This window comes from Streptomyces africanus (genome assembly GCF_030816955.1).
Taxonomy (GTDB): Bacteria; Actinomycetota; Actinomycetes; order Streptomycetales; family Streptomycetaceae; genus Streptomyces; species Streptomyces africanus.
Genome location: NZ_JAUSYP010000001.1, coordinates 5,563,439 through 5,620,189, shown reverse-complemented (window position 1 = coordinate 5,620,189; position 56,751 = coordinate 5,563,439). Strand labels below are relative to the sequence as shown.

The window sequence follows — 56,751 nt, the reverse complement described above, 5'->3', positions numbered from 1 at the left end:
GGATCGGCTGGCCGGCCATGTACAGGCGCTCCGCGACGCGGCGAGGGAGCGGGAAGTACTCGAAGTTGCCGTGGATCCGGCCGTCCGCCGCCATGGGCTGGGCGGCGAAGCGGGCGACGGTGACGATGCGGTAGGGGTCGCTGCCGTGGCTGTCGAGCACCGCGATCTCGGTGATCTTGCGGGCGCCGTCCGCGTGCCGGGTGAGCTGGACAATGACGTCGACGGCACTGTTGATCTGGTCGTGCAGCGCTACGAAGGGGATCTCCACCTCGGACATGGAGGCCAGCGTCTGCAACCGCATCAGCGCGTCCTCGGCGCTGTTGGCGTGCACCGTGGCGAGCGATCCGTCGTGACCGGTCGACATCGCCTGGAGCATGTCGAGCGCCTCGCCGCCACGGACCTCACCGACGACGATGCGGTCGGGGCGCATCCGCAGCGAGTTGCGGACCAGATCGCGGATGGTGATCTGGCCCCGGCCCTCGACGTTCGGCGGGCGCGACTCCAGACGGATCACGTGGGACTGCTGGAGCTGGAGCTCGGCGGAGTCCTCGATGGTGATGATGCGCTCCCCCTCGGGGATCAGCCCGGACAGCGCGTTGAGGAGGGTCGTCTTACCGGTACCGGTGGCGCCCGACACGATGATGTTGAACTTGGCCTGGACCAGCCCGGAGAGCAGATACAGCATGTGCTCGTCGAGCGAGCCGAAACCGATCATCTCCTGGAGTGAGAAGGACCGCGGGAAACGGCGGATCGTCAGCGTCGCGCCGGTGAGGGAGAGCGGCGGAATGATGACGTTGACACGTTCCCCGGAGGGGAGGCGGGCGTCGACCATCGGGTTCGACTCGTCCACCCGGCGGTTGACGGTGGAGACGATGCGTTCGATGGTCTGCATCAGCTGGTCGTGCGAGGCGAAGCGCATCGGCAGCTGCTCCACCCTGCCCGCCCGTTCGACGAAGATGGCGTCCGGCCCGTTGACCATGATCTCGGTGATGGAGGCGTCTTCGAGGAGCGGTTCGAGGATGCCGAGACCGAGTGCTTCGTCGACAACCCGGCGGATGAGCTGCGACCGTTCCACGGTCGACAGGACCGGGCCCTCACGGCTGATGATGTGGCCGAGTACACGCTCCAGTCGGGCCCGTCGCTCGGCGGCGGCGAGCGAGGACATCTCCGCGAGGTCGATCTCCTCCAGGAGCTTGGCGCGGTAGGTGGCGACCAGGTGGCCGTCCTCCGACCGTGCGCCGTTCTCCTCGGGGGCGTTGATGCGTGCCCTCAGGCTCATGGATACGTACTCCTAGGTTTCCTGCTCAGCCCGTCAAAGGCCCGTCGGAAGCGGTCAGTCGCTGGGCATCGTGGCGGTCTTGCGTGCCGGGTCGAAGTCCCAGCCCGGGACGATCGAGGGAATGTCGACGATCGCGGTGACCTCGACCTCCTTGAAGCCGTCCGCGCGCCGGAAGTCGGTGCCGTCCGCGACCCAGCCGCTGACCGCAGCCCTGCCGTCCTGCTGCCACCCCGGATTGTCGAGGGAGGCGCTGCGCGCGGCGGTGCGGGCGGCGGTGCCGGCCTGCTGGGCGGTGTAGGCGATGAGGCCCAGCTGGACGGCGGCCATCGCGACGAGGATCAGGATCGGGATGAAGCCCAGGTACTCCAGGGCGACCTGTCCGCGGTCGGCCCGGCGCCTTCGTGCGGTGACTGTCATGTCTGCTCTCCCCCCAGCCATCGGCTCAGCCCAGCTCTTCCTCGATCGCTCCGGCGTTGCCCTCCACCTCGAACGGGAAGGCGATGGTGCCGGGGAACAGCACCGGGACCCAGAGCTTGACGCGTGCCGTGACATAACCGTTCACCGTCGTGCAGTCGACTTCGGCGGCACCGGCCCAGGCGTCCGGCAGCTTGTCCCTGCCCGCCTGACCGCACTCCGCCTGCCGGTTGTCGGGCTGGGCGGCTGTGGCCTTGCGTACGGCCTCGTCGGCGGCGTTTCCGGCGAGGACCCAGGTGTAGCCGGTCAGCACGAACTGCCAGAGCAGCACCAGTGTCAGGATGATCAGCGGTGTCATGCCCAGGAACTCGATGGTGACCTGGCCGCGGTCCCGGGATGTGCCCGGCCCGCCGTCGGGCCCACCCCTGAAGCTGGTGGCGGTGCCTGTCCGTGTCGGTATCCGTATCCGGCTGCGTGTGCTCCGGGCGACCATGTCAGCCGCTCCCCTCCCCATTTCCACCACCGCGGCGCCGACGGGTGCCGAACGCCCCGCGGTCACTGCCGAACTTCGCGCCCTTCCCTGCCTTTTCCGCGCCGGCCGGGGTGCCCACGAGGCCCAGCTCGCCGGCCAGCCCCCACAAGGCCTGCTTCACCGCGCTCTTGCTCTCCAGATCCTGGACGCGGCCCGCGTCGACCACTGCCTGCAGTTCCTTGAAGCCCGCGGGTACGGCGACGCCGGCGACCCGGGTGCCGGTGATCTTCTCGATCAGCGGTGGCTGGATCTCGGTATTGCGGGTGTGACGGTTGACGAGTGTCACCGTCTCCTCGGCCTTGCGGATCTGCAGCCGGTCCCACAGCCGCACCATCCGCTTGGCGGCGCGCACGGCCACCACGTCCGGCGTGGTGACCAGCAGCGCGGTGTCCGCCATCTCGACGGCGGCGGCGTTCGCGCCCGTCATGTGGGCGCCGCAGTCGACGATCACGACTTCGTAGCGCGACCGCATCGCGCTGACGATCTGCCGTACGGACCGGTCCGTGACCTCTTCCCCCCGCTCGCCCTCACCCGGCGCGAGCAGCAGCGACACCCCGGTGTCATGGGTGAACACGGCGTCGGCGAGCACCCGCGGCGAGAGGTCGGTGATGCCGGCCAGGTCGACGACGGAACGCCGGAACTGCACATCCAGGTAGGAGGCGACGTCCCCGGTCTGCAGGTCCAGGTCGACGAGCGCCGCTTTCCGCCCCGAGGCCTGCGCCGCGAGCGCGAGCTGGATCGAGGCGAAGGTCGTCCCGACGCCGCCCTTGGCCCCGCTGACGGTCACGAGAGTGCCGCCGGGGCCGCTGAACACATCGCCGCCGTTGCCGAGGTGACGGCGCACGCCGACCGCCCAGGCCGCGGCGCCCTGCACACGGCTGACCAGCTCCTCGTAACTCAGCGGCAGCGCCACCAGACCGCGCGCCCCCGAGTCCATGGCGGCCGAGAAGAGAGCGGGGCTCGCGTCCGCCGTGATGAGGACGACTCCGACGGCGGGGAAGCGCAGAGCGACTTCACGGATAAGTTCCAGCGCCGGCACCGGACCGATCCGCTCGTGCACGAGTACGACCTCGGGCAGCTCCTCGATCGACTCCCCGGCCAGCCGGCCGAGCGTGTCGATCAGCTGAGTGGAGTCGGTGACCGGCATCGCCGGTTCCGCGTCGGGGAGCTGGCTGAGGAGGGTCGTGACGGACCTTGCGGCGTCGGCGTCACCGACCGCCGGGAGGATCCTCGTGGGCATGGGAACCAGAACCTCACTTGTCCTTGGCGAGTTCGTAGGTCCGCTCACCGGGACGGATGGTGGTGTCGCTGCCGGGCGCCACCAGGGCGAGCCGGACATGCTGCGCGAACGACTCGGCGTAGGCGACGCGCTGGGCGTCCATCGTGCTGAGCGCGAAGGTGATCGGCACGGCCTGGGTCGCGGCCCGCCGGTTCTCCTCACTCGGTTCGAGAGCGGTCAGCCTGCCCACGTCGATGACCTTGGCGTTGGACACGATGATCCGCGACTCGGCGGTATCGCCCTGGCGGTCGCCCGCGAACGTGGCGAACACGTTGACCGTGGCACCCGGGGTGATCTTTCCCGCGACGCCGGTCTCCGCGTCGATCATGATGGCGATCTCCTGCTCGCCGGGCTCCAGCGCGGGACGCTTGACGATCATGTCGCTCTGCAGCAGCGAGCCCCTGCGCAACTGCGTCACGGCGATCTTGCCCCTGATCTCGGACAGATCGGTCACGGCGTTCTCCGACAGCCAGCGCTTGGGCATCGAGATCTTCTCGAACTGGCTGCTGCGCAGGTCCGTGTAGGGCGCGACATCACTCTTGATCTGATAGGCGGTGACCTCGGGGCCGACTTTCGACTTCGCGTCGCTGATGACCGAGAGCACTCCGGCGAAGGCGCCGAAGGCGCAGAGGACCGACAGGAGCAGGAGTATGACTCCGCGGCGCTGGCGGGAATTCATGAGCCGTGCAACCTCATTGGGGGACGGTGGCTGAGCGGACGTTTGTTGGTGTTGTCGAGCGGAATCGCGTGCGATTGAGCAGGTGATCCTGGGCCGGACTTCGCTGAGCCGCCGTCAGCGCGTCGCGCTGCGGCAGCTGATGACTACTCAGGGCGCGAGTGTCTCTTGGGTCAGGACACCACCGGCGGGAGTTTGGTTCTCGTGGACGGGCGGTGTCGCGGAACAGAACACGCACCGGTCTCCGATGCGTTCGAGGCCGCACCAGTGACAGTGGTCGCGCCGCACGGAGGTCACCAGTTGATAGAGGACCGAAATGTCCGGCAAGTAGGTGGCGAACTCGATCAGTTTGGACGTGCCCCACCAGCGAGCGGATTCGGCAGGCAGTGTGGCCTCGCGCAGCCCTTGGACCTGCCAGGAGTGGGCGAGGGTCTCCTTGACCCAGTCGGACTGCAGCTGCCCCTGGGCGACCAGCAGCCAGGTGCTGAACTCCGGACCGGTGAGGGCCGCGTCGGGGCCGATCTTCACCAACTGCGGTGCGGGGTTCGCGACCACACCGAACTGGCTGCCCGGCACCCAGGACTTCGCGTGTGACTTCAGACTGACCGGCACCCGGTCGAGCTTGGCGACGGAGTTGAGCAGCGCACCCGCGTAGATGTAGTGGGTGAGCAGCCGCGCCGCGGAGGCCACCACTCCGGGGGAGAGGTCGCAGACGGACAGCTGCCGCAACTGGCGGACCAGGGCGGCGAGTCCAAGTGGCGGGAGGTCCGACCTGAACAGAGCGACGCGATCGCTCTCCAGGATCGACCGTACGGTGTGCAGGCGCCGCACGACAGCGGCGGGAGCCGCCGCCGAGTACACCACGATCACATACCCGTGGCGGTCGATCAGCACCTGCATGTCGGCGAGCGCGGCTTCCAGTGGCTGGGCTTCGGGGGGTTGTAACGGAATCGCCGGTGGGGTCTGTTGGTCTTCTGGTGGCAGCACCAGATCAGGGCTGGTGACAGCGACAGCAGTCGGCACGACGAGTTCCCCGTTTCACTCCGGCCGCCACCAGACCCGGTGGCCATGGTTGTGGACAGCCCTCGAAGCTATCTCAGCACTTTATCCAGCCCCAACATGCCTAGAAAGCACTTCTCTCCGACTCTTCGAAGCGGCCGTAGGGGTCAATTCCGCGCTATGTTCTGTCATATATGGATGGGCCGGACAGAGCTGCCTCAGGGCTTCGATCAGAAGAACTCCCCCCACGGCTGGTCCCAGATCTGCTTCACGCACAGGACCAGGAACAGCAGGCCGGCGACGGCGAGCATCACGTTGCTGAGCGGGCCGTTGCGCCACTCCCGAGGCGTACGAGGGGAGTTCAGGAGCCAGATCAGCGTGCCGGCGAGGAAGGGCAGGAAGGCCGCGCCGAGGACGCCGTAGATGATGATCAGGCGGAAGGGCTGGCCCTCGAAGAGGAGGATCATGGGCGGGAAGGTCAGCCAGAGCAGGTAGGCGCGGAAGGGCCAGGAGCGTTCGCGGGTGCCCGAGGCGACCTCCTCGCCCTTGGCCTGGCCCGTGCCCGACAGCCGGGCCACGAAGTCGGCGAACATCAGGCTCACGCCGTGCCAGACGCCGATCAGCGAGGTGAACGACGTGGCGAAGAAGCCGATCAGGAAGAACTTCGCCGTCGCCGTGCCGTACTCGTCCTCCAGGATGTCGCCCAGCTGGATCAGGCCCTTGTCGCCGCTCGCGATCGCGATGTTCGCCGAGTGCAGGAGCTCCGCGCCGACGAAGAGCATGGCGATCACGAAGATGCCGGTGGTGGCGTAGGCGACGCGGTTGTCCAGGCGCATGACCTTCATCCAGCCGGTGTCGGTCCAGCCCTTGGCGTTGACCCAGTAGCCGTAGGCCGCGAGGGTGATCGTGCCGCCGACGCCGCCGATCAGGCCCAGGGTGTTGAGGATCGAGTCCTTCTCGTCCGGGAGGACCGGAAGAAGACCCGCGAAGGCGTCGGCGATGTTGGGCGTGACGCGGATCGCCAGGTACACCGTCACCACGAACATGACACCCACCAGGACCGTCATGACCTTCTCGAACACCGCGTACTTGTTGAACCAGACGAAGACCAGACCGACCAGACCGCAGGCGATGCCCCACCACGTCAGGTCCATCACGCCGGGGAACAGCGCCTGGAGCGGCAGCGCGCTCGACGACATCGCCGCCGCGCCGTAGACGAAGCCCCAGACCACGACGTAGACGGCGAAGAACCAGGTCGTCCAGCGGCCGAGGCTCGCCCAGCCGTCGAACAGGGTGCGGCCCGTGGACAGATGCCAGCGGCCCGCCGCCTCGGCCAGGGAGATCTTCACCAGGCAGCCGATGATCGCGGCCCACAGGAGGGTGTACCCGAAGTTGCTGCCCGCGATCAGCGTGGCGACCAGATCGCCGGCGCCGACACCGGTCGCCGCGACGACGATGCCCGGGCCGATGTGCTTCCAACTCGCCTTACGGGGCTGGGGGTGCTGCGACGCCTCGTGGTCCGTGGTGTTTCCCGTGGTGTCCGCCATGCAGGTCAACAAACCGCAAAGAGCCTCAGCCGACAAGAGGGCAGGAGTGGTCCGACCTCAGGGGCGCGGGGAACTGCGCGATCAACCACGACGGACCCGCAGACCGGGAACAGGCCTCGGCGGCCGGGCATACCGCCAAGGCCCACCCAGCGGAGCGTCACGGCTGTCGCCGACCACAGCCGTCCGATCCGCACGTGCCGAGCTCGAACCACACGGTCTTGCCCGGCCCGTCCCGGTGGCAGCCCCAGCGCTGGGCCAGCGCGTCCACCAGGAACATCCCACGGCCGCTCTCCCCGGTGCCGGCGTCCAGCACCCGGGGTACGCGGCGCTCGGTGTCGGCCACCTCGCAGCGCAGTACGCCGTGCGCGGCGAAGAGGGTGAGCCGGAAGCGGCTCTCGGCGTGCACCAGGGCGTTGGTGGCCAGTTCGCCGACGAGCAGTTCCGCCACGTCCGCCACCTCACCGCGCTCCACGAGCCCCCAGCCCTCCAACTGCCTGCGCACCTGAGCGCGGGCCTCGCGGACGGCGGAGGGCTCGGGGGCGTACTCGACGCTCAGGTGGCCTGCTCCCAGGGGTGGTTGCGGGAACGGGCCGTAGCTGGCGTCGGGGGCCGGGAGGTGGCGCCCGGAGAGTTGCGGCATGGCTCCAGGGTGTCCCGGCGGCCGGTCCGGCGCAGGGGGAGGACTACCCGATCCCCTACCTGTTCGCGCAGGTGGGCGGGTTACGCGTACTGGAGGCGGACCGTGGCTCCCCGGGCGTCGTCGCGGATGTCCACGTACGCGCAGACCTGCCGCGCGTACCACAGGCCCGGCCCTGGTTCCGGTTCGGTGGGCGGTGGCGGGACGAAGCCGGCGAGCGGGTCGCCGACGGGTCGGGCCGAGCGCAGTTCGCAGACGCAGGCGGGCGCCTCGCCCCACAGCAGGGCGGTGCCGTCGAGGGGCGCCAGGGCCGCCGCCGTCTCCGCGACGGCCGCGCCGAACAACTCGGCGTCGGCGGCGGGCAGTCCCCGGCCTTCCGCCCAGTCCTGCACGGCCGCGGCGTGCGGCTCCGCGAGCGGCTGCGCACCGGCCGGGGGCAGCGGCAGCGGTACGGCGTCGAGTTCGGCCGCGAGCCGCACCGGGTCCTGGTACACCTCCGTGCCGGGGTGGGCACGGCGGGCCGCCGCGACGACGGCGGGGCCGGCGGTGCGGGTGTCGTACGCGCACAGCGCGGTCGTGGCCATGGGCGCGAAGAGGAGGTTGGCGAGGGCCTCGTAGCGGATCCACTCGGTGGTCTCGCGGGCCGAGCGGCCGGCCCGGCCGCTCCAGACGGGCTCCATGAGGAGGTGGATCCTGCCTCCGGGACCGGCGTGGGCGGTGAGGTAGGAGGCCGCCTGGGCGACGGCGTTGGCGGCGGAGCCGGTGTACCAGTCGGTGTGCGGGACGCAGGTGACGTCCTTGGCGTCCCGGCCGAGGGCGTCCCGCAGGAGGTCCAGGTTGCGGGGGTCGGCGATGGCCACGGGTGGTGGCTCGCCGGGCGCGGCGAGGCCTTCGCGGAGGAAGGGCAGGGCGGCGGCCACGAGGTCGTCGTCGGTGCCGAAGACGGCCATGCGGTGGTCGAAAGCATCGGGTGCGGGCGGCTGCCGGGTGGTCATGGGTTCCCCTCGGGGTCGCGGTACGGGCGGGTCAGCGCTGGGCGGTCACCCAGGCGGCGATCTGGCTGCGGTTGCTGAAGCCGAGCTTGCTGAGGATGCGCTCCACATGGCCTTCGGCGGTGCGGCGGGCGATCACCAGACGGTCGGCGATCTGCTGGTTGGCGAGCCCTTCGGCGACGAGCCGGGCGACCTCGGTCTCACGTCGGGTGAGACGGACCGGAGTGTCGTCGTGCGGGGCCCGGGACACGCGGGGGTGCGGGCGGGCCGGTTCCTGGAGCGCCTGGCCGACGAGATCGGCGAGGCCGAGGCCGGCGCCGCGCCGGTGGGCCCGTTCGAACGCGTCCCGTCCCAGGGCCCGGCAGGCCCGCTCCTCGCTGTCCCGGCGTGCGGCGTTGAGGGTGCGCGCGCCCCACCGGGCGGCGTCGATGTCGGCCCAGACCCGGTCGGCGCCACCCAGCAGTACGGCCGCGTGCCGGTGGGCGCCGCGTTCGGTGGCGATGGACGCGAGCAGGTCGAGGGTGAGGGCGATGCCGATGACGTCGTGGACGGCGAGCTTGAGGCGCAGGGCCTCGCGGGCGTGCCGCTCGGCCCGGGCCCAGTCGCGGCGCACGCTGTGCGCGAGGGCGAGGATGCGCAGCACGTACGACCGTACCCACTGCTCGCCGTGCCGCTCGCACAGTCCGAGAGCCCGCTCGCACACCTCGACGGCCCGGTCGGCTTCGCCCAGGAAGCCCAGCGTGCAGGCGAGTTCGACCTGGTCGAGGCCGACGACGCTGAGGTGCTGGCCGGGGACGGGGCCGCGGGCGACGGTGGTCTCGAAGTGCCGTAGCGCGCCGGGCAGATCGTCGCCGAACAGCCTGAGGACGCCGATGACGTACTCGGCGTGGGCGGCCTCGGCGGCGTCGCCCAGGACCCGGGCGAGGGCGAGGGCGTCCCTGGCGTCCCGGCGGCCGCGGGGGAAGTCCTGGGTGGCGGCGGCGAGGAGCCCGGCGACCCAGAGGCCGCGGGCCCGTTCCGGGGTCGGCTCGGGGTTGGCGGCCAGGGCCCGGTCGAGCCAGTACAGGCCCTCGCGCGGTGCGCCGCAGGCGTGCCAGTAGAACCAGAGGGTGCCGGCGAGCCGCAGCCCGGCCCGGGCCTCTCCCGGGGTGGAGAGGCTGAAGTCGAGGGCGGCGCGCAGGTTGTCGCGGTCGGCGCGCAGCCGGGCGACGGTCTCCGGCTGCCCGGGCCCGAACCAGCCGCGCTCGCACTCCTCGGCCCACCGCAGCATCCGGTCCCGCTGCCGGCGCCGGGCGGCGCCCTCCTCCCCGGCGTTCCGCCGCACCTGCTCCAGCCCGTACTGCCGCAGCGTGTCGAGCATCCGGTACCGCACGCCGCCGGGCCCCGGCTCCCGGCACAACACGGACTTGTCGACGAGCCCGGCGACGGCGTCGAGCACGTCGTCGGCGCGGAGGGGTGGGGCGGGCCGGGCTGTCCAGGTGCCAGGCCAGGCGCCTGCGGCGCCCGCAGCCGGCGGGGGCACGACAGGGGCTGCCGGGCCCTGCACGGGCGGGGGCAGCGTCAGGCCGCCGCCCGGGCCGCTCCCGGGGCTCGGGGTGATCAGGGACTCGGAGCGCATCGCGGGCAACGGCACGGGTCCGCCTGCCGGAGCGGGCACAGGCGTGACCAGGCTCCCCAGCGTCACGGTCCCCGTGAACGCCTGCACGGGCCGGGTGAGTTCACAGGAGCCGTCCGCGAACCGGGCCCCGCCCGGCAGGAGCGCCTCCGCCCGCGCCGGGACCGTTCCCCGCCCGGCGGCAGGCTCCCCGATGTCGTCCGCGCACACCGCCTCCGCCGTCGCCAGGTCGAAGCTGCCCGCCAGGACCGACAGCCGGGCCCACACCAGCTGCTCGGGGCCGGTGCACAGGTCGTGGCTCCAGGCGACCGCCGCACGCAGGGTCTGGTGGCGGGGCAGGGCGGCGGGGCTGCCGGTGGTGAGGAAGCGGTAGCGGTCGTCGAGGCGGTCCAGGAGCTGGTCGACGTCGAGCACGCGCATCCGTACGGCGGCGAGTTCGATGGCGAGGGGAAGGCCGTCCAGGCGGCGGCACAGGCGGGCCACGGAGGCGCGGTTGTCCGGGGTGAGGCGGAAGCCGGGGACGACCGCGGCGGCCCGGTCGGCGAAGAGCGTGAGGGCCGGATAGCCCTCGGCGGCGGAGAGGTCGCCGTCCGGGTCGGGCACCGGCAGGGGCCGCACCTCCAGCAGGTGCTCCTCGGTGAGGCCGAGCCGGTGCCGGCTGGTGGCGAGGACGCGGACGCCCTCGGTGCCGTGCAGCAGGGCGGCGGCGAGCTGCGCACACGCCCCCGCCAGATGCTCGCAGTTGTCGACGACGAGCAGCAGCCGCCGGTCCCGCACCTGCTCGACGAGGGCGGCCGGCGGCGGCTGGGCGGAGTGGTCGTGCAGCCCCAGCGCGTCGGCGGCGGCGAGCGGCACGAGCGCCGGGTCGTGCAGCCCGGAGAGGTGCACGAAGCGCACGCCGTCCGGGAAGGCCCGCCGCACCCGGGCCGCGATGCGGGCGGCGAGCCGGGTCTTGCCGACGCCGCCCGGCCCGGTCAGCGTCACCAGCCGTGCGCGGGCCAGCAGCTCGCGGCCCTGGGTCAGTTCGCCACGCCGGTCGACGAAGCTGGTCGTCTCGACCGGCAGTTGGTGGTCCCGTCGTGGCGCTGATCCGCCCATGATCAGCCAGTCCTCTGGGGGTGTGGTCCGAGGATCCGGACACTCCGGCTCCCCTTGCGCGGGCCCTCACTCTCCCCCGTTGCGTACATATATGCACGCCCGGTTCACACCCGTGGGTGTACTTCGACCAGGACAGCTCGACCGCCGCGCCGCCCGCGTACCATGCGCGACCGCTTTCCATCTTGACCTGCTCATGCCATTGGCAGAACGATGTGCGCCACCCGCACCACGTACGTCGCACGGAACAACCCCACCTCCCACAAGGAGATTTCATGCGACTCCGCATACGAGGCTCCGGTGCCCGCACCGGCAGACGCACCGCCGCCCTCGCCGCCCTCCTCGCACTCGCCCTCGCGGCACCCCTGACCGCGACGACCTCGGACGCCACCGCCGACAGCGCCCCCAAGGCGGCGCCTGCGGCCGACGACGTCCGGCAGTACGAGATCCACCTGCACGCGACGGCCGAGGACCGCACGGCACTCCAGCGCACCGGCGTGACCGTGGACGAGGCCCACGGCCACGGTGTCGTCGTCTCCGGACGCGCGGACCAGATCAGGAAGCTGCGCGGGCTGGGATACGAGGTCACGCCGCTCGGCGCGGTGCCCGACCGGTCCGCCGGCGCGGACGACGTCCGGCTCTACGACTTCCCGTCCGCCGACTCGCGCTACCACAACTACGCGGAGATGACGAGCGAGATCAACTCGATCGTCGAGGCCAACCCGTCCATCGCGAGCCGGCGCGTGATCGGCAAGTCCTACCAGGGCCGGGACATCGTCGCCGTCAAGATCAGCGACAACGTGGGCAGCGACGAGTCCGAGCCGGAGGTGCTGTTCACGCACCACCAGCACGCCCGCGAGCACCTCACCGTCGAGATGGCGCTCTACCTGCTGCGCGAGCTGACCTCCGACTACGGCTCCGACGCGCGCGTCACCAGCATGGTGAACAACCGTGAGATCTGGATCGTCCCGGACATCAACCCGGACGGCGGCGAGTACGACATCGCGACCGGGTCGTACCGCTCGTGGCGCAAGAACCGCCAGCCCAACTCCGGTTCGTCGTACGTCGGTACCGACCTCAACCGCAACTGGAACTACCGCTGGGGCTGCTGCGGCGGCTCCTCCGGCTCGACGTCCTCCGAGACGTACCGGGGCGCGGCGGCGGAATCCGCGCCCGAGGTGAAGGTCGTCGCCGACTTCGTGCGCAGCCGGGTCGTCGGCGGGGTGCAGCAGATCAAGGCCGGCGTCGACTTCCACACGTACAGCGAGCTGGTGCTGTGGCCGTTCGGCTACACGTACTCCGACACGACGACCGGGATGACCGCGGACGACAACGCGGCGTTCAAGGCGGTCGGGCAGAAGATGGCCGCGAGCAACGGGTACACGGCGGAGCAGTCCAGCGACCTGTACATCACGGACGGGTCGATCGACGACTACCTCTGGGGCACGCACAGGATCTTCGCGTACACCTTCGAGATGTATCCGCGCTCCGGCGGGGGTGGGTTCTACCCGCCCGACGAGGTGATCGAGCGGGAGACCTCACGTAACCGCGATGCGGTGCTGCAGTTGCTGGAGAACTCGGACTGCATGTACCGGTCGATCGGCAAGGAAACCCAGTACTGCCGGTAGTCGCCCGGCCGGTTACTCGGCGTCTTCCTCGAAGTAGGCGTCCAGAACCGCGTCCAACTGCTCGTCCCACTCCGTGAAACGGCTCCTGGCCGGTGCCTCGATCTCGATCGGGTACCAGCGCCGGTCAGGGGTGTGGACGGTGACGGTGTAGCGCTTGCCGAAGCGGGCGGTCTCCGTCTCGACCGCCCCGATCTCGTCCCAGCGGAACTCGCATTCCTGGTCGTCCAGGGACAGGCGTACGCCTCTGTGGTCGGCGACTATTCTCGCGCGGCGGTCGGACGCCTCGAAGACGGGCCCGTCGACGTCGGCCTCCTCCTGCTCGGAGGGGGACGCCTCCGCCGTCTCCGCCGTCTCCTCCTGCTCGGGGGCGGACTCCTCGGCGTCCTCGGCCGCGGCGACCTCGGGCTCCTTCTCCGGCTCGTCGTCCTCCGTCCGTCCGGACGCGGGTGACGTGAGCCCGGGGATGAAGGCCGGGTCGAATCCGGCGCCTTCCAGGGGCTGGCTGCTCGAACCTATGCGCTGCTCCACAGCGGAGCAGTATGGTCGACAAACCTGTGTCGCACACAGCCGGCCCCGACTTCGTTATCAGACCCCTACACGAAGAGGCTGAGCACCGCCGCCACCACGAACCCCGCGACCGACAGCACACTCTCCAGCACGGTCCACGACTTGAGCGTGTCCCGTTCGCTGATGCCGAAGTACTTGGCGACCATCCAGAACCCGCCGTCGTTGACGTGCGAAGCGAAGATGGAGCCGGCCGAGATCGCCATGATGACGAGGGCGACGAAGGCCTGGGAGTGGTCCCCCTCGGACAGGAGGGGCGCCACGATGCCCGCCGTCGTCACGATCGCCACCGTCGCCGAGCCCTGGGCGACGCGCAGCACCACGGAGATCAGGTACGACAGGACGAGCACCGGAAGACCCACGTCGTTGAACGTGTCGGAGAGGGCCTGGGCGACGCCGCTGGCCTTGAGGACGGCGCCGAAGACGCCGCCCGCGCCGACCACGAGCAGGATGTTGCCGACCGGCTTCAGGGACGCCGTGGACACCGTCTCCAGCGACTTGCGGGACCAGCCGCGCCGGATGCCGAGCAGGTAGTACGCGAGGAACAGGGCGAGGGTGAGCGCCACGAACGGGTTGCCGAAGAACTCGATCACCGAGCGGAGGGTGGAGGGGTCCAGGGCGATCGAGGAGAAGGTCGCGGCCAGGATGAGGACCAGCGGGGTGCCGATGATGCCGAGGACCGTGCCGAGGGAGACGGGCTGTTCGCGCGGCTCCGTGCCGGCCGCCCGCTGTTCGTCGATGACCGCCTGCCTGGCTTCCTCCGCCGCCTCGACCATGTCCTGCGGCACGGCGACGAAGATGCGGCGGCCGATCCACGCCGAGTACGCCCACGCGGCCATCACGGCGGGCAGGCCGCAGACGATGCCCATGAGGATGACCCAGCCGAGGTCGACGTGCAGGAGACCGGCGGCGGCGACCGGGCCGGGGTGCGGCGGCAGGAAGGCGTGGGTGACCGACAGGCCCGCGAGCAGGGGCAGGCAGTAGAGCAGGATCGATTTGCCCGAGCGCTTGGCGGCGGCGTAGACGATCGGTGCCAGGACGAAGATGCCGACGTCGAAGAAGACCGGGATGCCGAAGATCAGGCCCGTGAGGCCCATGGCGAGCGGGGCGCGCTTCTCGCCGAACAGGCCGAGCAGGCGTCCGGCCAGCACTTCGGCCCCGCCGCTGACTTCGAGGATCGCGCCGAGCATGGTGCCCAGGCCGATGATGATCGCGACATGGCCGAGGATGCCGCCCATGCCGGACTCGATGGTGGAGACGGCGTCCGACTTCTGGACGGTGCCGAAGAGTTCGGTGACCGACAGGCCGGCCGCGAGGCCGACGGCTATGGAGACCGCGAGCAGGGCGACGAACGGCTGGAGTCTCATTCTGATGATGAGGAACAGCAGCAGCCCGATGCCGAGCGCGGCGGTGAGCAGGAGTCCGGCCGTACCGTCGACCAGGAGGAGCAGGCCTCCGGTGTGGGGTGGGGTCTCGGCAGGGGCGGACGCGGCGAGCGGAAGGGACATTCGGGGGTCCTCTGCGTAAAGGCATGCGGCTTCTGGGTAGGGGGGAGCGCGGCGCGGCGCATCGGTGGCGCCGCGCCTCGGAACAGACGGGGTGGGGGTGGGTCAGCCGAGGACGGCCAGCGCGTCGATCTCGACGAGGAGACCCGCGGGCAGGCCGACGTAGACCGTGGTGCGCGCGGCGGGCGGCTGGGTGAGGCCCTGCTCGTCGAAGTACGCGTTGTAGATCTCGTTGAACTCGGCGAAGTGGGCCACGTCCGTCAGGTAGACGCGGATCATCATCGCGTCGTCCCAGCCGGCGCCGCCCTCTTCGAGGATCGCCTTGACGTTGGCGAGGGTCTGGAGGGTCTGCTCGCGCAGGGTCGGCCCGGCGGGCGTGGGGGGCTTGCCCTCCTCGGCGGGCAGGAAGCCGACCTGGCCGGCGACCTGGAGGATGTTGCCCTTCCTCACACCGTGCGAGAACTTCGCCGGCGGCGTGGTGTGGGTCCGGGGGGTGAGCGCGGTCTTGTCCGTCATGCGGTGCCCTTCACTGGTGTTCTGCCGGAGTACTCGCCGCTGATGGCGTCCGCCGTACGGCGCACCAGCGGCAGGAGGGTGAGGAGTTCGTCGGCGGTGACGACGACGTTCGGCGCGGAGACCGACATCGCGGCGACGACCCGGCCGTCGGCGCCGCGGATCGGCGCCGCGACACAGTTGATGGACTCCTCGTGGCCGCCGAGGTCGGTGGCCCAGCCCTGTTCGCGCACCTTCTCCAGCTCGCGCAGGAACGCGCCGGCGTTGGGTGTCGAACGGGACGTGTACGCGGGGTAGTCGAGCTTCTCCGCCACCGCCCGCCGCTCGTGCTCGGGCAGGTCGGCCAGCAGCAGCTTGGCGACCGCGGCGACGGTGATGGCGACGGGCTTGCCGATCCGGGAGTACATCCGCACCGGGTAGCGGCTGTCGACCTTGTCGATGTAGAGGACCTCGTTCTCCTCGTACACGGCGAGGTGCACGGTGTGCCCGCAGCTCTCGTTGAGGCGGACCAGGTGGGGATGGGCGATCTCGCGGACGTCGAGGTTCTCCATCGCCTCCTGGGCGAGCGCGAAGAGGCGGGCGCCCAGGCGGTAGCGCTGGTCGGACTGGCGGTAGACGAGGCCGTGTTCGTGGAGGGTGCGCAGCAGGCGCAGGGCCGTGGACTTGTGCACGCCGAGGCGGTCGGCGACCTGCCCCAGGTCGGCGGGGCCCTCGGCGAGCAGCGGCAGGATGCTGAGCGCGCGGTCGACGGTCTGGCTCATGGCGTACGTACCTCCTCGGGGGCCCACTGTGTGTCATCGGTCCAGCCCGGGCCGAGTCGCAGTCTCCCCCACGCCGCGTCGTCCAGGGCGGCGAGCCGGTCGGCGTGCTCCCGGGCGGGCGGCGCGGCGAGGTCGCCGGGGGCGGTGAGCGCGGCGGCGGCCAGCAGGTGCCCGTGCCGCAGCCGGTCCCGGACGGGCAGCCCGCGCAGGGTGGCGGAGAGGAACCCGGCGGCGAAGGCGTCCCCGGCGCCGACGGCGGCGACGACGTCGACCCGCGGGGCGGGCACGAAGGTGACGTCCCGCCCCTCGAAGACGGCGGCTCCCGCGGCGCCCTGCTTCACGACCAGCACCTCGGGTTCGGGGAGGGCGGCGCGGACGGCCTCGGCGCCGCGCAGCCCCCAGGCCTCGTCCTGCCCGACGAAGACGAGGTCCGCGCCCCGCGCGAGGTCCCGCAGCACCTCCGGGGCGTCCGTGTCACCCCACAGGCCGGGCCGGTGGTTGACGTCGAAGGAGACCAGAGGGCGGCCGGGCCGGCGCGCGGTCAGCTCGCGCATCAGGTCCCGGCAGGTCCCGGACAGCGCGGCCGTGATCCCGGACAGGTGCAGCACGCGGCCGGCGCGGACCGCGCCCAGGTCCACATTGCCCGCCGACATCGCCGAGGCCGCGGAACCGGCCCGGTAGTACGCCACCTCGTGCGCGTCGGTGGCCCGGTCCCCGGCGGTGCGGAAGTAGATGCCGGTGGGGCGGGCGGGGTCGCGCCGGACGTGGGCCACGTCGACCCCGTATGCGCCGATCGCCTCGACCAGATGGTCGCCGAACGGGTCGTCCCCCACCCGGCTGACCCACCGCGCGGAGTGCCCGGCGGCGGCCAGCACGCACGCCGTGTTGGACTCCGCGCCGCCGATGCCCCGGTCGAAGGAGGGGACGTCGGCGAGCCGCCCCGGCCGGGACGGCAGGAACGTGACCATGGACTCGCCGAGCGCGACGACGTCCACGACGTCGGGGGCGTTGCGGGGTCCGGTGGGGGTCACGATGCTCGTAGCTCCTGGTCGGGTCGGCCGGTGGCGGTTCCATTGACCGGCGGTGGCCGAGATGTTAGACAGCGTTGAGCGATATACGCAATGAAGGTTGCAGTGTGTGCAACACCGCTGATCAGGGAGGCTCCATGACAGCCGATTCCGCCACCGAGTCCCTCGCCCGGCTCGCCGCCGAGCGCGTCGACCACCGGTTCAAGGGCCTCCCGCCGGACGCCGACGGCCTGACCGTGGGCGAGCTGGCCGCCCAGCGCCGGAACCTGTTCACCGGCGGCTTCGCCACGCCCGTGCTCGCGCTGTCCGCCGAGCGCCTGGAGCACAATCTGAAGCTGATGGAGACCTACGCGGACCGGCACGGCCTGGCCTTCGCGCCGCACGGCAAGACGTCCATGGCGCCGCAGCTGTTCCAGCGGCAGATCGAGCACGGGGCGTGGGGCATCACGCTGGCGGTGCCGCACCAGGTGCGGGTGGCGCGCGCGTTCGGGACCCGGCGCGTGTTCCTGGCGAACGAGCTGGTCGACGCGGCGGCCCTGCGCTGGATCTCCGCCGGGCTCGACGCCGACCCGGAGTTCCGCTTCGTCTGTTACGTCGACTCGGTGCGCGGGGTGGAGCTGATGGACGCCGCGCTGAGCGGTGCCCGGCGCCCGCTGGACGTCGTCGTCGAACTCGCGGCCGGGGAAGGCGCCCGTACCGGTGTGCGGACGGAGGCGGAGTGCGCGGCGGTCGCGGACGCGGTGGCGGGCGCGCGGTCCCTGCGGCTCGTCGGCGTCGCGGGCTACGAGGGCGAGGTGCCGAAGGCGGACCCGGAGCGGGTGACGGCGTGGCTGCGGCGGCTGGTCGCGCTCGCCACCGACTTCGACAAGGCGGGGCGCTTCACGGACGCGGACGAGATCGTCGTCAGCGCGGGCGGCAGCGCCTGGTTCGACGCGGTCGCCGACGTCTTCGCGGAGATCCCCGAACTCTCCCGGCCGGTCCTGAAGTTGCTGCGCTCGGGCGCCTATGTCTCGCACGACGACGGCCACTACCGCAAGCTGACCCCGTTCAACCGGGTACCCGAGGAGGGCGCCCTGGAGCCCGCGTTCCGGCTGTGGACGCAGGTGGTGTCGCGGCCTTCCGCCGGGCAGGCCTTCGTCAACGCGGGCAAGCGGGACGCGGCCTACGACCTCGACCTGCCCTTCGCCCAGGTGATCCGCCGGGACGGCGCCGAGCGTCCGGCGACCGGCGTGTCGGTGACGGCCCTGTCGGACCAGCACGCCTGGCTGAGCACCACGCCGGAGGCGGACCTGGAGGTGGGCGACTGGGTCGGTCTGGGGCTGTCCCATCCGTGCACGTCGTTCGACAAGTGGCCGCTGATCCCGGTCGCCGAGGCGGACGGCACGGTCGTCGACTACATCCGTACGTTCTTCTAGGAGGCCGGAAGCGATGGAAGAGCTCGTCATCCGGGACGCGGACGTCGTCGACGGCTCCGGCGCGGACTCCTACCGGGCCGATGTCGTGGTCGACGGCGGCCGGATCGTGTCCATCGTCAAGGAGGCGGCCGCGGCCGGCTGCCAGCGGCCGAAGGCACGCCGGGAGCTGGACGCCGAGGGCCTGGTCCTGTCCCCCGGCTTCGTCGACATGCACGCCCACAGCGACCTGGCCCTGCTGCGCGACCCCGACCACAGCGCCAAGGCCGCGCAGGGGGTCACGCTGGAGGTCATCGGCCAGGACGGGCTGTCGTACGCGCCGGTCGACGACCGCACGCTCGACGAGGTGCGGCAGGCGATCGCCGGGTGGAACGGCCCCGGCGACGACATCGACGTCGACTGGCGGACGGTGGGCGAGTACCTGGACCGGCTCGACCGCGGGATCGCCGTCAACGCGGCCTATCTCGTCCCCCAGGGCACGGTCCGCGCGCTCGCCGTCGGCTGGGAGGACCGGGAGGCCACCCCGCGGGAGCTGGACCGGATGCGGCGGTTGGTCGCCGAGGGCATGGAGCAGGGCGCCGTCGGCATGTCGTCGGGGCTGACGTACACGCCCGGCATGTACGCGAAGGACGCCGAACTGACCGAGCTGTGCCGGGTGGTGGCGTCGTACGGCGGCTACTACTGCCCGCACCACCGCTCCTACGGCGCGGGCGCCCTGGAGGCGTACCGGGAGATGGTCGCGCTGACCCGGGAGGCGGGCTGCCCCCTGCATCTCGCCCACGCCACCATGAACTTCGGCGTGAACAAGGGCCGGGCGCCCGAGCTGCTGGCCCTGCTGGACGAGGCGCTGGCGGCCGGGGCCGACATCAGCCTCGACACCTACCCCTACACACCGGGCTGTACGACGCTGGCGGCCATGCTGCCGAGCTGGGCGAGCGAGGGCGGCCCCGAGCAGGTCATCAGGCGGCTCGCGGACGAGGAGACGGCCGAGCGGATCCGCCACGACCTGGAGGTCACCGGCTCGGACGGCTGCCACGGCGTGCCCATCGAGTGGGACACGATCGAGATCTCGGGCGTGGGCGACCCGGCCCTGGCCGATTTCGTCGGCCGGACGGTCCAGGAGTCGGCGGACCGGCGGGGCGAGGCCCCCTGGGTGACCGCGCGCGGGCTGCTGCTGGCCGACCGGCTGGCGCCGACGATCCTCCAGCACGTCGGCCACGAGGAGAACGTCCGGGCGATCATGCGCCACCGGGTGCACACCGGCGGCTCGGACGGCATCCTCCAGGGCGCCAAGCCGCACCCGCGCGCGTACGGCACGTTCCCGCACTATCTCGGGCACTACGTGCGGGAGTTGGGGGTGCTGTCGCTGGAGGAGTGCGTCGCGCACCTCACCTCGCGCCCGGCGGCCCGGCTCCGGCTGCCGGACCGGGGCCTGGTGCGCGAGGGGTACGTCGCCGACCTGGTGCTCTTCGACCCGGTGACGGTGGCGGCGGGATCGAGCTTCGCCGAGCCGCGCGTGCTCCCGACGGGCATCCCGTACGTGCTGGTCGACGGGCGGTTCGTGATCGAGGACGGGCGTCGCACGGACGCCCTGGCGGGCCGGGCGATCCGCAGGACTCCCGCGTGACCGCCCGACCCGGGGACCACCCGCCCTCGCCTTACGGCTTGGGCAGGGTGCAGCCGCTCGCGCTCAGGTCGAGCTTGTTGTCGATGCCGAAGCAGGACGGGATCTGGTAGGTCTCCTGGGCGTAGTTGATGCCCTTGCGCACGGTCACGTTGCCGCTCGCGTCGACCTCACAGGGGTTGTTCACCGTGCAGCGCTCGCCGTCCTCGTTGCCGGTGTTGTTGATGGCGACGACCTTGCCGCTGGCCTGGTCGACGACGGGCGAGCCGGAGGTGCCGCCGATGGTGTTGCAGGCGGAGGTGTAACGGACCGAGTCCTTCCAGGTCCAGTCGCCCTCCTTCAGGGTGGGCGCGAACCCGTCGATGTCGCAGCTGTAGATGCGCTTCCAGTAGCCGGAGGGGATGCTGATGGCGGTGCCGGCGACCGGGTGCGTGTCGTTCAGCGTCAGCGGGCTGATGCCGTACGAGCTCTTGATCTTCGCGTAGCTGGTGGTGAGTTGGTAGAACGCGACGTCCGTGTCGGTCATCGTGGCGTACGCGAGCTTGGCGGCGCGCAGGGTCGCCACGCGCGAGCCGGAGGCGTTGAGCAGGCTGAAGGTGCGGCTTGACGCCTTGTCGACCTGGACCTCGCCGGGGCCGGGGAAACCGGACTCCAGGCAGTGTCCGTTGGTCATCACCAGCGCCGGGTCGTCGGCCTCGGAGTCCGGCATGCGCACGACGGAGCCGGAGCAGTTGCTGAGCGCGACCGTGCCGGCGAAGTTCACGCCCTTGGGCGCCGGGTTGGTGATGCCGGACACGGTGTCCGCTGCGGACGTGACCACGTCCGAGACGGCGGACGTGACCGCGCCCGTGTCCGCGGCCTTGCCGACGCCCGTGGGGGCGGCATCGGCAGCGGTCGCGGGAGCCGCGCCGGCGCCGGCTATCGCCAGGGCGCAGAACGCGGCTGCGAGAGGTTTTCTCATGGGGGGTCCCCTCTTGCGACGGAGGCGGCCGGAAATCTTCCGGCCGCCTGCACTGTTGTCATGTGCATTGTGATCGTCGCAAGGCGGGTGGGGCAAGGAGTTGTTCCGCGCGATGGAGCTGCCCGTCCGGCCTGACCCTACTCAACGGCCTTGGCGGTCGGATTACTTGGGGTCCGTGGTACCGCCGGGACCTTGTCCGGGCTTCGGTTGAGGTCGGACAGACCGTCGAGGAGCTGCTCGCGGACGCTGACGAGGCCATTGATGCGCTGCCGGCGGCTACCGAGGCTCCGGCCCTCGACCGGCCGGCGTGGCATCCGCTCCCCCGTCCCTGTCTACTTGGGGCCCTTCGTGCCGCCGGGGCCGTGTCCGGGCTTTCCGTCGCTTCGGCCGGGGGGCGTGGCGGTGACGGCGGGAGCGGAGGTCGTCGGGGTGCCGGCCGTGGGCGTGCCGGCCGAGGGACTCGGGGCGTCCGGCCCGGACTCGGACGGGGTGGGGTTCACCGCCGTGGACGGGCTCGCGGACGCCGGCCCGGACGGCTCGTCACTGTTCGCCGGCCGGCCGACGAGGGGGGTCCCGGGGATCGGTGTCCGGCCGGTACCGGTCGACGGCACCGTCGGCGACTTTCCGGCGGTCGGACCCGTCCGGCCGCCGCGACCCTCACGGGTCCCTCCGGAGGGCGCGTCCGAGAAGCCGAGACCGGCTATCAGCGCGGCCGCCGACACGGCGCCCACGGCTCCGACGGCGACCGCCGCGCGGCGGGCACGCCACGGCGCTGGCCTCCGGCGGGAGTGGCGGCCCGCACCGGCACGGCCGTGCACCGGCACCGGCACCGGCGGCAGTTCGCGCGTGTCGCCCATGTCCGGCATTTCGCCGGTGCCCCGCGCGGCGTCCTGGCCGTCCGCGGGGTCGTACGCGTCCTGCCAGCCGTGCGCCGCCGCCGGATCGGTGTACGCGTCGTAGGCCGGTGGCTGGTCGGCCTGCGGCAGGTACACGTTCGGCGGCCCCTGGCAGGCGCCGTCCGTCGCTCCGTCGGCGTATTCGGATGGCCTGGACATGGCGGCGCATTCTAGGTGCCGATGGTGCTGGTGGGACAGCGCGCGGGCGATATCCACCCAAAGCGCCGCGTCTCACGTGGCGGAAAACACGACCCGTGGCGCATTACCGCGCCGTAAGCTCCCAGACATGCAGGTGATCCAGTCGACCAAGCTCGCCAACGTCTGTTACGAGATCCGGGGCCCGGTGCTCGAGGAGGCGATGCGGCTGGAAGCCGCCGGTCACCGCATCCTCAAGCTGAACACCGGCAACCCGGCCGCGTTCGGCTTCGAGTGTCCGCCCGAGATCCTGGAGGACGTCCTCCGGAACGTGTCCTCGGCGCACGGGTACGGAGACGCCAAGGGCCTGCTGGCCGCCCGTCGCGCGGTCGTGATGCACAACCAGACCCTCGGCATCGAGACGGACGTCGAGCACGTCTTCATCGGCAACGGCGTCTCCGAGCTGATCGTGATGGCGATGCAGGGCCTGCTGGACGACGGGGACGAGGTGCTCGTGCCCGCTCCGGACTATCCGCTGTGGACCGCCGCCGTCTCCCTGTCCGGCGGCACCGCCGTGCACTACCGGTGCGACGAGCAGGCCGACTGGATGCCGGACCTGGCCGACGTCGAGCGCAAGGTCACCGACCGCACCAAGGCGCTCGTGATCATCAACCCCAACAACCCGACCGGGGCCGTCTACGACGAAGCGATGATCAAGGGGCTCACCGACATCGCCCGCCGCCACAACCTGCTGGTCTGCTCGGACGAGATCTACGACAAGATCCTCTACGACGGCGCCACGCACACCCCGACCGCCGCCGTCGCCCCCGACCTGCTGACCCTCACCTTCAACGGCATGTCGAAGGCGTACCGGGTGGCCGGCTACCGGGTGGGCTGGATGTCCATCTCCGGGCCCCGCGCGCACGCCGACTCCTACATCGAGGGCCTGACGATCCTGGCGAACATGCGGCTGTGCGCGAACATGCCGGGACAGCACGGCGTCGTCGCGGCGCTCAGCGGACGCCAGACGATCAACGACCTCGTGCTGCCGGGCGGCCGGCTGCGCGAGCAGCGGGACGTCGCCTACGAGCTGCTGACCCAGATCCCGGGCGTGACCTGCGTGAAGCCGAAGGGGGCGCTGTATCTCTTCCCGCGTCTCGACCCCAAGGTCTTCAAGATCAAGGACGACCGGCGGATGGTCCTGGACCTGCTCCGGCGCGAGAAGATCATGGTCGTTCAGGGCACGGGCTTCAACTGGCCGGAACCGGACCACTTCCGGGTGGTGACCCTGCCGACGGTCGGCGACCTGCGGGACGCGGTGGGCCGGATCGGGCACTTCCTGGACGGCTACAGCCAGGCCTGACCGGACGCGCCGCTCACCGTATGTGTGCGACCGGTCCGACTTTGTGAACAACTCAACTTTAGACGAAATCTAAGCTAGGATGGCTTCCTGGAAGCACTCAGGAGGCCCTCCCATGTACGAACCGATCCGCACCAAGTCGGTCCACAGCACGGCGGACGGCCCCGCCCCCGACTTTCCCCACCGTTCCCGCGAGGAAGAGCTGGACATCCAGCTCGCGGGCCATCTCGCCGCCCTGCTCGCCGTCACGGACGAGCTGCGAGCGACGGAGACCTCGACCGACCTGGACACCGCGGCGGAGCGGCTCGCAGAGCAGGTGGGCCGGCTGCGGGGAGGGCGCACGCCGGTCCGCGCGCCGATGAGCGGCACCCGGCGCGAGCGCGGCACGGCGGCCCTGCACCGGCGGGCGCACGCGCTGGCGGGCCGCGCGCTGGTCGTCGCCGCCTCCCGTGCCGACACGGCGGCCGCCATCCTGTCCGCCGAGCGGATGGACGCGCACGCCGCGGCTCTGGAGCCGCGCGAACTCGCGTCCCGCTGAGCCCCGCGGGGCTCTCTTTGACGGCCCCGGTCCGCGCGCTCCCGCAGCGACGCGCGGACCGGGTGCCCCAGCACTGCGTTGGCGTGAGCCGGTTATCGCCGTTGTGGTTCCCGGCTGTGGGCTTGTGCGGGTCGAGTGGGGCTGGTCGCGCCCACGCGGGGGAGCCGCACACCGATACAGCCCCGCGCCCCTTCAGGGCACATGAACGTGCCGTCCGCGGCGACGGTCACCGACGACAGCGTGCCCGCGCCGAGACGGTCCTCGCGCACGACCTTGAGCACGGCCCGCTCGGGCAGCGCCTTGCCCTGGGCGGTGAACGTGCCGGTGATCTCGATGCCGCCGGACATGCTCGCGTCCTCGGGTGCGGTGAGCGCGATCGAGGCGGGCGGCTTGCCGACCGTCACGGTGTGGGTGACGTCGGTGGCCGGACGCCCCTCAGGCTGTCGTGGCCTCACCGGGACCGGTGAGACACCCGGAGAGAGCATGAAACAGGCGTGAAGATCCCGTGAGCAAGGGGGCGCGACGGAACGGCGAAAGGCAGGGGCCCGCACGCCGTTGTGCGGACCCCTGCCTCCTGTGGTGCTGTCACCGCGGCCGACCGTGACGATGTTGCTGGTCAGGGCACGATCGGAGCCGGCCGCGGCGTCGGTGGAGGGCCGTCTCAGCCCAGGCGCTGCACCAGCGCGCGGTACTCGTCCCACAGCTCCTTGGGCGTGTGCTCGCCGAAGGTGTTGAGGTGCTCGGGGACCAGGGCGGCCTCCTCGCGCCAGACCTCCTTGTCGACGGTGAGCAGGAAGTCGAGGTCGGAGTCGGCCAGTTCCAGGCCGCCTGTGTCGAGGGCGTCCTTGGTCGGCAGGATGCCGATCGGCGTCTCGACGCCCTCGGCCGTGCCCTCCAGGCGCTCCACGATCCACTTCAGGACGCGGGAGTTCTCACCGAAGCCGGGCCAGACGAACTTGCCGTCGTCGTCCTTGCGGAACCAGTTGACGTAGTAGATCTTCGGCAGCTTGGACTGGTCCTTGTCCTTGGCCACGTCGATCCAGTGGGCCATGTAGTCGCCCATGTTGTAGCCGCAGAACGGCAGCATCGCGAACGGGTCGCGGCGCAGTTCGCCGACCTTGCCCTCGGCGGCGGCGGTCTTCTCGGAGGCGACGTTGGCGCCGAGGAAGACGCCGTGGTTCCAGTCGAAGGACTCCGTCACCAGCGGTACGGCGGTGGCGCGGCGGCCGCCGAAGAGGATCGCCGAGATCGGCACGCCCTTCGGGTCCTCCCACTCCGGCGCGATGATCGGGCACTGGGCGGCGGGGACGGTGAAGCGGGCGTTCGGGTGCGCGGCCGGCGTCTGCGAACCGGGCGTCCAGTCGTTGCCCTTCCAGTCGGTGAGGTGGGCCGGGGGCTCCTCGGTCATGCCCTCCCACCAGACGTCGCCGTCGTCCGTCAGCGCGACGTTGGTGAAGACCGCGTTGCCCCACAGCGTCTTCATCGCGTTGGCGTTGGTGTGCTCGCCGGTGCCGGGCGCGACACCGAAGAAGCCCGCCTCGGGGTTGATGGCGTACAGCCGGCCGTCCTCGCCGAAGCGCATCCAGGCGATGTCGTCGCCGATGGTCTCGACGGTCCAGCCGGGGATGGTCGGCTCCAGCATGGCGAGGTTGGTCTTGCCGCAGGCGCTCGGGAAGGCCGCCGCCACGTACTTGGACTCGCCGCGCGGCGGGGTGAGCTTCAGGACCAGCATGTGCTCGGCCAGCCAGCCCTCGTCGCGCGCCATCACGGAGGCGATGCGCAGGGCGTAGCACTTCTTGCCGAGCAGGGCGTTGCCGCCGTAGCCGGAGCCGTAGGACCAGATCTCGCGGTCCTCGGGGAAGTGCGAGATGTACTTGGTCGTGTTGCAGGGCCAGGGGACGTCCTCCTGGCCGGGCTCCAGCGGGGCGCCCAGGGTGTGCACGGCCTTGACGAAGAAGCCGTCGGAGCCGAGCTCGTCGAGCACCGCCTGGCCCATGCGCGTCATCGTGCGCATGGAGACGGCGACGTACGCCGAGTCGGTGATCTCGACGCCGAGCGCGGACAGCGGGGAGCCGAGCGGGCCCATGCAGAACGGCACCACGTACATGGTCCGGCCGCGCATCGAGCCGCGGAACAGGCCGCCCTGGCCCCCGGAGCCCTGGAAGATCTCCCGCATCTCGGCGGGGGCCTTCCAGTGGTTGGTCGGGCCGGCGTCCGCCTCCTTCTCGGAGCAGATGAACGTCCGGTCCTCCACGCGGGCGACGTCGGTGGGGTCGGAGGCCGCGTAGTAGGAGTGGGGGCGCTTGATCGGGTCGAGTTTGCGGAAGGTGCCCTTCTGGACGAGCTCCTCGCACAGCCGCTCGTACTCGGCCTCGGATCCGTCACACCAGACCACGTTGTCCGGCTGGGTCAGCTCGGCGATCTCGTTGACCCACGAGATCAGGCCCTGATGGGTGGTGGGGACGGTGGGAGCCGCGATGTCGCGCGCCACGATTGCTCCTAAATGAGGGATTTTTTTGATGTGGAGGCCCCGTGGGGGCTGCGACCCGGATGCTTCACGGTGCAACTTGGCGCTCATCCGGTGCCGACCGCACTCATTTGATCATCCGACGCCCGCGCCCATCTGTCCAGAGGAGCGCACAGGTGAGCAACGTGAGGATCGCCACGGTTTCTCGCACCCCTTTACATGCACGTTGGGTTCACCTGACCGTCCGTTTGCGTAACCATCGTTCGGCCACGGTGAGAGGATGGCCACTCTTCATCGGCCAATCGACCCGACTGATGGGTCACTTACGGTTCCGTAGCTACCATTCGGCCATGACTGCGTTCGCCTCCGACGCGCCTACGGACACGCCGGCCGACGGCCGTGGTCCGACGGCGCTCTCCCTGCCGCACCCGGTCAAGCCCAAGCTGCGCGGGTGGCTGCACCTCGGCATGTTCCCGGCGGTTCTCGTCGCGGGCCTGGTGCTGACCGCCCTGGCCGACTCGACCAGAGGGCGCATCGCGTGCGGGATCTTCGCCCTGACGGCGTGCCTGCTGTTCGGTGTGAGCGCGCTGTACCACCGGGGCGACTGGAGCCCCCGCATGGACGGCGTTCTGCGCCGCCTGGATCACGCCAACATCTTCCTGATCATCGCGGGCACCTACACGCCGCTGACCATGCTGCTGCTGCCGGGCGCCAAGGGCCGGTGGCTGCTGTGGGGCATCTGGGCCGCGGCGGCGGCCGGCATCCTCTTCCGCGTCTTCTGGGTCGGCGCCCCGCGCTGGCTCTATACGCCGTGCTACATCGCGATGGGCTGGGCGGCCGTCTTCTACCTGCCGGACTTCATGCGGACCGGCGGCGTCGCCGTCCTCGTCCTCGTCATCGTCGGCGGCGTGCTCTACAGCGCGGGCGGCGTGATCTACGGGATCAAGAAGCCCAACCCGTCACCGCGCTGGTTCGGCTTCCACGAGGTGTTCCACTCCTTCACCCTGGCGGCCTTCATCGCGCACTACGTGGGGATCTCGCTGGTGGCGTACCAGCACGGGTAGTGACAATGGGTAATGATTGACAGTTACTGTCGATTCATGGCTGATGTCACCCCCGCCGACCGGCCCCCGCTGGGACTCCGGGAGCGGAAGAAGATCAGGACCCGCCAGGCGATCCGCGCCGCGACCTACGCGCTGATCGAGGAGCAGGGCTACGACGCCACGACGATCGAGCAGATCGCCGACCGGGCCGAGGTGTCGCCGTCGACCGTCTTCCGGTACTTCCCGGCCAAGGAGGACATCGTCATCACCGACGAGTGGCACCCGGTGATGCCGGCGGAGCTGCGGGCCCGGCCCGAGGACGAGTCGTGGGCGGACGTCCTGCGGCATGTGATGCGCACGGCCCTCGACCGGAGCCTCGCCGAGGAACCCGAGGTGACCCGGCTGCGGGCCCGGCTCGGGGTCGAGGTCCCCGCCGTCCGTGCCCGTATGACTCAGAGCATGGCGGCGACCGGCCGGCTGCTCCGCGAGGCCCTCGCCGAGCGGTCCGGACTGGACCCCGACAGCCTGGAGCTACGGGTCTTCGCCATGTCCGTGATGGGCGGGCTGACGGAGGTGTCCCACTACTGGGCCGAGACCGGCCACCGGGACGACGTCCGGGGACTGGTGGACCGTGCCCTGGACGTCCTGGAACACGGCCTGCCGACCGGAAAACGCTGAAGCCGGCGCCCGCCGCCGTGACATCCTGACCGGGTGAACGGTCCCGAGATCCACGTCGAGTTCGCCCCCGAGCTGCACGTGTTCCTCCCCCAGGCCCGGCGGTCGGGCACCCTGCGGGCCACCACGGACGGCCTCTCCAGTCTGGGCCACGTCGTCGAGTCGCTGGGTGTGCCGCTGACCGAGGTGGGCGCCCTGGTCGTGGACGGCCGCGAGGTGCCCGTCTCGCACGTCCCGGCGGCCGGCGAGTCGGTGACGGTCCGGACCGTCGCCCGCCCCCAGCGAGTGCCGGGCGCGCCCCTGCGGTTCCTCCTCGACGTGCACCTCGGCACGCTGGCCCGGCGGCTGCGGCTGCTGGGCGTGGACACGGCCTACGAGTCGACCGACATCGGCGACCCGGCGCTGGCCGCTCGTTCGGCGGCGGAACAGCGGGTCATGCTGAGCCGCGACCGGGGCTTGCTGCGCAGGCGTGAGCTGTGGGCGGGGGCGTTCGTCTACAGCACCCGGCCGGAGGAGCAGCTTCGGGACGTCCTGGACCGGTTCCAGCCCGAGCTGCGGCCCTGGACGCGGTGCACGGCCTGCAACGGGGGGCTCCGCAAGGCGACCAAGGACGAGGTCGCCGACCAGCTCAAGCACGGGACGCACGCCACGTACGACGTGTTCGCGCAGTGCACGGAGTGCGGCCGGGCGTACTGGAAGGGCGCGCATCACGAGCAGCTGGAAGCGATCGTGGAGCGGGCGATGGCACTTCGGTCGGAGCGCCGTTGACGGTGGGGCGCCACGGGGAACTGCGGGCCGTTCGTGGCTGGTCGCGCAGTTCCCCGCGCCCCTTGGAGGGCGTCTAACGCCTGGTCAGGTCCTTCTTGCCGCAGGTGATGCCGTCCCTGTCGCGGTCCAGCCCGAGCGGATCATCCTTGCCGTTCACCTTCAGACGGCCGTAGTCGTTCGCCTTCAGCCACGCGCAGCGGGCCGCCGTCGTCTTCCTCACCTCCGCCGGGAAGTCGGTCGGCACGCAGACGTTGATCGAGCCGTAGTGGCGGTCGCACCCGGAGATCGCCGGGCTGACCTTCTGTGACGTGCGCTTCTTGCCGGGTCCCGTGACCTTGCCCTCCGGCGCGTCCGCGAAGTCGTGGACATGCGCCGACGCGTCCGTCGCCTTGAGGGCCCGGGGCCCCTGGAGGTGGACCCACTTCGCCACCGACGGCACCCCGTTCGCGTCCACCGCGAAGAGCATGTACCAGCCGGGCGGGGCCAGGTTGGGGTTGCTCGTCACGTTCAGGTCGACGTTGCCGCCGTCGACGGACAGCGGCAGGTCCACGAACCGCTGGTTCGGGTCCGAGGAGTGCGTGACGGCGGCCGGGCGGATCAGCTCGGCCTTGGCGATGGGCCGGTCGACGGTGATCCGCTGGGTGTCGCCGTAGTTCCACTCGGTGTCGATCACCGAGGTGATCGAGGGGCGCGGGCCCTTGAACAGGTAGGGCGGGCTGTAGACCGACACGTCGTGGTTCCAGGAGCCGTTGCCCGGGTTGTCGCCGGTGGTCATCACGCGGCCGTCGGGCAGCAGGAACGCCGAGGAGTGGTAGCCGCGCGCCTCGGGGTCGACGGCCACCGGGTCGAAGGTCTCCGACTCGGGGTCGAAGACCGACGTCTCGAAGACCGGGTTGGCGCGGTTGTGCAGCGCCCCGCCCGTCTCCAGCACCTTGCCGTCGGGCAGGAGCACGGCGGAGACGTACATCTTGCCCTGGTCGCCGGTCTGCGGGACGGGCCCGTCGCCGAGGTCGACCGTGCCCTGCGGGATCGGCGGCCCGGCCGCGTAGGACGGGTCGGGCCGCTTGAGGTCGATGATGTCGGTCAGGCGGTTCGCCTCCGGGTTGGAGTCGATGTTGCCGCCGCCGAGGGTGAGGACCTTCTGGTCCTGCGCCGGGGGCAGCAGCACGCTGGCCGACTGGTCGCGCTCGTCCTTCTTCTGGAGGCCGGGGACCTGGGTGATGGTGTTGGCGGCGTAGTCGTAGATCGCCGAGCCGGTGCCGGGGATGTTGTTGCCGAAGACGTGGCTGCCCGAGTAGAACAGGCGGCCGTCCTGCATGAGGATCATCGACGGGTACAGGCCCCAGTACGACCAGGTCTGGTTGACCTTCCACAGCGGCTGCCACTGCTGCTCGGCCTCGGAGAACAGCTCGGCGGTGACCGAGCCGCTAGAGTCCTCGCGCAGGCCGCCGAAGGAGATGACGTCACCGTTGCCGAGGATCGTGGCCGACGGGTACCAGTGGCCGTCGTTCATGTCGTTGGTCCTGGAGTAGGTCTCGGTCTCCGGGTCGAAGACGTACGAGTCCTTGAAGCCCTCGTAGCCGTGTCCGCCCGGCACCGGGTACGCCTTGTTGCCGCTCATCACCAGCACGCGCCCGTCCTGGAGCTGCACATGGCCGGCGCAGAACATGTCCTTCGGCGTGGGGATGACCTTGTAGGTGCCCTTCTGCGGGTCGTACACCGCCGAGGTGAAGGTGCCGGCCCTGAACATCGACTCGTTGTTGCCCGAGCCCGCGATCAGCAGCACCTTGCCGTTGTTGAGGACGACGGAGTGCATGGAACGGACCGGGTTCTTCGTGGGCAGTACGTCCCATTTGCCGTTCGCGCACTGCTCGGCCGTGCCGGTGCACTCCGGCGGCGGGACCGGGGCGGCGACCTGCTCCATCGTGTAGTCGTCGGTCGTGGCCGAGCCGGTGCCGTAGACGGAGACGCCCCAGGAGATGCGGTCGGTGCCGGCCGGGACCTCGGGGGTGCGGACCGTGGCCTCGGTCCAGGTGCCGGCCATCTCCAGCGTCTTGAGGTCGGTCCAGTACTGCCAGCCGGCGGTCGTGTCGTGCCGGAAGAGGGTGACCGAGGCGTCCGGGGTGGTCGTCTTGTACCAGAGCCCGAGGTCGTACTGTCTGCCCGGCGTCACCACCGGCGCGCACTCGGCGGACTCGGTGATCAGGGCCTTGCGGTCGCCGTCGACGCGGCGGGTCAGCTCGACCTTCATGGCCTTGGAGCCGGTGTGCGCGTCGGGCGTGGTGGTGAAGGCGAAGTCGTTGTCGCCCCAGCCGGACTTCTCCCAGCAGTACGGCATGTCGCCGGCGCCCGCCGTCTCGAAGCCCGGGTTCCTGATGAGGTTGGCGGCGGAGGCGGGCTGGGGCGCGGTCAGCAGGAGGCCGGCCGTGAGCGCGCCCACGGCGACGAGTGCGGTTCTTCTCCGGTACGTGTTCACATGCCTCTCCTCGCGGTTCGGCCGTCGCGCACGGGCTTCTCACCGGACCGGCGCGGCAGGTAGACCAGCGCTTCGGTCCCGGCGAAGCGCAGGACGAACGTCGTCACCAGCGCGAGCGCGGTGGCCGACAGCACGCCCAGGTGGAACTGGTGGACGAACAGGGCGATCAGCGGGATGCGCAGCACAAGATCCGCGTTGGCGAGCAGCGCGAACCGGCCCGCCCGGTCCCACCAGCGCCGGTGCCGGCGCCGCTCGCGGAACAGCAGGTGCTCGATGAGCAGGAAGTTCCAGGCGACGCCGAGCTGGTTGGCGAGGACCTCCGCCGGTACGTAGTGCATGCCGACGGCGGTCAGCGCCCACAGGCCCAGCAGGTTCGGCAGGAAGCCGGTGAGCCCGATCAGGCCGAAGCCGACCATGCGCGCGACCGGCGAGGCGGCGCGCAGCCCGGCCAGGTGGCGCAGGAACCGCAGGCCCTCCTGGGCGGTCGACTTGGACTCCCCGGCGAACCGGTCCTGGAAGACGAAGGGCACCTCGGTGACCCGGCGCGGGCGGCTGCGGACGGCGAGTTCGAGGAGGATCTTGTAGCCGAGCGGCTGGAGCACCTCGGCCGTGACCGCGCTGCGGCGGATCGCGAAGAAGCCGCTCATCGGGTCGCTGATGCCGCTCAGCCGGCGCGGGAACAGCGCCTTGGTCAGCCAGGTCGCCCCGCGCGAGACGGCCACGCGGTAGCTGCCCGCGAGCCCGGCCCGGCTGCCGCCCTTGATGTACCGGGAGGCGACGACCAGCCCGGCGTTCGCCCGCTCGCCCGTGGCGACCAGGTCGGGCACGAGGGACGGCGGGTGCTGGCAGTCGCCGTCCATGACGACGATCCAGTCGGACGTGGCCGCCTTGAGTCCCTCGACGACCGCGCCGCCGAGCCCGCCCACCGGCTCCTGGCGGTGCAGGACGGTCACCGGGAAGGGGCAGTCCTGTGCCGCCTTCTGGATGACCTCGGGCGTGTCGTCGGTGGAGTCGTCGACGAACAGGACCTCGCAGGGCAGCCGGGCGGGTACGGCCTCGGTGATCTGGTGCAGCAGCTGCCGTACGTTCGCCGACTCGTTGAACGTCGGTACGACGATGGTGACGGCGCCCGGTTCGGGGATATCGGCGGTCTCGACGACCTCTCCGGGGACGGTGGACTCCTGGCTCATCGCGCGCCTCCGGCGGACGTCTGGATCTGGCGGATCTCGATGCGGTCCTCGCCGGTGCCGAAGGTGGCGACCGGGTCGGAGTGCTCCATGGCGGCCTTGACGTTGGGCAGGTCGGCCGCGTCGCGCCGCACGGTCGGCGAGGCGACGACGTAGTCCAGGTCCTTCCAGCCGCGCGGCATCGTCTTCGTCACCGCCGGGTCGAGGTCGGCCTTGTAGAACCAGATGACGCCGAGGCCCGGCCGGTAGCCGTGGTGCACGAGGTCGAGCCAGAGGGCGTCGTCGACCAGCACCCGGGTGCGCTCCGGGTTCTCGACCTCGGTGGCCAGCCACGTGGAGGCGGCCTGGTAGGGAGCGTTGGCGTCGGTGGTGACGGCCGTGCGGGCGCCGTCGTACCAGTGCGGTACGACGTAGGCGCCGGCGGCGAGGGCGAGGACCGTGGCGAGGGTGTACCGGCCTACGCTGACGTACCGTTTCTCCGCCTCGGAGCGCCAGCGGCTCAGCACCCCGTGGGCGACGGAGGCGGTTCCTCCGGCGAGGACCAGCGCGAGGAACGGCAGGGCCTGGATGACGTACATCGCGGGCAGGTAGCCGTTCGGGCGCAGGGCCAGCGCGGCGAAGATCGCGACGGCCAGGGCCGGTCCGGCCAGGGCCCGGGCGGTGACGGACCAGCGCCAGGTGACGAGGAGCAGCAGGGCGCCCGCGAGGCCGCCCAGCGGCAGGATCCGGTCGTAGTACAGCCACGACTGGAGCACGCCCCAGGAGCCGGAGCCCTGGTCCAGGATGAAGCCCGAACCGGGCCTGGTCATCTGGTACTTGACGCCGTCCCAGAGGGAGACGTGCCCGGTGCCCGGCAGCAGCTCGCCCTTGAGCAGGGCGAACAGCGGATACGAGAAGCCGATCAGGGCGCAGGCCGTGACGGCTCCGGTGAGGGCGAACTTGCGGGTGTCCTTGTGGCTGTGCCGCCACATGGTGAGGAACAGGGCGGGCAGGACGATGAGCATCGTTTCCTTGGTGAGGACGGCCGTCGCCGCCGCTATGCCCGCGCCGAAGTGGTGCCAGAGGTGGCGGCTCGGGGAGGCGGCCAGCGTGAAGGCCAGCAGCGTCCACATCACCGCGAGGTTGTCGAGGAAGATCTCCCGCTGGAGGACGACCGCCAGCGGCGAGAGGCCGAAGAACACCATGCCGAGCCCGGCCGCCCAGCGGGGCAGGGCGAGGCGGCGGCCCAGGACGTAGACGAGGACCGCGCTGATGCCGCTGATCACCAGCATCACGGCGCGCATGGTGCCCACCGTCATCGACTCGGGGCTGATCAGCGCGGGGATCCAGGTCAGCACGGCGATCTGGATCCAGCCCAGCGGCGGGTGGTCGTACCAGTAGGTGTAGTGGGCGAGGCCGTTGCCCTGCTGGACCGACCAGGCCTGGGCGAGGTAGGTGCCCTCGTCGTCGCTGAGGGCCGGGTAGTCGGCGATGTTCCAGCCCTGCACGACGAGGATCGCCACGAGGAGGACACCGCACAGGAGCAGGTCGGACCGGGAGGAGCGCAGCCGGCTCGGCGGCTCCGGCCGTCGGTGCGCACCGGTGCGGGGCGCGGGCCGGCGCCGCGCGGGGACCTTCGGGGTGGTCACCGCGGGAAGGGTGGAGGTCACGCGGGAACGTCCTCTCGGGTCACGGGGACGTCCTGCCGGGGCACGGCGGTCTCGTCGAGATGGGCGCCGACGTGGGTCGTCAGCTCCCAGTCGCGTCGGCCGCGCTGCTCACGCCACACGGCACGGACGGCCGCCCCGGCGAGCAGCACCTGGTAGAAGGGGCCGCCCACGATCAGCTTCAGGTAGTGCGCGAACCGCACGCGCAGTCCGTACTGCTTGCCGAAGTCGTGGAGTCCGACGATCTCGAAGACGAAGGTGACCAGGGCCGTGACGGCCGGCAGGAAGGTGATGAAGGCGATGCCCACGGGGACGTCCAGGAACAGCGCGATGGCCACGTTCAGCGGGATGATCAGGCCGGTGAAGGCCTGCATGAACGGTGTCATCAGGGTGTAGCGGGCGAGCAGCCGCTGCCCGAGGGTGGGCAGTTGCTTCCAGTCCTTCTTCCGGTACACCTGGAGGAACCCCTGGTTCCAGCGGGTGCGCTGCTTCAGCAGGGACATCAGCGAGCCCGGGGTCTCCTCCCGGGTCACCATGTCGGAGTCGTAGGCGACGACGACCTTCTTGCCGACGCTGGACAGGCGCACGCCCAGGTCGCAGTCCTCGGCGAGGCAGTCCGGGTCCCAGCCACCGGCTTCCCTGAGCACGCCGGTGCGGACGAAGACGGTGTTGCCGCCGAGCGGGATGAATCCTTTCTGCGCGTGCAGGTGGAGCCGTGAGCGGAACCAGAAGAAGTACTCCAGGCAGTTGCGCAGGCTGTACCAGCTGGAGTGGAAGTTGATCAGCTGCACCCCGCCCTGGACGACGTCCGCGCCGGTGGTGCGGAAGGCGTGGTCGACGTGGGCGAGGAGCTCGGGGTGGACCTGGTCCTCCGCGTCGAAGACGCCGACGACGTCGCCGCGGCAGTGCGGCAGGGCCGTGTTCATGGCCTTCGGCTTGTTCTTCTTCTCGTGGCGGTCGACGATGACCCGGACCCGTGGATCACGCGCCGCGGCCTGCTCGGCCACAGCGGTGGTCTCCGGGTCGTCGTGCCCGACGATCACGATGATCTCGAAGTCGGTGTGGCTCGACTCCAGCAGCCGCTGGATCGTGTGGTCCAGCACCGCCTGTTCGTGCCGTGCGGGCAGCAGCAGCGAGAACGAGACGTGCTCGTCCCCGTCCGGACTGCTGAACCGTGTGGAGGCGAGCACTTCCGGCGTGCGCCAGGCGTGCATCTGCCACCACAGGGTGAACGCCGCCATCCAGAACAGGGCCAGTGAAACGGCAGCGATGAAGACATGCGTCAGCAAACAGATCCCCCCAGATCCCAGAACCCCCCGTCGTGACGGAGTACCTCACCCGTCACGGCACTGTGCAGAGATTAAGGGGGAACTGTGAAGCCTGGGGGCCGTTCACATAAAGAGCGTGTTGCCGTTGGCTCCCGACATCAGTCGCTCAACACCGCACGCAACCTGTCAGCCTCGGTCGTCGGGGCGTCGCACGTGAAGTTACGGCAGACGTACGCGGCCGGCTCACCGCCGACCAGCGGACGGTCCGCGAGCAGCGGGAACTCGTCGCTCCCGGGGGCGCCGACGGCGACGACCGCGCCGGGCGCGGTGCCGAGAAGTGCCGTGCGGTGCAGGGTCCTCGTCCCCTCGTGGTCGAGGGACGGCCCCACGATCGCGACCTCGCGCGGCCCGTCCAGCGCGGCCTCGGCGGCGGCGAGCCCCCAGCCGATGAAGCGGGGCACGCGCGGCCCGAGCGCCTTGACGACGCCGAGGGCCTTCTCGGCGGCGGTGCGGTGGGGCCCGGACCCGGTGTGCGCGGCGTAGCTCAGCAGGGCGCCCGCCGCCGCGCTCCAGCCGGACGGGGCGGCGTTGTCGGTCGGGTCCTGCGGGCGGCGGATCAGCCGCTCGGCGTCGGCGGCCGTGTCGAACATCGCGCCCGACTCCTCGTCGGTGAAACGCGCCAGGACGTGGTCGAGCAGGAACCCGGCGAACTCCAGCCAGACGCCCTCCCCCGTGACGGACGCCAGCGCCAGGAAGCCCTCCGCCACATCGGCGTAGTCCTCCAGCACACCCGCGTTGGCGCCGGCGTGGCCGTCCTTACTGGTGCGGGTGAGCCGGGCCTGCTCGTCGAGGTGCAGCCGGACGAGGAGGTCGGCGGCGGCGAGGGCGGCCTCGACGAGGTCGGGCCGGTCGAAGTACGCGCCGGTCTCGGCGAGCGCGGCGATCGCGAGCCCGTTCCACGCGGCGACGACCTTGTCGTCCCGGCCCGGGGCGGGACGCCCGGCCCGCGCCGCCAGCAGCCGCTCCCGGACGGAGGCGATCTTGTCAGCGTCGAACACGCCCTCCTGCTGCGGCAGTTGGAGGACGGACTGACCGTGCTCGAACGTGCCCTCCTCGGTCACCCCGAAGTACTGGACCGCGAGCTCGGCGTCCTGCTCCCCGAGCACCTCGCGCAGTTGCTCCGGCGTCCACACGTAGTACGCGCCCTCGACGTGCTTGCCGGTGCCGTCGTCGCTGTCGGCGTCCAGCGCGGAGGCGAACCCGCCCTCGGCCGTGCGCAGTTCGCGCACCATGAAGTCGGCGGTCTCCAGGGCGACCCGGCGGGCCAGCTCCGAGCCGGTGGCCCGCCAGAGGTGGGCGTAGACCCGACACAGCAGCGCGTTGTCGTACAGCATCTTCTCGAAGTGCGGCACGATCCAGTCGCGGTCGACGGAGTAGCGGGCGAAGCCGCCGCCGAGCTGGTCGTAGATGCCACCCCGGGCCATGCGCTCACAGGTGTCCTGCGCCATCTGCAGGGCGCCCTCGGCACCGGTCCGCGCGTGGTGGCGCAGCAGGAACTCCAGCACCATGGACGGCGGGAACTTCGGCGCCCCGCCGAATCCGCCGCGCTGCGGGTCGTACTCGCGGGTGAGCGCGAGCAGCGCCTGCGCGAGTTCCTGCTCGCCGGGCGTCTGCGCGTCGCCGTAGGAGATCTCCCGCCCGGCCAGGTCCCGGACGATCTTCCCGGCGACCTCGGCGACCTCGTCCCGCCGCTCCTCCCACGCTTGGTGGACGCCCTGGAGCACCTGCCGGAAGGACGGCATGCCCTGGCGCGGGGCGGGCGGGAAGTACGTGCCGAAGTAGAACGGCTCGGCGTCCGGGGTGAGGAAGACGGTCATGGGCCAGCCGCCCTGGCCGGTCGCCGCCTGCACGGCCTCCATGTAGACCGCGTCGACGTCCGGGCGCTCCTCGCGGTCGACCTTCACGCTCACGAAATGCGCGTTGAGGTACTCGGCGGTCTGCTGGTCCTCGAAGGACTCGTGTGCCATGACGTGACACCAGTGACAGCTGCTGTAGCCGACGCTGAGCAGCACGGGCACGTTCCGCTTGCGGGCCTCCTCGAAGGCCTCCGCCGACCAGGGCCACCAGTCCACGGGGTTGTCGGCGTGCTGCAGGAGGTAGGGGGACGTCTCGTGCGCCAGTCGGTTCGGCATGGTGTCCATCCTGCCGCAGTACCCCGCCCGGCACGCGTCAGGCGCCGCCCGGGGCGCACGACCGACGGACACGCGGCACCTCAACCCGCCCGTGTCTTCACACAATCGGGCCGGGCACGCCCCCTCGCCCCGATGCGCCGTCGGCAGCACACTTGACCAAGGAAACGACCGGCACGACGACCTGGGTACGCCGGTGCCGCCGGAGGGGGACGTGACATGCGGGACAGTCATCGGGCGGAAGCCGAGCGGCTGTTGGCACGGGCCGTGGAGGAGGAGGTGCGCCGGACGGGCGGGCGCACGGACGGGAAGGTGCTCCTCGCGCGGGCGCGCGGGGCGCTCGACGCGATGGCGCAGAGCGCGGCCGAGGAGTACGGGGCCTACACGCGCGCCCTGGACGAGGCGGCGGCCGGGCAGCTCACCTTCGGGCAGCGCTACGCCCGGGAGGGCGCCGGGACACCGCTGCTGGTGGCCGGAGTCGCGGCGGTCACGGCCGTCGTCGCCGACATGGCCCTCGGCATGGGGACCGGCACGGCGCTGGGCGCGGGCGTGACCGTGGGCGTCGTGGGCGCCGCGGCGACCGTCGTGAAGGTCGTCGGCTCGCATCTGCCGGCCGCACACCACCGGGCCGGGGCCGCGAGCCAGCCGGGCGGGCCCGAACAGCTGCGGCTGCAGTGGCTGACGGCACTGGAGGTGCGGGGCATCCGGCCGTTCCTGGACCAGCAGCGGGTGCTCGCCGCCTCCACGGGCCCGAAGAAGACCGGGCCGCGGCTGCGGGGCGCCGACAAGAGCGCGGCGGCGCGCGGGCGCAACGTGCTGGAGCAGTCCTTCGCGCAGCTCCCCGAACCGGCGGAGCCGTTCGCGGGGCGGCGGCACGAGCTGGCGCAGATCCGGCAGTGGGTGCAGGCGGCCCGGGCGAGCACGGAGACCCAGCCGACCGTGGTCGTCCTGCACGGCACGCCCGGCAGCGGCCGGACGACCCTGGCGGTGCACGCCACGCACGATCTGAAGGACTACTTCCGCGGCGCCTGCGTCGTCGACCTGCGCGCCGACGGCCCGGGCGAGTCCCCGCTGTCCACCCGCGACGCCCTGCTGCATCTGCTCAACCGGCTCGGCGCGCCCCGCGAGCAACTGCTGTTCCGCGAGCGCTCCTCCCCCGACCAGCAGGTCAAGCGGCTGAGCGAGCTGTACCACCAGCATCTGACCGGCCTGCCGGTCACCGTCGTCCTGGACGACGCCTCGGACGCCGGGCAGGTCCGCGCCCTGGTCCCGGAGCGGTCCGACAGCCTGGTGCTGGTGACGGCGCGGGGCCCGCTGGAACTGGGCGAGCTGCCCGCGCGGGTGCACCAGCTGCCCGTGTCACCACTGGACGCGGCGGGCGCGGAGGAACTGCTGGGCGCGGCGGCCCAGGACCGGTCCGGGCCGTATGACGCCGAGTCCGCCGACCGGGTCCGGGAGCTGTGCGGCGGGCTGCCGCTGGCGCTGCGCATCGCCGGCTCGTGCCTCGGCCCGCGCTCCCCGCGTGCGCTGGCCACGGACCTCGGGGCGTACGGCCCGGTCGATCCCGTCGAACGCGCCCTGTGGCTGCGCTACACCGACCAGCCGGAGCCCGTACGGCGGCTGCTGCGCCGCCTGGCCCTGGCCGGCCGGGCCTCGCTGGGCGCCGCCGCGGCCGCCGCGCTGCTGGCCACCGACGAGGCGGAAGCGAAACGCCACCTCCAGGCCCTGACCCGGGCGGGCCTGATCGACCACGTCCGGGGCGACCGCTACCGGCTGCACGACCTGGTCCGCGCCTTCGCCCAGGCCCGGCTCCTCGACGAGGAGGAACCGGCCGAGCGCACGGCGGCACAGCAGCGGCTGATCGTGAACTACGCCGAGCTGGCCGACTCGGTGCTGCGCATGGTCGACGGCAACATGTCGACCCGCACGAACCGCTTCAGCCCGTACGGCTTCCCCTCCCTCGACGAGGCGCTGCGCTGGCTGGACGACGAGTCGAGCTTCATCACGGCGGCGCTGCGGCACGCCGAGGGCGTGGACCAGGCGGCGGTGCTGAACCTCCTGGGCGCCCTGTGCGACTACTGCCTGCTGCGCGGCGACCTCTACCGCCTGGGCGAGATCAGCGAACTGGCCCAGGCGGTGGACGAGGGCCTGCTGGTCCGCTCGGTGCAGTGGCGCACCGGCATCGCGGCACGGCAGCTCGGCGAACTGGACAAGGCGCGGACGACCCTCGCCTCGGTCGTCGACCTGTACCGGGAGGCCCATCACGACGCGGGGGCCGCCCGCGCCCTGTGCTCCCTCGGCATCACCCTGCACCACCAGGGCAATCTGACGGAGGCGTCGGCGAAGCTCCGCGAGGCCCTGGCCCTGCAGTCCTCCCCCGAGCTGGCGACGGACCGGGCGTGGACGATGCACGCCCTGGCGGCGGTGGAGCGGGACCGGGCCCGGCTGGCGGAGGCGCTGGACCTGCTGAACGAGTCGCTGGTGCTGCACCGGCGGGGCGAGTCCGTGCACGGCCAGGCCTGGGCCCACTTCCAGCTCGGCCAGCTGGGCCTGCGCATGGGCGACGTCCCGCGTGCCGAGGCCGAGCTGCGCGCGGCCCTGGAGCTGTACGGCCGCACCCGTGACGCCCGCGGCGAGGCATGGGCCCTGACCCAGCTGGCGCGCGCCCTGCTGGTCGCCGGTGACGCGTCGCCGGCCGTGGAGGAACTGCGCGGGGCCGCCGCCCGGCACCGCGAGAACGAGGACGCGCGCGGCGAGGCGTGGACGCTGTACTACCTCGGCCAGGCCCTGGAGGAGACGGGCAACCTGGACCAGGCCGTCCGCGAACTGGAACGCTCCCGCACGATGTTCTCCCGGATGCGGGACGTCTACGGCCTGGCCTGCGCCCGCCACCACTCGGCCCGCGTCACGCGCGACCAGCGCGCGGCCCAGACGGGCTCCCTGCGCAACTCCGGCTTCGCCCGCCAGCTGCTGGTGGACGCCCGCGCCGACTTCCAGCGCATCGGCGTCGCCCACGGCGAGGCGTGGACCTGTCTGGAGCTGGCGGTGGTGGACGCGGGCAACGCCCGCACCCAGCAGGCCCTGGCCCTGTGCGACGAGGCGGCGGACCTCTTCACGTCGTACGGCGACCGCAGGGGCGAGGACTGGGCCCGCTTCCTGCGCTGCACACTGCTGCCGTACGCGGCCCCCGGCGGCATGGAGGTCGGCACGGCCGTGGCCGAGGAGGAACTGGCCCAGCTGTCCCGCGCGAGCCATCCGCTGCGCGACCAGAAGCTGGACGACTACCTCGACGCCTACGCCCTGCTGCTGGAGCGCGGCGTGACCCTGGAGGCGGGCTGGCAGGCCTGGCGCCTGGGCATGGTGCCGGACCGGCATGCGCGGGAGGTGATGGGGGTGGCCGTGGAGTCGAAGGCCTAGGGGCGGGCGTGCGACGCACCCGTCGGCGGCGGACGGCCGCCGACGGGTGTCCTGACCGGGAGGGACGAATCGCCCCGCCCCGGCAGGGGGCGTCAGCCCTGCTTCTGCTTGCCCTGGCCGGAGGCCTCGGCGTCCGCGGGCTCCGGCTGCTCGGCCGGGTCGGCCTGCTCGGCCTTGGGGTCCGGGACCTGCGTGAAGTCGACCCTGTTCATGTGGCGGCTCATCGACTTCATCAGGGCCCACACCGCCAGGGCCATCGCCGCGAAGACGATGAAGCCGAGGACGCCGGGGGTGACCTTGTCCTCGTCGACCTCCTTGGCGAAGGTGACGAGGTGCGTCATTGCCAGGCTTGCGCTTGCGCTCATGTCAGGCATTGTCGCGGACGCCCGCGAAGAGGTCGTCCTCGGGGAGGGAGGTATCGACGAGGGACTTCGCCAGCTCGTACTCCTCCGTCGGCCAGACCTCCTTCTGGATCTCCATCGGCACCTTGAACCAGCCGCCGTCCGGGTCGATCTGCGTGGCGTGCGCGATCAGCGCCTTGTCGCGGATCTCGAAGAAGTCGGCGCAGGGCACGTGCGTGGTGAGCGTGCGCTGCTTCATGCCGAACTCGTCCCAGCGCTTGAGCCAGTCCCCGTAAGGCGACTCCAGACCCCGATCGAGCATCGCCTGGTGCAGCGCCTCGGTGCGGGGGCGGTTGAAGCCCTGGTTGTAGTAGAGCTTCTGCGGCTGGTACGCGGGGCCGTACTCGGCCTCCGGGTACTTCTCGGTGTCCGCCGCGCTCTCGAACGCCACCATCGAGATCTTGTGGGTCATGATGTGGTCGGGGTGCGGATAGCCGCCGTTCTCGTCGTAGGTGGTGATCACCTGGGGACGGAAGGCGCGGATCTTCCGCACCAGCTCACCGGCCGCGTGGTCGACGTCCTCCAGGGCGAAGCAGCCCTCCGGCAGCGGCGGCAGCGGGTCGCCCTCGGGCAGGCCCGAGTCGACGAAGCCGAGCCACTCCTGCTTGACGCCCAGGATCTCCCGGGCCTCGTCCATCTCCTTCTTGCGTACCTCGTGGATGTGCTCCTCGACGTACCTGTCCCCCTGGAGCTTCGGATTGAGGATGGAGCCGCGTTCCCCGCCCGTGCAGGTCACGACCAGCACGTCCACCCCCTCGGACACGTACTTGGCCATGGTCGCCGCGCCCTTGCTCGACTCGTCGTCGGGGTGGGCGTGAACGGCCATCAGTCGCAACTGGTCAGTCAAGACTCATTCCTCAGTAAGTCGGCGCCCTGTGTGCGTCGGCGCAATCAGCGGCTTCTATAGTGACCGAACCGGGGGGCGAATAATTCCGGGCCCCGGTTCCGGGTCGCCTTATGGGACGTTCGTCCCGGCCCTGTCTGGAGGACGATCATGAGTACGGTGAGCACGCGACTGCCCGAGGGGCGTTACGGCCGTTCCTCGGACGAGCGCGCCGACCGCACGCTCAAAATCGTCGGCGCCGTCCTCGCGGCGGCGCTGCTGGGGCTCGTCGGCTGGTTCGGCTACCACTACGTCGCCCAGAGCGAGATCAGCGCCGAGGTGATCAGCTTCGAGCAGGGCAAGGACTCCGTGCGGGTGCACCTGGAGGTCCGCAAGGACGCCGGTGCCGACGGCTACTGCACCGTGCGCTCCCAGGCCGAGAACGGCGCCGAGGTCGGCCGGGCCGATTTCCGCTTCGACGGGGACGCCACCCGCATCGACAAGGTCGTCACGCTCCGTACGACCTCCCCGGGGACGACGGCCGAGCTGCTGGGCTGCCACACCGGCTGAGACCCCGCCCGAGTCACCTGCAATACGTAGCGCCTGACCTGCGTCGACGTGAAACTGGTGGCTTATGTCCTCCCCCTTCTGCTCCTGAATTGTTAGGCTCGTGGTTTCGCCCATCCGTGAAGGAACATGCTTCTGGGTAGGGCGATGCTTTGTATTCCCAGTACCTACGAGGAGCACCTGTGACCCAGACCAGCGAGAACGTCACCTGGCTGACCCAGGAGGCGTACAACAAGCTCAAGGCTGAGCTTGAGTACCTTACTGGTCCCGCGCGGGCTGAGATCTCCGCGAAGATCGCCGCCGCGCGCGAGGAGGGCGACCTGCGTGAGAACGGCGGGTACCACGCAGCCAAGGAGGAGCAGGGCAAGCAGGAACTCCGTGTGCGCCAGCTCACCCAGCTCCTCGAGAGCGCCAAGGTCGGCGAGGCGCCCGCGGCGGACGGTGCCGTGGCGCCCGGCATGGTCGTCACGATCGCCTTCGACGGTGACGAGGACGACACTCTGACGTTCCTGCTCGCCTCGCGCGAGTACGCGAGCGCCGACATCGAGACGTACTCACCGCAGTCCCCGCTGGGCACCGGCGTGATCGGCCACAAGGTCGGCGAGGACGCGCAGTACGAGCTCCCGAACGGCAAGAAGGCCTCGGTGAAGATCCTCAAGGCCGAGCCGTACGAGGGCTGAACCACCCCGATTGATGTCCTGACCTGCCCCCGGCGGCCTCGCGGCGCCGGGGGCATCGTCATGCCGTCGCGGAGCGGTACTTGCGCACCGCCAGCGTGCGGAACAGCGCGATGATCAGGATCGAGTAGATCAGCGAGGCCCAGACGGGGTGCTGCATGGGCCAGGCGTCCGACGGCGACTGGCCCGGGTTGGCGAACAGCACACGGCAGGCCTGGACCGTGGCGCTGAACGGATTCCATTCGGCGATGTGACGCAGCCACGGGGTCATGTGGCTGGTGTCCACGAACGCGTTCGAGATGAAGGTGACCGGGAAGAGCCAGATCAGCCCGCTGGACGTGGCCGCCTCCGGGGTCCGCACGGACATGCCGATCAGGGCGCCGATCCAGGTGAACGCGTAGCCGAGCAGGAGCAGCAGGCCGAAGGCCCCGAGCACCTTGCCGGCATTGGTGTCGCCGTCCGACCCGACGCGCCAGCCGACCAGGAGGGCGACCACCGCGAGGACGACCAGGGTGAGGGCCGTCTGCGCGGAGTCGGCGAGGGTGCGCCCGGTGAGCACCGCGCCGCGTGCCATGGGCAGGGAGCGGAAGCGGTCGATGAGGCCCTTGTGCATGTCGTCGGCGATACCGGCGCCGGAGCTGGCGGTGGCGAAGGTGACGGTCTGCGCGAAGATGCCCGCCATCAGGAAGTTCTTGTAGTCGCCGGCGCTGGTACTGCTGCCGATCTGCATGGAACCGCCGAAGACGTAGGTGAACAGCACCACGAACATGATCGGCTGGATCAGTCCGTAGATGATCATCTCGGGGATCCGGGACATGCGGATCAGGTTGCGTTTCGCGACGACCATCGAGTCCCGGATGGACTGGCTGACCGGGTTCGTGGCCGGCGCGACCCGCACGGTGTCGGTGACGGCGCTCACTTCACGGCCTCCTCGTCGTTCTCCTCGTCCTTCGCCTCGGCCACATGTCCCGTCAGCGACAGGAAGACGTCGTCGAGGGTCGGCCGGCGCAGGCCGATGTCGTCGATCTCGATGCCCCGGGCGTCCAGCTCCCGGATGACCTCGGCGAGGAGCTTGGCGCCGCCGGTCACGGGCGTGGTGAGCTTGCGCATGTGCTCCTCGACCGTGGTGTCGCCCTTGCCGAAGCCGGCGAGCACCTCGGCGGCGGCCGCGATGTGCTCGCGCTCGTGCACCACGACCTCGACGCGCTCGCCGCCGGTGCGGGCCTTGAGCTGGTCGGAGGTGCCCTTGGCGATGACCTTGCCGTGGTCGACCACCGCGATGTCGTGCGCCAGGTGGTCGGCCTCTTCCAGGTACTGCGTGGTCAGCAGCAGCGTCGTGCCGCCGGAGACCAGGTGCTTGATGACCTCCCACAACTGCTGGCGGTTGCGGGGGTCGAGGCCGGTCGTCGGCTCGTCCATGAACATCACGGGCGGCGAGACGACGAGGGCCGCCGCGAGGTCGAGCCGGCGGCGCATGCCTCCGGAGTAGGTCTTGGTGGGGCGGTCGGCCGCGTCCGCGAGGTGGAACTGCTCCAGCAGTTCGGCCGCGCGCTCCTTCGCCGCCTTGGCCTTCATCTGGTAGAGCCGGCCGACCATGTACAGGTTCTCGCGGCCGGTCAGGTACTCGTCGACGGCCGCGAACTGGCCGGACAGGCCGATGGAGCGGCGGACGGCGTCGGGCTGTTTGAGCACGTCGATGCCCGCGACGACCGCCCGGCCGCTGTCGGGGCGCAGCAGGGTGGTCAGGCAGCGGACGGTGGTCGTCTTGCCCGCGCCGTTCGGCCCGAGCAGGCCGAGGACCGTGCCCTCGGGCACGTCGAGGTCGACGCCGTCCAGGGCCCTTACGTCACCGAAGGTCTTGACCAGCCCTTCGGCATGGATGGCGGCTGGCATATGAATCTCCACGTCTTCGGGGAGTGCCGGACAGGGGAGTCACGCTTCACGAGACACCATAACGCGATGTATCGCGTCTCACAACGAGGCTTTCCGCGTTCTGCTCCCGCGCGACGAAAGATCTTGAGCCCGGCGCGTCGAGCTCGGTGGGCGGTCAGCCCATGACCGTGTAGCCCGCCTCGCGCAGCGCCTGGCCCACCTCGACGCAGTGCGCCGGGCCCTTCGTCTCCAGGTGCAGCTCGACCTCCGCCTCCGTGAGCCCGAGCCGTGGGTCGGTTCGTACATGGCTCACATCGAGGACGTTAGCGTCGACCACTGACAACACGCCCAGAAGTGTGGCCAGAGCTCCGGGCCGGTCCGTCAGCCGCAGCCGGACGGCCAGGTAGCGGCCCTGCGCGGCCATGCCGTGCCGCAGTACCCGCTGCATCAGCACCGGATCGACGTTGCCGCCGGACAGCACCGCGACGACCGGCCCCTCGAAGGAGTCGGGCCGGCTCAGCAGCGCCGCGACCGGGCTCGCCCCGGCCGGCTCCACGACCAGCTTGGCCCGCTCCAGGCACAGCAGCAGCGCGGCGGACAGCTCGTCCTCGCTGACCGTCCGCACCTCGTCGACCAGTTCGCCGACGATCCCGAACGGCACGTCGCCGGGCCGCCCGACCTTGATGCCGTCGGCCATCGTCGCCGGATTCTCGACCGTGACGGGCCGGCCCGCCGCCAGAGACGGCGGATAGGCCGCCGCGCCCTCCGCCTGGACGCCCACGATCCGCAGGTCCGGCCGCAGCGCCTTCACGGACACCGCGATCCCGGCGGCCAGCCCGCCCCCGCCGATACCGACGACGATCGTGCGCGCCTCCGGGCACTGCTCCAGGATCTCCAGGCCCACCGTGCCCTGGCCCGCGATGATGTCGGGGTGGTCGAAGGGGTGGATGAACACCGCGCCCGTCTCGGCCGCGTACTCCTGGGCGGCGGCCAGCGTCTCGTCGACCACCTGGCCGTGCAGCCGCACCTCGGCCCCGTAGTCCCGGGTGGCGCTGACCTTGGGCAACGGGGCGCCCTTCGGCATGAACACCGTGGAGCGCACACCGAGCAGCGCGGAGGCCAGGGCCACACCCTGCGCGTGGTTGCCGGCGCTCGCGGCGACGACACCGGCGGCGCGTTCCTCGGGCAGCAGACCGGCGATCCGCACGTAGGCGCCGCGCAGCTTGAACGAACCCGTCCGCTGGAGGTTCTCGCACTTGAGATGCACCGGCGCGCCGACCATCTGGGACAGGTGCCTGCTGCCCTCCATCGCGGTCACCCGCGCCACACCCGAGAGCATCTTCTGGGCGCCGCGCACGTCGTCGAGGGTGACGGGCCGCAAGGAGTCCGCCGTGCTGTAGCTCATGACTCCAGCATCGCAGTTCACGAACGGGAACGGCCGTTGTGACCAACCTCCGAGACCCGCTTTGCGCAGCGCCGGTACGGCCCGCCCCCCGGCCGCGTACCCTGTCCCCCAATCAGCCAGCCCTTCACGAAGTGAGCCCCCGGCCATGCCCACAACACCTGAAATGTCGATGGACATGACGACCGTCGGTGACACCGGTCTTCTCGACACCCTCCAGCACGAGGTGGCGGTGTTCGCGCGCCGTGCCGAACAGACCCGGCTCGGCGGGGTCGGGCAGGTGCGCAACTCCATGGACCGCGCCGCGTACCTGCTGCTCAACCGTCTCGACAAGGAAGGCCCCATGGGCGTCAAAGCCCTCGCCGCGAGCATGGGGATCGACTCGTCGACGGTCACCCGGCAGGTGGCTCCGCTCGTCGACACCGGCCTGGTCAAGCGCACGTCGCACCCCGAGGACGGGCGCGCGGTGGTACTCCAGCTGTCCCCGCGCGGGCAGGCGCGACTGGAGGAAGTGCGCTCGTCCCGGCGGCAGTTGATGGCCGAGCTGACCGAGGACTGGCAGCCGGAGGAGCGCGAGGCGTTCTGCTCGCTCCTCACCCGCTTCAACAGCGCGCTGTCCGCCCGGATGGCGGTCCAGGGGGTACCGGGGCCGGAGGCGCAGTCGCCGTCCTGACCCCCACGCGCGCGGCCGACTCAGCGGGCGGGACGCCGACGCCGTCCGCGGGCGGGTCGCGACGCTCCCGTGGCAGGAGGCCGGTCGGGCCGGGCGGGGCTCCGGTCGCGGTGCGGCCCGTGCCTGCCGCCGCCGTCCGCCGTCCGCCGTGCCACCCGGTGCGCGGCTCTTGACCTCGGGGCCACCCCTGGCCTGATATGAGACCGGGTCCCCGTCGTACGCGGCCGTCGCGCGTGTACCCGGCCGGGCCCGCATCCTGAGGGTCGCCGTCAGGCGGGAGGCGCGGTGCGAGAACGGCATGCGTCCCAGGCAACCCGTCGGGCCCGGGAGTTCGAGGCGTTCGTCGCGGGCGCGGCCGGGCGGCTGCTGCACGCCGCCACCCTGCTCACCGCCGAGGCCCCGGACGACAACCCCCGCGCGCAGCGCCTGCTGACCCTCTCACTGGCGCACACGTACGCGTGCTGGGACCGGCTGCGCGGCGAGGATCCGTACGACCTCACCCGGCAGTACCTGGCGACCCGCTTCGCGCGCGGCGCGTGGCACCACTACGGCGGTCTCGGCCGCTCCCGGCCGCACCCGGCGAGCCCCCTGGCCCCGCTCAGCCCGCAGGAGCGGCTCATCCTGGTGCTGATGCTCCACGAAGGCGTCGCCGAGGAGCAGACGGCCGCCCTGCTCGGCCTGTCCCCGGAGCGCGTGCGGGCCATCTGCCACCGGGCGACGACGACCCTGCTGCACCGCGCGCGGGGCCCGGCCCCGGCAGTGAGGGCCGCGAAGGCGGTGCCGTCATGAGTCTTTGCGGCTCTCTCGCTGAGAGGCTCCTCGGCGAGTGCTCTCCCGGCGAACGGAGGTCGGCATGAGCGGGAACGACCGCGACGCGGCCGTGCGGCGGCTGCTGGAGCAGGCGTCGTCACGGTCCGTGCCGCCGGAGATTCACGGGGAGGCGGTGCGCCGGGGCGGCCGGATGCTGCGGCGCAGGACGGTCGCGCGGCGCCTGCTGTGGCTGCTGATGTTCGCGGCAGCAGTGGCGTTCACGGTGTGGGCGCTGACGGCCCGCCCGTGGGTGGAGCCACCGTCGGACACGACTCCACCCCTCACCGGCTGGTGACGCCTGCGGGCACTCCTAGCCGAGCGCCTGCTGGAGGTCTTCCAGCAGATCGTCGGCGTTCTCGATGCCGACGGACAGCCGCACCAGGTCGCCGGGCACCTCCAGGAGCGAGCCGGCCACGGAGGCGTGCGTCATCCGGCCGGGGTGCTCGATCAGCGACTCGACGCCGCCCAGGGACTCGCCCAGCGTGAAGACCTTGGCGCGGTTGCAGACCTCGACGGCCGCCTCCTCGCCGCCCGCCACGCGGAAGGAGACCATGCCGCCGAACGACTTCATCTGCTTGGCGGCGACCTCGTGACCGGGGTGCTCCGGCAGGCCCGGGTACAGGACGCTCGTCACGCGCGCGTGCCGGGTGAGCATGTCGGCGACCTTCGCGGCGTTCTCGCTGTGCCGGTCCATGCGCACGGAGAGGGTCTTGGTGCCGCGCAGCACCAGCCAGGAGTCGAAGGGCCCGGCGACCGCGCCCATCGCGTTCTGGTGGAAGGCCAGTTCCTCGCCCAGGTCCGGGTCGTTCGTGATCAGGGCGCCGCCGACGACGTCCGAGTGGCCGCCCATGTACTTGGTCAGCGAGTGCACGACGACGTCCGCGCCGAGCGAGAGCGGCTGCTGGAGGTAGGGCGTGGCGAAGGTGTTGTCGACGACGAGGCGGGCGCCCGCGTCCCGGGCGATCTGAGCGACGGCGGCGATGTCCGTGATGTTCAGGAGCGGGTTGGAGGGCGTCTCCACCCACACGGCCTTGGTCTTCGGGGTGATCGCGGCCCGTACGGCGGCCGGGTCGCCGGTGTCGGCGACCGACCACTCCACTCCCCAGCGGGCGACGACCTTGGCGAAGAGGCGGAACGTGCCGCCGTAGGCGTCGTTGGGGATGACGATGTGATCACCGGGGCTGAGCAGCGTACGCAGCAGGCAGTCCTCGGCCGCCAGCCCGGACGCGAACGCGAGACCCCGACGGCCGCCCTCCAGGGCGGCGAGGTTCTCCTCCAGCGCGGTCCTGGTCGGGTTGGCGCTGCGGCTGTACTCGTAGCCGCCGCGCAGGCCCCCGACGCCGTCCTGCTTGTAGGTGGACACCTGGTAGATCGGCGGGACGACCGCGCCCGTCAGGGGGTCGGCGGTGTTGCCCGCGTGGATCGCGAGCGTCTCGAAGTGCTGACTGATATGCCTGTCGCTCATGAGCACCGAGGGTAGTGCGCCGACGCGACGAGTGCCCTGGGGAACTGCCGAGGGGCGAGGCGCACGGCCCCGCGGGCGGGGGCCGGAGGGCGGCGCGGGCGGCTCGGCCGGGTTTTCCACAGGATCGCGGACCAGGTTGGCCAATTGTCGGCGCGGTCTGGTTCGCTTGTCGCATGGAGATTCTCTGGGTCCTGATCGCACTGGTCATGCTGGGCTTCGTGCTGCTTCCCTTCCTGCGGCGCAGGCGCGGGACCGCGATCGGGCTGGTCTCGCCCGACCACCCGGACGCCGCGGACCCGGCGAACTACGGCTTCGTCCGCGAGGAGGAGCTGGACATCCGCATGCCCGGTCCCGACCAGGACCTGCTGGACGTCCTGGACGTGGTGCAGCGCACGCAGGACTACCGCGCGGCGCAGCAGCTCCTCGCCGGTACGGAGACGGAGGGCGAGCGCCGCTGGCAGCGCGTGCAGGCCTTCGCGGGTGCGGCCTCGCTGGAGTTGCAACAGCGTCCCGGCGGGGTGAGCGAGGCGCCGGGCGGGCAGTGGCTGCGCGTGTGGCGGGCCGAGGCGCCCAAGGACGCGAGCGGGGCCGCGGTGCACGCCGAGTTCCTGGTGCAGCAGGCGTGGCGGACGGCGACGCCCGGGACGGACGAGTTCCGGATCATCATGGAGGAGGCGAAGACGGCGTGCGGTGAGGCTGCGCTGCTGGCCCCCGACGACCCGATCCCCTACATCGTGGAGCTGTCGGTGGCCCGCGGGCTGGGCTACTCCCAGAAGGACTTCGAGCAGCTCTGGCTGAAGATCCTGGACCGCGCCCCGGCCCACATGGGAGCGCACCTGGCCGCGCTCCACTACTGGTGCGAGAAGTGGCACGGCTCGCGTGCGCTGGCGTACGAGTTCGCGGAGGCCGCGGCGGCCCGAGCGCCCAAGGGCTCCCTCCTGGCGGCGATGCCCCTCTTCGCCGTGTTCGAGCACCTCCCCGAGGTGACCCTGGTCAGCAGCTTCTGGCAGACCGAGGTCGTCACGAAGTCGGTCCACGGCGCGCTGCACGCGGTGCACTCGGCCCGCCCCGACGACCCGATGCTGGCGCACGTACGGCACATGCTGGTCTTCTTCCTGGTCCGCAGCGAGCGCTGGGCGGAGGCCATGAACCAGCTGGTGCACATCGACGGCCATGTCGGCGCCCTGCCCTGGACCCTGTCCGCCGACCCGGCGGCGGAGTTCGCGGTGTACCGGGCCCTGGCGGTCGCGGGCTACGAGGCGAACGGCGGCAACCCGGCGAGCCTCCCGCACTGACCCGCGGGCGAGGCAGACCGAGGCACCGGCTCGGACCACCCCTGGGAACGGCCCCCGGCCGGAATTCCCCCCGGCCCCCGCACGTTGAACAGGGCGTCGCCCCCGCGTGGGCGGCACGCCGATTGGAGACCGCATGTTCCTGCACAGCCGTACGCCCCAGCTGCCGACTCCCGAGCAGGCGCTGCCCGGCCGCCCGGAGCCGGCGTTCTCGGTCCCCGACCGCCACACCGTTCTCGGCAACCCGCTGCTCGGTCCCTACCCCGAGGGCCTGGAGACCGCCGATTTCGGCCTGGGCTGTTTCTGGGGCGCCGAGCGCAAGTTCTGGCAGCTCCCGGCAGGGGTGTGGACGACCCTGGCCGGCTACCAGGGCGGTTACACGGAGAACCCCACCTACGAGGAGGTCTGCTCGGGCCTGACCGGCCACACGGAGGTCGTCCGCGTGGTCTACGACCCCGAGCTGATCTCGTACGAGCGCCTCCTGAAGACGTTCTGGGAGTCGCACGACCCCACGCAGGGCTTCCGCCAGGGCAACGACGTGGGCACGCAGTACCGCTCGGCGATCTACACCCACACCCCCGAGCAGGCGGCCATCGCCAAGTCCTCCCGTGACTCGTACCAGAAGGTCCTCACCGCTTCCGGCCACGGCGAGATCACCACGGAGATCGTCCCGGCGGAGGGCCGCCCGTTCTACCCGGCGGAGGGCTACCACCAGCAGTACCTGGACAAGAACCCGGCGGGTTACTGCGGCATCGGCGGTACGGGCGTGTCCTGCCCGATCGGCGTGGCCAAGGCCGAGGGCTGACGACCGGCGTCACCGCCTGCACGGGACTCCCCGGTCCGGATCGCACCGCGCCGCCACCGTGTCGGAGGGCCAGGCCGTGGCAAGGGGACTCGGTGGCAATAAGGTGCCTGCGTGACTGCGCCCTTGAGTTCCACCAAGACCCGTGACGCGCTCCGGATATCCGCCCGCGTCTCCGCAGAGCTGCTGCTGGTGCTCGCGATGCTGGCAGTGGCTCTATGGCTGCTGGGGCGGATGTGGTCGGTGGTCTGGCCGCTCGTCGTCGGGTTGCTGCTGACCACGCTGACCTGGCCCGCGGCCCGTTTCCTGCGTCGGCGCGGGTGGCCGCCCGCGCTCGCCGCGTCGGTGGTGACCGTGCTGTTCCTGCTGGTCGCAGCAGGTGTCGTCGCGCTGATCGCCGTGCCCGTGGCGTCCCAGTCCGGTCAGCTGACCGACGGCGTGGTCGAGGGCATCCAGAAGATGCGCGAGTGGGCCGCCGGGCCGCCGTTGAACATCGGTGACGCCCAGATCAACAAGGCCTTCGACAGCGCGGTCTCCCGCGCTCAGGAGGGCGTCGGCAGCATGGTCGGCGCGGTGGTCACGGGAGTGAGCACCGTGGTGAACGGCTTGGTCACCGCCGTTCTCGCCCTCTTCCTGATGTTCTTCTTCCTCAAGGACGGCCCGCGGTTCCTGCCGTGGCTCTCCCGTCAGCTGCCCGGCCGGCTCGCCGCCGACGTCCCCACGGTGTTCGAGCGCGGCTGGAACACGCTGGGCGCCTTCGTGCGGTCCCAGGCGGCCGTGGGCCTGCTCGACGCCGTCCTGATCGGACTGGGCCTGTGGATCCTGGGCGTACCGCTGGTGCTCCCGCTGGCGGTGCTGACCTTCGTGTCCGCGTTCGTGCCGATCATCGGCGCGCTGTTCGCCGGTTTCGTCGCGGTCCTCATCGCGCTCGTCTCCAACGGTCTGACGGACGCGCTGATCGTCCTGATCATCATCGTCGTGGTGCAGCAGCTGGAGGGCAATGTCTTCCAGCCCATGATCCAGAGCCGGGGGCTGGGCCTGCACGCTGCCGTGGTGCTGCTGGCGGTGACGCTGGGCGGCAGCCTGGCCGGCATCGTGGGCAGCCTGCTCGCCGTGCCCGTCGCCGCGCTGATCGCGGTGGTCTGGAACTACGTGCGCGAGCAGCTCGGCGATCCGCCGCAGGAACCGGACGACGACGCCGACGAACCCGACGGCACCGATACACCGGACGGCACCGACGAGCCGGACAGCGCCGCCCCCGTCCCGTCGTGACGGACCCGGGCGCGCGAACGGACCCGGGCGCGCGAACGGCCCCGCCCAGGTCGCGGGGCCCCTCCTCGCTTGCGAGCCTGCAAGCGAAGGGAGTGCCGCCCCATGGTTCCTGTCACCACGTCGCCCGTGCGCCTCGAGGCGTCCGTCGACGCCCGGTTGTCCCGATGGATGTGGCTGGTGAAGTGGCTGCTCGCCATCCCGCACTACATCGTGCTGTTCTTCCTGTGGATCGCGTTCGTCCTCGTGACCGTCGTCGCGTTCTTCGCCATCCTGTTCACCGCTCGGTACCCCCGGCCCCTCTTCGACTTCAACGTCGGCGTCCTGCGGTGGAACTGGCGGGTCAGCTACTACGCCCACACCGCGCTCGGCACCGACCGGTACCCGCCGTTCACCCTCGCCGACGTGCCCGACTATCCGGCCCACTTCGACGTCGCCCACCCCGAGCGGCTCTCGCGCGGCCTGGTGCTGGTCAAGTGGTGGCTGCTGGCGATCCCGCAGTACATCGTCGTCGCGATGTTCGTGGGCGGCGGCTGGGGCTGGGACGACGGCGACGGCGACGGCTGGCGGGGCACGGGGCTGATGCCCTTCCTCTCGCTGGTCGCGGTGGTCGTCCTGCTGTTCACCGCCCGCTATCCGCGGCACCTCTTCGACGTCCTGCTCGGCCTCGCCCGCTGGTGTGCCCGGGTGACCGCGTACGCCGCCCTGATGACCGACCAGTACCCGCCGTTCCGCCTCGACATGGGCGGGCAGGAGCCCCCTGACCGAGACCCACTGACCAAGGGTCCCTGACAAACGCCGCAATCCTCGGCGGAAGCGATTCTTCCCGCTTTACGCTCCTCCGCATGACGGTCAGACGAGCATTACAGATGATCATGGTCGTCGCCCTGGCCCTCGCGGGGGCGGTCCAGGGCGGGGTGAGCTCCGCGCATGCCGAGGACGGCGGGCGGCAGCTCCTGTTCTACAACCACGCCTACGGTGTCCTCGACCGGGAGACCGCCGACGCCATCGAGCACTCCCCCTATCTGCGGGACTTCGCGAACTTCCAGGTCCGCACCACGACCGGGTCCGGCGGGCAGACCTGGACCGGCCGCTACCTCATGGGCCGCGAGACCTACATCGAGCTGTTCGGGATCGGCGACGTCCCCGGCAAGGACGGCACCCTCGGCGCCACCGGCATGGGCGTCTCGGCCGAGCGGGAAGGCGACCTGGCGACGGTGGTCGCGCGGCTGCGCGAGCTGGGGATCAGCGACCCCGTCGAGTTCCGGCAGACCCGCGACTTCGGCGACGGCGTCCCGGTGCCCTGGTTCGACGCCGTCTTCACCACCGAGGAGTACGACCTCTTCGGCGCCTGGGGCATGGAGTACCGGCCGGAGTACTTCGCCGACCCGCGCGGCAACACCGAGCCCGCCGCGTACCCCGGAGACGTGGGCCGTGAGCGCTATCTGTCCGACGGCTACCGCGACCACCTGATGCGGGACGTGACCGGCCTCCGGCTCGCGGTGACCGCCCGGGACCTCGCGGGCACGCTGCCGCTGCTGAAGGCCGGCGGGTTCGCCGTCCGGCCCCTGCCCGACGGGGGAGCCGTCGCGAAGGGCGGCGGCACCACGCTGCGGTTCGACGCCGTGCCGCTCGACCAGGTGGGCCTGCGGCAGGTCGAGATGTCGCTGAACAGGCCGGTGTCGTCCCGGCACGAGGAGCGGATCGGCCACTCGGCCCTCGTCGTCGGCCCGGGGTCCCGCGCCGTGTGGACCTTCGGCGACCAGGACCGGCAGAAGTAGCCGACGGCCCGCTGGTACGCGGACGCGAAGGCTCAGCCGCCGCTGCCGTACGGCCGCGTGATGATCTCCAGGCGGTGGCCGTCGGGGTCGTCGAAGTACGCCCCCCGGCCGCCGTCGTGGTGGTTGATCTCGCCGGGACGGCTGTGGAACGGATCCGCCCAGTACGTCAGACCCGCCTCCTGGATCCGGGCGAAGATCTGGTCGAACTCCTCCTCCGAGACGAGGAAGGCGTAGTGCTGCGGCGTGATGGCGCCGGGGCTGTCCATGTAGTCGAGCGTCACGCCGTTGGGGATCTCGACCGGGAGGAACGGGCCGTAGGGCGGGCTCACGTCCAGTCCCAGGACGTCGGCGAGGAACCGGGCCGACGCGCGCTTGTCGTGCGCGACGACGATGGTGTGGTTCAGCTGCACGGTCATGGCGGGCCTCCCCTCCCCATCCACCATACGGCCGTACCCGCGGTGGCTGCCCGGACGCCGCTGGGGGCCCGGCACGCGGCCGGGCCCCCACGGGGCGGTACGGATCAGATCGTCGCCGTGTCGATCACGAACCGGTAGCGCACGTCGCTGGCGACCACCCGCTCGTACGCCTCGTTGATCTGGTCACCGCGGATCAGCTCGATCTCGGCACCGAGGCCGTGCTCGGCACAGAAGTCCAGCATCTCCTGGGTCTCCGCAATGCCGCCGATCATGGAACCGGCGAGGGACTTGCCGCCGCCGATCACCGAGAAGAGGTTCAGGGAGATGGGCTCCTCGGGGGCGCCGACGTTGGCCAGCGTGCCCTCGGTCTTCAGCAGCGAGAGGTAGGCGCCGAAGTCCAGCGGTGCCGAGACCGTGGAGACGATCAGGTCGAAGGTGCCGGCCAGCTCCTCGAAGGTCTTCGGGTCGCTGGTCGCGTAGTAGTGGTCCGCGCCCAGCTTCAGGCCGTCCTCCTGCTTGCGCAGGGACTGCGACAGCACGGTCACCTCGGCGCCCAGCGCGTGCGCGATCTTCACGCCCATGTGGCCGAGGCCGCCCAGGCCGACGATCGCGACCTTCTTGCCGGGGCCGGCGCCGAAACGCTTCAGCGGGGAGTAGAGGGTGATGCCGGCGCACAGCAGCGGCGCGGCGACGTCGAGGGAGAGGCCGTCGGGGATGCGGACGACGAAGTCCTGGTCGACGACGACCTTCTGCGAGTAGCCGCCGTAGGTGGGCTCGCCGTCCTTGCCGATGCCGTTGTACGTCGGGACGTTGCCCTTCACGCAGTACTGCTCACGGCCGGCCTTGCAGTTCTCGCACTCGCGGCAGGAGTCGACCATGCAGCCGACGCCCACGCGGTCGCCGACGGCGAACTTCGTGACGCCCGAGCCGACCTCGGAGACGACACCGGCGATCTCGTGGCCGGGGACCATCGGGAAGATCGCCTCGCCCCAGCCCTCGCGGGCCTGGTGGATGTCGGAGTGGCAGATACCGGCGAACTTGATGTCGATCAGGACGTCGAACTCGCCGACCTCGCGGCGCTCGATGGTGGTGCGCTCCAGCGGAGCCTTGGGCGCGGGGGCGGCGTACGCAGCAACAGTGGTCATGCCGGGGGTTCTCCTAGCAGGTTCCGTGCCCGGCTGCCTTCTGGATGTTCTGACCGGGCACGATCCCGAGCGTGCCAAATCCGCGAGCGTCTACCCAGGCCACGGTTTTGCGTACGCACAGCGTGCGTACCACTGGCGGGGTCAGGCTCGTGTGCGTACGACCGTGAATACTGGAGACATGGACGAACAGCCCGAACCCGTACAGGAGCCCGCACCGCAGACCGGCGGGG

Annotated in this window: 52 protein-coding genes (2 of these 52 only partly in view); 20 read left to right on the top strand and 32 right to left on the bottom strand. The window is 71.2% G+C overall.

Translation table 11 applies throughout. The features are described from left to right. The 10 genes from QF034_RS26185 to QF034_RS26140 form a co-directional block, all read right to left on the bottom strand. Positions 1-1,279: the 5' portion of a TadA family conjugal transfer-associated ATPase gene (locus tag QF034_RS26185; protein ID WP_307177234.1), read on the bottom strand. Its footprint begins 59 nt before the window's first position; the window shows 1,279 of its 1,338 coding nt (coding positions 1-1,279); it begins with the start codon at positions 1,277-1,279; the stop codon falls past the left edge of the window. 54 nt (positions 1,280-1,333) lie between these two features. Then, positions 1,334-1,696: a TadE/TadG family type IV pilus assembly protein gene (locus tag QF034_RS26180; RefSeq protein WP_307177233.1), complete on the bottom strand. Its 363-nt coding sequence runs from the start codon at positions 1,694-1,696 to the stop codon at positions 1,334-1,336. Between the two features lie 25 nt (positions 1,697-1,721). After that, positions 1,722-2,051, bottom strand: a complete 330-nt coding sequence (locus QF034_RS26175; protein WP_307177232.1) for a pilus assembly protein — start codon at positions 2,049-2,051, stop codon at positions 1,722-1,724. A 136-nt stretch (positions 2,052-2,187) separates the two neighbouring features. Next, positions 2,188-3,465, bottom strand: coding sequence for a CpaE/TadZ family protein (locus QF034_RS26170; RefSeq protein ID WP_307177231.1), 1,278 nt, complete (start codon positions 3,463-3,465; stop codon positions 2,188-2,190). Positions 3,466-3,478: 13 nt separating this feature from the next. Next, positions 3,479-4,183, bottom strand: coding sequence for a Flp pilus assembly protein CpaB (gene cpaB / locus QF034_RS26165; RefSeq protein ID WP_307177230.1), 705 nt, complete (start codon positions 4,181-4,183; stop codon positions 3,479-3,481). A gap of 147 nt (positions 4,184-4,330) precedes the next feature. Beyond that, entirely contained in the window at positions 4,331-5,203 is an 873-nt protein-coding gene (locus tag QF034_RS26160; protein ID WP_307177229.1) for a hypothetical protein, read from the bottom strand. 206 nt (positions 5,204-5,409) lie between these two features. Beyond that, on the bottom strand, positions 5,410-6,726 hold the full coding sequence (locus QF034_RS26155) for an Nramp family divalent metal transporter (RefSeq protein WP_307177228.1): 1,317 nt from the start codon (positions 6,724-6,726) through the stop codon (positions 5,410-5,412). 157 nt (positions 6,727-6,883) lie between these two features. Continuing rightward, positions 6,884-7,366: an ATP-binding protein gene (locus QF034_RS26150; RefSeq protein ID WP_307177227.1), complete on the bottom strand. Its 483-nt coding sequence runs from the start codon at positions 7,364-7,366 to the stop codon at positions 6,884-6,886. 80 nt (positions 7,367-7,446) lie between these two features. After that, positions 7,447-8,358 carry an anti-sigma factor RsbA family regulatory protein gene (locus tag QF034_RS26145; protein WP_307177226.1) on the bottom strand — a complete coding sequence of 304 codons (912 nt, stop codon included), beginning with the start codon at positions 8,356-8,358 and terminating at the stop codon, positions 7,447-7,449. A 31-nt stretch (positions 8,359-8,389) separates the two neighbouring features. Further along, complete coding sequence (locus tag QF034_RS26140) at positions 8,390-11,068, bottom strand: ATP-binding protein (protein ID WP_307177225.1); 2,679 nt, start codon at positions 11,066-11,068, stop codon at positions 8,390-8,392. A gap of 272 nt (positions 11,069-11,340) precedes the next feature. On the opposite strand from QF034_RS26140, the gene QF034_RS26135 reads away from it, so the two are divergent. Further along, positions 11,341-12,693 carry a M14 family metallopeptidase gene (locus tag QF034_RS26135; protein WP_307177224.1) on the top strand — a complete coding sequence of 451 codons (1,353 nt, stop codon included), beginning with the start codon at positions 11,341-11,343 and terminating at the stop codon, positions 12,691-12,693. Between the two features lie 12 nt (positions 12,694-12,705). Here QF034_RS26135 and QF034_RS26130 read toward each other — a convergent pair whose 3' ends face one another. The 5 genes from QF034_RS26130 to QF034_RS26110 form a co-directional block, all read right to left on the bottom strand. Beyond that, a complete protein-coding gene (locus QF034_RS26130; RefSeq protein ID WP_307177223.1) occupies positions 12,706-13,221 on the bottom strand; it encodes a hypothetical protein in 516 nt (171 codons plus the stop codon). 65 nt (positions 13,222-13,286) lie between these two features. Beyond that, the gene (locus QF034_RS26125) at positions 13,287-14,765 is read right to left on the bottom strand and encodes a GntP family permease (RefSeq protein ID WP_307177222.1); all 1,479 of its coding nucleotides are present in this window, start codon (positions 14,763-14,765) and stop codon (positions 13,287-13,289) included. A 102-nt stretch (positions 14,766-14,867) separates the two neighbouring features. Continuing rightward, the gene (locus QF034_RS26120) at positions 14,868-15,278 is read right to left on the bottom strand and encodes a RidA family protein (RefSeq protein ID WP_307177221.1); all 411 of its coding nucleotides are present in this window, start codon (positions 15,276-15,278) and stop codon (positions 14,868-14,870) included. Beyond that, positions 15,275-16,036, bottom strand: coding sequence for an IclR family transcriptional regulator (locus QF034_RS26115; RefSeq protein WP_307177220.1), 762 nt, complete (start codon positions 16,034-16,036; stop codon positions 15,275-15,277). Before QF034_RS26115 ends, QF034_RS26120 begins: the two co-directional genes overlap by 4 nt. Beyond that, complete coding sequence (locus tag QF034_RS26110) at positions 16,033-17,067, bottom strand: sugar kinase (RefSeq protein ID WP_307177219.1); 1,035 nt, start codon at positions 17,065-17,067, stop codon at positions 16,033-16,035. The genes QF034_RS26115 and QF034_RS26110 overlap by 4 nt, the downstream gene beginning before the upstream one ends. A 134-nt stretch (positions 17,068-17,201) precedes the next feature. Here QF034_RS26110 and QF034_RS26105 point away from each other — a divergent pair, with 134 nt between their 5' ends. Further along, on the top strand, positions 17,202-18,479 hold the full coding sequence (locus QF034_RS26105; RefSeq protein WP_307177218.1) for an amino acid deaminase: 1,278 nt from the start codon (positions 17,202-17,204) through the stop codon (positions 18,477-18,479). Positions 18,480-18,492: 13 nt separating this feature from the next. Then, positions 18,493-20,103, top strand: a complete 1,611-nt coding sequence (locus tag QF034_RS26100; protein WP_307177217.1) for an N-acyl-D-amino-acid deacylase family protein — start codon at positions 18,493-18,495, stop codon at positions 20,101-20,103. A gap of 31 nt (positions 20,104-20,134) precedes the next feature. On the opposite strand, the gene QF034_RS26095 is transcribed toward QF034_RS26100, so the two are convergent. Both QF034_RS26095 and QF034_RS26090 read right to left on the bottom strand, forming a co-directional pair. Further along, the gene (locus QF034_RS26095) at positions 20,135-21,061 is read right to left on the bottom strand and encodes a S1 family peptidase (RefSeq protein WP_307177216.1); all 927 of its coding nucleotides are present in this window, start codon (positions 21,059-21,061) and stop codon (positions 20,135-20,137) included. 332 nt (positions 21,062-21,393) lie between these two features. Beyond that, entirely contained in the window at positions 21,394-22,116 is a 723-nt protein-coding gene (locus tag QF034_RS26090) for a hypothetical protein (protein WP_307177215.1), read from the bottom strand. Between the two features lie 127 nt (positions 22,117-22,243). Here QF034_RS26090 and QF034_RS26085 point away from each other — a divergent pair, with 127 nt between their 5' ends. Continuing rightward, positions 22,244-23,455, top strand: a complete 1,212-nt coding sequence (locus QF034_RS26085; protein WP_086559513.1) for a pyridoxal phosphate-dependent aminotransferase — start codon at positions 22,244-22,246, stop codon at positions 23,453-23,455. Positions 23,456-23,567: 112 nt separating this feature from the next. After that, entirely contained in the window at positions 23,568-23,990 is a 423-nt protein-coding gene (locus tag QF034_RS26080) for an SCO4983 family protein (RefSeq protein WP_307177214.1), read from the top strand. Positions 23,991-24,082: 92 nt separating this feature from the next. Here the strand turns inward: QF034_RS26080 and QF034_RS26075 are convergent, their stop codons facing one another. Both QF034_RS26075 and QF034_RS26070 read right to left on the bottom strand, forming a co-directional pair. Then, complete coding sequence (locus QF034_RS26075; RefSeq protein WP_307177213.1) at positions 24,083-24,445, bottom strand: hypothetical protein; 363 nt, start codon at positions 24,443-24,445, stop codon at positions 24,083-24,085. A gap of 206 nt (positions 24,446-24,651) precedes the next feature. Further along, positions 24,652-26,481 (bottom strand): phosphoenolpyruvate carboxykinase (GTP), encoded by a 1,830-nt coding sequence (locus QF034_RS26070; RefSeq protein ID WP_307177212.1) that lies wholly within the window; start codon positions 26,479-26,481, stop codon positions 24,652-24,654. Positions 26,482-26,807: 326 nt separating this feature from the next. On the opposite strand from QF034_RS26070, the gene trhA reads away from it, so the two are divergent. Genes trhA through QF034_RS26055 form a run of 3 tightly spaced genes read left to right on the top strand, consistent with a single transcriptional unit; the run spans position 26,808 to position 28,943 of the window. Beyond that, a complete protein-coding gene (gene trhA / locus QF034_RS26065; protein WP_307177210.1) occupies positions 26,808-27,521 on the top strand; it encodes a PAQR family membrane homeostasis protein TrhA in 714 nt (237 codons plus the stop codon). Positions 27,522-27,557: 36 nt separating this feature from the next. Next, positions 27,558-28,178 carry a TetR/AcrR family transcriptional regulator gene (locus QF034_RS26060; RefSeq protein WP_307177209.1) on the top strand — a complete coding sequence of 207 codons (621 nt, stop codon included), beginning with the start codon at positions 27,558-27,560 and terminating at the stop codon, positions 28,176-28,178. Between the two features lie 33 nt (positions 28,179-28,211). Beyond that, positions 28,212-28,943: a Mut7-C RNAse domain-containing protein gene (locus tag QF034_RS26055; RefSeq protein ID WP_307177207.1), complete on the top strand. Its 732-nt coding sequence runs from the start codon at positions 28,212-28,214 to the stop codon at positions 28,941-28,943. 73 nt (positions 28,944-29,016) lie between these two features. Here QF034_RS26055 and QF034_RS26050 read toward each other — a convergent pair whose 3' ends face one another. From QF034_RS26050 to QF034_RS26030, 5 genes are all read right to left on the bottom strand, one after another. After that, the gene (locus QF034_RS26050) at positions 29,017-31,419 is read right to left on the bottom strand and encodes a galactose oxidase family protein (protein ID WP_307177206.1); all 2,403 of its coding nucleotides are present in this window, start codon (positions 31,417-31,419) and stop codon (positions 29,017-29,019) included. After that, on the bottom strand, positions 31,416-32,609 hold the full coding sequence (locus QF034_RS26045) for a glycosyltransferase (RefSeq protein WP_307177205.1): 1,194 nt from the start codon (positions 32,607-32,609) through the stop codon (positions 31,416-31,418). The genes QF034_RS26050 and QF034_RS26045 overlap by 4 nt, the downstream gene beginning before the upstream one ends. Next, a complete protein-coding gene (locus QF034_RS26040; protein WP_307177204.1) occupies positions 32,606-34,255 on the bottom strand; it encodes an ArnT family glycosyltransferase in 1,650 nt (549 codons plus the stop codon). Before QF034_RS26040 ends, QF034_RS26045 begins: the two co-directional genes overlap by 4 nt. Beyond that, a complete protein-coding gene (locus QF034_RS26035; RefSeq protein WP_307177203.1) occupies positions 34,252-35,541 on the bottom strand; it encodes a glycosyltransferase in 1,290 nt (429 codons plus the stop codon). Before QF034_RS26035 ends, QF034_RS26040 begins: the two co-directional genes overlap by 4 nt. 137 nt (positions 35,542-35,678) lie before the next feature. Next, the gene (locus QF034_RS26030) at positions 35,679-37,712 is read right to left on the bottom strand and encodes a thioredoxin domain-containing protein (RefSeq protein ID WP_307177202.1); all 2,034 of its coding nucleotides are present in this window, start codon (positions 37,710-37,712) and stop codon (positions 35,679-35,681) included. A 216-nt stretch (positions 37,713-37,928) separates the two neighbouring features. On the opposite strand from QF034_RS26030, the gene QF034_RS26025 reads away from it, so the two are divergent. Beyond that, positions 37,929-41,126: a tetratricopeptide repeat protein gene (locus QF034_RS26025; RefSeq protein ID WP_307177201.1), complete on the top strand. Its 3,198-nt coding sequence runs from the start codon at positions 37,929-37,931 to the stop codon at positions 41,124-41,126. 92 nt (positions 41,127-41,218) lie between these two features. On the opposite strand, the gene QF034_RS26020 is transcribed toward QF034_RS26025, so the two are convergent. Beyond that, complete coding sequence (locus tag QF034_RS26020; RefSeq protein ID WP_307177200.1) at positions 41,219-41,500, bottom strand: hypothetical protein; 282 nt, start codon at positions 41,498-41,500, stop codon at positions 41,219-41,221. Next, positions 41,493-42,374: a mycothiol conjugate amidase Mca gene (gene mca / locus QF034_RS26015; protein ID WP_307177199.1), complete on the bottom strand. Its 882-nt coding sequence runs from the start codon at positions 42,372-42,374 to the stop codon at positions 41,493-41,495. The genes QF034_RS26020 and mca overlap by 8 nt, the downstream gene beginning before the upstream one ends. A 147-nt stretch (positions 42,375-42,521) precedes the next feature. Between mca and QF034_RS26010 the strand changes: the two genes are divergently transcribed. After that, positions 42,522-42,920 carry a DUF4307 domain-containing protein gene (locus QF034_RS26010; RefSeq protein WP_307177198.1) on the top strand — a complete coding sequence of 133 codons (399 nt, stop codon included), beginning with the start codon at positions 42,522-42,524 and terminating at the stop codon, positions 42,918-42,920. A gap of 179 nt (positions 42,921-43,099) precedes the next feature. Next, positions 43,100-43,597, top strand: a complete 498-nt coding sequence (gene greA, locus QF034_RS26005) for a transcription elongation factor GreA (RefSeq protein WP_086842376.1) — start codon at positions 43,100-43,102, stop codon at positions 43,595-43,597. Positions 43,598-43,655: 58 nt separating this feature from the next. Here the strand turns inward: greA and QF034_RS26000 are convergent, their stop codons facing one another. From QF034_RS26000 to ilvA, 3 genes are all read right to left on the bottom strand, one after another. Beyond that, a complete protein-coding gene (locus QF034_RS26000) occupies positions 43,656-44,513 on the bottom strand; it encodes an ABC transporter permease (RefSeq protein WP_307177197.1) in 858 nt (285 codons plus the stop codon). Beyond that, positions 44,510-45,487: an ATP-binding cassette domain-containing protein gene (locus QF034_RS25995; protein ID WP_307177196.1), complete on the bottom strand. Its 978-nt coding sequence runs from the start codon at positions 45,485-45,487 to the stop codon at positions 44,510-44,512. The genes QF034_RS26000 and QF034_RS25995 overlap by 4 nt, the downstream gene beginning before the upstream one ends. A gap of 154 nt (positions 45,488-45,641) precedes the next feature. Continuing rightward, complete coding sequence (gene ilvA, locus QF034_RS25990; RefSeq protein ID WP_307177195.1) at positions 45,642-46,871, bottom strand: threonine ammonia-lyase; 1,230 nt, start codon at positions 46,869-46,871, stop codon at positions 45,642-45,644. A gap of 163 nt (positions 46,872-47,034) precedes the next feature. On the opposite strand from ilvA, the gene QF034_RS25985 reads away from it, so the two are divergent. The 3 genes from QF034_RS25985 (at position 47,035) to QF034_RS25975 (ending at position 48,646) form a co-directional block, all read left to right on the top strand. Beyond that, positions 47,035-47,541, top strand: a complete 507-nt coding sequence (locus QF034_RS25985; protein ID WP_208641395.1) for a MarR family winged helix-turn-helix transcriptional regulator — start codon at positions 47,035-47,037, stop codon at positions 47,539-47,541. A gap of 285 nt (positions 47,542-47,826) precedes the next feature. Beyond that, entirely contained in the window at positions 47,827-48,330 is a 504-nt protein-coding gene (locus QF034_RS25980; RefSeq protein ID WP_307177194.1) for a sigma factor-like helix-turn-helix DNA-binding protein, read from the top strand. A 64-nt stretch (positions 48,331-48,394) separates the two neighbouring features. After that, positions 48,395-48,646, top strand: a complete 252-nt coding sequence (locus tag QF034_RS25975; RefSeq protein ID WP_307177193.1) for a hypothetical protein — start codon at positions 48,395-48,397, stop codon at positions 48,644-48,646. Between the two features lie 15 nt (positions 48,647-48,661). On the opposite strand, the gene QF034_RS25970 is transcribed toward QF034_RS25975, so the two are convergent. Beyond that, on the bottom strand, positions 48,662-49,816 hold the full coding sequence (locus tag QF034_RS25970) for a cystathionine gamma-synthase (RefSeq protein WP_307177192.1): 1,155 nt from the start codon (positions 49,814-49,816) through the stop codon (positions 48,662-48,664). A gap of 173 nt (positions 49,817-49,989) precedes the next feature. On the opposite strand from QF034_RS25970, the gene QF034_RS25965 reads away from it, so the two are divergent. From QF034_RS25965 to QF034_RS25945, 5 genes are all read left to right on the top strand, one after another. Then, positions 49,990-51,111 (top strand): hypothetical protein, encoded by a 1,122-nt coding sequence (locus tag QF034_RS25965; RefSeq protein WP_307177191.1) that lies wholly within the window; start codon positions 49,990-49,992, stop codon positions 51,109-51,111. A gap of 133 nt (positions 51,112-51,244) precedes the next feature. Then, positions 51,245-51,913 carry a peptide-methionine (S)-S-oxide reductase MsrA gene (gene msrA / locus QF034_RS25960; protein WP_307177190.1) on the top strand — a complete coding sequence of 223 codons (669 nt, stop codon included), beginning with the start codon at positions 51,245-51,247 and terminating at the stop codon, positions 51,911-51,913. 123 nt (positions 51,914-52,036) lie between these two features. Then, entirely contained in the window at positions 52,037-53,182 is a 1,146-nt protein-coding gene (locus QF034_RS25955; RefSeq protein WP_370880965.1) for an AI-2E family transporter, read from the top strand. Between the two features lie 102 nt (positions 53,183-53,284). Continuing rightward, positions 53,285-53,971: a DUF4389 domain-containing protein gene (locus QF034_RS25950; RefSeq protein ID WP_307177188.1), complete on the top strand. Its 687-nt coding sequence runs from the start codon at positions 53,285-53,287 to the stop codon at positions 53,969-53,971. Between the two features lie 77 nt (positions 53,972-54,048). Next, positions 54,049-54,960, top strand: coding sequence for a DUF5829 family protein (locus QF034_RS25945; protein WP_307179975.1), 912 nt, complete (start codon positions 54,049-54,051; stop codon positions 54,958-54,960). 32 nt (positions 54,961-54,992) lie between these two features. Here the strand turns inward: QF034_RS25945 and QF034_RS25940 are convergent, their stop codons facing one another. Together QF034_RS25940 and QF034_RS25935 are read right to left on the bottom strand one after the other, a co-directional pair. Continuing rightward, the gene (locus QF034_RS25940; protein ID WP_307177187.1) at positions 54,993-55,376 is read right to left on the bottom strand and encodes a VOC family protein; all 384 of its coding nucleotides are present in this window, start codon (positions 55,374-55,376) and stop codon (positions 54,993-54,995) included. A gap of 104 nt (positions 55,377-55,480) precedes the next feature. Beyond that, positions 55,481-56,521, bottom strand: coding sequence for an NAD(P)-dependent alcohol dehydrogenase (locus tag QF034_RS25935; protein ID WP_086564980.1), 1,041 nt, complete (start codon positions 56,519-56,521; stop codon positions 55,481-55,483). Between the two features lie 178 nt (positions 56,522-56,699). On the opposite strand from QF034_RS25935, the gene QF034_RS25930 reads away from it, so the two are divergent. Further along, positions 56,700-56,751 carry the start of a helix-turn-helix transcriptional regulator gene (locus tag QF034_RS25930; RefSeq protein ID WP_307177186.1) on the top strand. 869 nt of this gene lie beyond the right edge of the window, so the window shows 52 of its 921 coding nt (coding positions 1-52); the start codon lies at positions 56,700-56,702; its stop codon lies off the right edge, out of view.

Coding starts and splice junctions, on each gene's coding strand:
- QF034_RS26180 (WP_307177233.1), bottom strand. CDS start 1,696: ATGACAGTCACCGCACGAAGGCGCCGGGCCGACCGCGGACAGGTCGCC.
- QF034_RS26175 (WP_307177232.1), bottom strand. CDS start 2,051: ATGACACCGCTGATCATCCTGACACTGGTGCTGCTCTGGCAGTTCGTG.
- QF034_RS26170 (WP_307177231.1), bottom strand. CDS start 3,465: ATGCCCACGAGGATCCTCCCGGCGGTCGGTGACGCCGACGCCGCAAGG.
- cpaB (WP_307177230.1), bottom strand. CDS start 4,183: ATGAATTCCCGCCAGCGCCGCGGAGTCATACTCCTGCTCCTGTCGGTC.
- QF034_RS26155 (WP_307177228.1), bottom strand. CDS start 6,726: ATGGCGGACACCACGGGAAACACCACGGACCACGAGGCGTCGCAGCAC.
- QF034_RS26150 (WP_307177227.1), bottom strand. CDS start 7,366: ATGCCGCAACTCTCCGGGCGCCACCTCCCGGCCCCCGACGCCAGCTAC.
- QF034_RS26145 (WP_307177226.1), bottom strand. CDS start 8,358: ATGACCACCCGGCAGCCGCCCGCACCCGATGCTTTCGACCACCGCATG.
- QF034_RS26140 (WP_307177225.1), bottom strand. CDS start 11,068: ATGGGCGGATCAGCGCCACGACGGGACCACCAACTGCCGGTCGAGACG.
- QF034_RS26135 (WP_307177224.1), top strand. CDS start 11,341: ATGCGACTCCGCATACGAGGCTCCGGTGCCCGCACCGGCAGACGCACC.
- QF034_RS26125 (WP_307177222.1), bottom strand. CDS start 14,765: ATGTCCCTTCCGCTCGCCGCGTCCGCCCCTGCCGAGACCCCACCCCAC.
- QF034_RS26120 (WP_307177221.1), bottom strand. CDS start 15,278: ATGACGGACAAGACCGCGCTCACCCCCCGGACCCACACCACGCCGCCG.
- QF034_RS26115 (WP_307177220.1), bottom strand. CDS start 16,036: ATGAGCCAGACCGTCGACCGCGCGCTCAGCATCCTGCCGCTGCTCGCC.
- QF034_RS26105 (WP_307177218.1), top strand. CDS start 17,202: ATGACAGCCGATTCCGCCACCGAGTCCCTCGCCCGGCTCGCCGCCGAG.
- QF034_RS26100 (WP_307177217.1), top strand. CDS start 18,493: ATGGAAGAGCTCGTCATCCGGGACGCGGACGTCGTCGACGGCTCCGGC.
- QF034_RS26095 (WP_307177216.1), bottom strand. CDS start 21,061: ATGAGAAAACCTCTCGCAGCCGCGTTCTGCGCCCTGGCGATAGCCGGC.
- QF034_RS26090 (WP_307177215.1), bottom strand. CDS start 22,116: ATGTCCAGGCCATCCGAATACGCCGACGGAGCGACGGACGGCGCCTGC.
- QF034_RS26085 (WP_086559513.1), top strand. CDS start 22,244: ATGCAGGTGATCCAGTCGACCAAGCTCGCCAACGTCTGTTACGAGATC.
- QF034_RS26080 (WP_307177214.1), top strand. CDS start 23,568: ATGTACGAACCGATCCGCACCAAGTCGGTCCACAGCACGGCGGACGGC.
- trhA (WP_307177210.1), top strand. CDS start 26,808: ATGACTGCGTTCGCCTCCGACGCGCCTACGGACACGCCGGCCGACGGC.
- QF034_RS26060 (WP_307177209.1), top strand. CDS start 27,558: ATGGCTGATGTCACCCCCGCCGACCGGCCCCCGCTGGGACTCCGGGAG.
- QF034_RS26045 (WP_307177205.1), bottom strand. CDS start 32,609: ATGAGCCAGGAGTCCACCGTCCCCGGAGAGGTCGTCGAGACCGCCGAT.
- QF034_RS26030 (WP_307177202.1), bottom strand. CDS start 37,712: ATGCCGAACCGACTGGCGCACGAGACGTCCCCCTACCTCCTGCAGCAC.
- QF034_RS26025 (WP_307177201.1), top strand. CDS start 37,929: ATGCGGGACAGTCATCGGGCGGAAGCCGAGCGGCTGTTGGCACGGGCC.
- QF034_RS26020 (WP_307177200.1), bottom strand. CDS start 41,500: ATGCCTGACATGAGCGCAAGCGCAAGCCTGGCAATGACGCACCTCGTC.
- QF034_RS26010 (WP_307177198.1), top strand. CDS start 42,522: ATGAGTACGGTGAGCACGCGACTGCCCGAGGGGCGTTACGGCCGTTCC.
- QF034_RS25995 (WP_307177196.1), bottom strand. CDS start 45,487: ATGCCAGCCGCCATCCATGCCGAAGGGCTGGTCAAGACCTTCGGTGAC.
- ilvA (WP_307177195.1), bottom strand. CDS start 46,871: ATGAGCTACAGCACGGCGGACTCCTTGCGGCCCGTCACCCTCGACGAC.
- QF034_RS25985 (WP_208641395.1), top strand. CDS start 47,035: ATGTCGATGGACATGACGACCGTCGGTGACACCGGTCTTCTCGACACC.
- QF034_RS25975 (WP_307177193.1), top strand. CDS start 48,395: ATGAGCGGGAACGACCGCGACGCGGCCGTGCGGCGGCTGCTGGAGCAG.
- QF034_RS25970 (WP_307177192.1), bottom strand. CDS start 49,816: ATGAGCGACAGGCATATCAGTCAGCACTTCGAGACGCTCGCGATCCAC.
- QF034_RS25965 (WP_307177191.1), top strand. CDS start 49,990: ATGGAGATTCTCTGGGTCCTGATCGCACTGGTCATGCTGGGCTTCGTG.
- msrA (WP_307177190.1), top strand. CDS start 51,245: ATGTTCCTGCACAGCCGTACGCCCCAGCTGCCGACTCCCGAGCAGGCG.
- QF034_RS25950 (WP_307177188.1), top strand. CDS start 53,285: ATGGTTCCTGTCACCACGTCGCCCGTGCGCCTCGAGGCGTCCGTCGAC.
- QF034_RS25945 (WP_307179975.1), top strand. CDS start 54,049: ATGATCATGGTCGTCGCCCTGGCCCTCGCGGGGGCGGTCCAGGGCGGG.
- QF034_RS25940 (WP_307177187.1), bottom strand. CDS start 55,376: ATGACCGTGCAGCTGAACCACACCATCGTCGTCGCGCACGACAAGCGC.
- QF034_RS25935 (WP_086564980.1), bottom strand. CDS start 56,521: ATGACCACTGTTGCTGCGTACGCCGCCCCCGCGCCCAAGGCTCCGCTG.